The following is a 46,720-nucleotide window of genomic DNA, read 5'->3' on the forward strand; positions in this document are numbered from 1 at the left end:
GCCCCCGGACCCCCCGAGGTATTTGGACAAAGAAGAAAGGGCGGGTTTACTTGGGGTAGCCCGCCCGGCTCATTTCACGCGTGGCGGTTGCCTGGGCGGCGGCAAGCGCGTCTTCGGCGCTGGACTGGCCCGAGACGGCGGCCGAGAAAAGCTGTCCGACGGTGGTGGCGAGGCCCTGGAATTCCGGAATCGCGACATATTGCGCGCCGACATAGGGCACGTCGTCCACGGTCGGGCTGCCCGGATTGGCCGAATTGATCGCTTCGAGCGTCATTTCGGCAAAGGGCGCGACCTTGGTATATTCCGGGTTCTCGTAAAGCGAGGTGCGGGTGCCCGGAGGGGCGGCGATCCAGCCCTCTTTTTCGGCGACGAGTTCGGTATAGCCCTTGCCGGTCGCCCATTCGATGAAGGTCTGCGCGGCCTCGGCATTTTCGGAACTGGCGGGGATCGCCAGCGTCCATGCCCAGAGCCAGTTTGCCTTCTGTCCGCCTTCGGCTGTCGGAGCCTGAGCGAAACCGACCTTGTCGGCGACCGTCGAATCGTTCGGGTTGGTCACGAAGCCGGCGGCGACGGTGGCGTCATACCACATGCCGCATTTGCCGGTCTGGAACAGAGCCAGATTTTCGTTGAAACCATTGGTCGAGACGCCGGGAGGGCCGAAATTGGTCATGATGTCGACGTAATAGGTGATCGCGTCCTGCCACGGTTTCTGGTCGAATTGCGGGACCCATTCCATGTCGAACCATTTGCCGCCGAAGGAATTCGCCATCGAGGTCAGAAGCGCCATGTTCTCGCCCCAGCCTGCCTTGCCGCGCAGGCAGATGCCATAGACGCCGTTATCGGGATCATGCATCTTTTCGGCAGCCTCGCGGATGAAATCCCATGTCGGCTCGTCGGGCATTTCCAGCCCGGCCTTTTCCATCAGATCGGTGCGATACATCACCATGGCGCTTTCGCCGTAGAACGGCGCGGCGTAAAGTGTGCCGTCCACGCTAAGCGCCTCGCGGATCGTGGGCAGCAGGTCGTCCACATCGTATTCGGCACTCATTTCAAGGGGCTTCAGCCATTCCTGTCTGCCCCAGATCGGCACTTCATAGGTACCGATCGTCATGACGTCGTACTGACCGCCATTGGTGGCGATATCGGTGGTGACCTTTTCGCGCAAAACGTTTTCTTCCAGGACCACCCATTCGATTTTGATGCCGGGATTGGCGGCTTCGAATTCGCTGGTCAGCCCCTGCATGCGGATCATGTCGCCGTTATTCACGGTGGCGACGGTCAATGTGACGTCCTGAGCGGCCGCGATGCCGGCTGAGGCGCAAAGCGCCGTTGCACCCATGAGGATGCGGAAATTCGTGATCATGTTGTCCTCCCTTACGGATTGGGCAAATGCCCTTCCGATGAGCAAATATTCGCAAATGGATGAGATTCTGTCAATAATCAAATACGACTCGCGAGTTCAGGACCATGACCCGGATTCATGTATTTGGAATGACGGGAAATTCCCGTTCCCATCACGGAACGGCAGGGCAAGATCGGGATTCGATGACGGAAGGAGGGCAGTAAGGGATCAGGCCAGCAGCCGTTCCGCCGTGGCCTCTGACGTGATCAGCCCGTTGACCAGCTGCCCTCGCAGTGCGCCACGGATTGCAGCGAGCTTGCCTTCACCCGAGGCCACGGCGATCAGCGGGCGCTCCGAACCCTTGGGTAAGGGGGCGGATGCGACGCGGCGGTTGAAATTGCAATCAATAATCGTGCCGTCGCCGTCATAGACCCAGCCAGTAATCTCTCCCGCCGCGCCCGCATGGGCGAGTTCGTCCATTTCGTGGGCCGAGACGAAACCGTCGACGAAAAGCGGGGCTGTCCGGTCCATCTGCCCGATACCCACCACCGACAAATCGGCATTCCTGCACAGCTCGATGGTATTCCGCGCTGCCTCCTGTTGCTGCATGGCGGCCAGTTCGCCGGGATCGCTGACAAGGACGGGCAGGGGGTTGGGGTAATGCGGGCCCTCGATCCGCTCGGCAAGATGGATCGTGGCGTTATAGGGCGATGCCGAGCCGTCGGACATCATGTTGCCGAGGCGCGAGGCGACGACATGCTGCGGGCAGGACATGCGGGGTGTCTGTTCGACCATGGCTTTCAGCGCCCGCCCGGTGCCAAGGCTGATCACCCGGCGCTCGGGTGATTTCAGCGTCTTTTCCAGAATCGTGGCTGCGGCGATGGCGATACCGGTCAGCAGGTCCGGCGCGCCGGGATCCGAGGGGACAACTTCGCAACTGCAAAGCGCATAGCGGCCGGTCAGGGCTCTGGCCAGGTTCATGCAATGCGCGATCGGGTGATCCAGCCGTACCTTGACCAGTTTTTCGCTGACCGCCATGGCCACAAGACGCTGGGCGCTTTGGCGGCTGACGCCGAGTTTGCGGGCGATTTCGTCCTGCGTATTGCCCGCCACGTAATAGAGCCAGCCGGCACGGGCGGCATCGTCCAATCGGCTTGATCCCGGCGCGAATCGTCCTGTGCTCACCTGAGTTCCCCGGCGGTTTCCATCTGCCTCAAGAGGTGAGGGAAATCCGCCCAGTTGTCAAAGCCCGCTATTCCGGGAGGCAATTCGATCGGGGCTTCACGCAGATGCCCGCCACCGCGATAGGCCAGCACTTTCATGCCCGCGGCCTGCGCGGCCTCCAGCCCCGGGGCGCTGTCTTCGACGACGATGGCAGCCGGGGGCTTTACGCCCATCCGGTTTGCCGCGAAAAGGAACAGGTCCGGGGCCGGTTTGCCGCGGGCGACCTGACTGGCGGTAAAGATTTTTCCGTTGAAAAATTCCGAAAGGCCAACAAGTTGCAAGGTTCGCTCGGCACGCGGCGGGCTTGATGAGGTGGCCACGCAGCTGGGCAGGTGCAGGGCTTGAAGCATCTGTTGAAATCCGGGGGTCGGCCGGAGTTCCTCTTCAAAACGCAGCAGCAGGCGGCGCCGGTATTCCGCCTCGAAATCTTCCGGCAGAGGGTGGCCGAAATTCTCGCGGATGACGCGGGCAACGGTGGGGAAACTGCGGCCCAGAAATTCGCGCCGGACGTCTTCGGCGCCAAGGGTCAGGCCGGTTTCCGCCAGGTTTTCGATCAGGACGCTGGCGGATAACAACTCGCTGTCAGCGATGACGCCATCGCAGTCGAAGATGACCAATTCTATCCGCATCGGGTATCCTTCGAAGGAACAGATCAATCGGAAAAGGCCGGATGGAAGCAGGGCTGTCAATGGAAAAAACGGTCGGTCATTCATATTGCCCTGCCATATCCACCTGCGAGCCCGCCGATTCGTGCAAGGCAGAAATGCCGCGCCAGAAGGCGCGGCATCCCAGCAGGAAGGAATCCCGGAACCCGAACTGGGATCCCAGAACAGAACCATGCTGGCACAGCCGGGTTAAGATTGTATTGTCAGTCTGAAAAAAGGCGATGGCGCCAATGACGAACGAGGGAAACATGACACAGATTCTGGACAGCGAAGCAGGAACGATCTTTGTCGGAGGCGGGGGTGCCGATTACGGTACGGCACAGAATCTGTTGCTGAAATATGCCAACCGTCACGGGTTGATCGCGGGCGCGACAGGAACCGGCAAGACGGTGACTCTTCAGACATTGGCCGAAAGCCTGTCTCTGGCCGGGGTGCCGGTGTTTCTGGCGGATGTGAAGGGCGATCTTGCCGGGCTGTCGCGACCGGGCGGCGAAGACGCCAAGCTGAAGGGCGCATTCAGCGAGCGCGCGGATAAGATCGGGCTGACGCTGGATTATCAGGATTTTCCGGTGACTTTCTGGGACGTCTGGGGCGAAAAGGGGCATCCGGTCCGGACCACGCCGGCCGAGATGGGGCCGCTTTTGCTGTCACGCCTCATGGAGCTGACCGAGGCACAGGAAGGGGTGCTGAACATCGCCTTCCGGGTCGCGGACGAACAGGGGCTTGCGCTGCTGGATCTTGCGGATTTGCAGGCAATTCTGGTCTGGGTGGGCGAGAGCGCCAAGGAATTGTCTCTGCAATACGGCAATGTCAGCACAGCCAGCGTCGGGGCGATTCAGCGCGCGCTTCTGGTGCTGCAAAATCAGGGTGGCGACAGGTTGTTCGGCGAGCCCGCTTTGGAGCTGGCGGATATCATGCGGCAGGATCAGGCGGGACGGGGGATGATCAATATTCTTGCCGCCGAAAAGCTGATGAATTCCCCACGGCTTTATGCGACCTTCCTGCTGTGGCTGCTGTCGGAGCTGTTCGAGCAATTGCCCGAAGTCGGGGATCCCGACCGGCCGAAAGTCGCGTTCTTCTTCGATGAGGCGCATCTTCTGTTCGATGACGCCCCGAAGGCCCTGATCGAAAAGATCGAACGGGTGGCGCGGCTGATCCGCTCGAAAGGTGTCAGCGTCTGGTTCATCAGCCAGAATCCGGCGGATATTCCCGAGGATATTCTGGGGCAGCTTGGCAACCGGGTGCAGCACGCGCTTCGTGCCTTTACCGCCAAGGATCAGAAGGCCCTGCGGCTTGCCGCCGAGAATTATCGCCCGAATCCCGATTTCGATACCGCTGACGCGATCCAGAATGTCGGGACCGGCGAGGCAGTGACCTCGCTGCTGGAAGCCAAGGGCGTGCCGGGGATCGTGCAGAAAACCTTGATTCGCCCTCCGTTCAGCCGATTGGGGCCGATCAGCGATGACGAGCGGGCGGAAACGATGAAGGCTTCGCCCATGGCCGAAAAATACGACACGCCGCTGGACCGCGAATCCGCGCGGGAAATATTGGCGAAGCGGGCGGAGGACGCCGCAACCGAAGCCGGGAAAGAGAAACAGCCCGCTTCCGGTTCGGACGATGATCTGTTCGAGATGAACACTGGACAACACAAGCAGGACCGTCGCTACGAACCGGAGCGCAAGGCAACGAAATCCCGGTCGTCGCGATCTTCGCGCAGCGACAGCATCGCCGAGGCTTTTGGCAAAAGCTTTGCCCGGCAAGTGGGCACAAGGGCGGGAAAGGCATTGGTCAGGGGCGTTCTGGGGTCGCTGTTCCGGGGACGCTGACGGCTGCCGCATGCATTTCGGCCAGCAATGCGATCATGATCAGGACGTGTCGCTGCATGTCATAGGAGGGCGCGCGCAGCAGACGCAGCCCGTTCAGCCGCTCTTCCTCGGCCCGCAGAAGCTTCAGGGCCTGATCATGGGCGGGGCATTTGTGGCTGCGCAACAGCCGGGGCAGATCCCGGCCGCGCTGCCATCCGCCTTGCCCCGCCTTTGCCGCCCGCATCAGGATGCCCGGCCTGCCCAAGGCCTGATTTTGTATGACGGGATGAAAATCCGCGAATCCGGTGGATAAGTTCATGGCGGAGGGTTCCTCTGCAAGATGAAAGTGCAGAAAATACACAACCAAAAGTGGTGTTGCGCGAATGTGTTTTGCAGCGAACGCAGGGGAAAGAATTATTTAGGATTTATTAGAGAATGTTGCGCCTCGGTTTACCAATTGCCGCGCGACCTGCCGGCAAGATACTGCGCGGACGTTGTCTGGACCTCGTCCGCCCAAAGAACAGAGGCGATGACATGATTCAGAAACAGGATTTTCCGGCAGTTTCGAAAAGTACGGGCCGGGCAGGGCGTCCTGCCGCCCGTCAGGCGCAAGACGTTCAGGATGTGGCACTTTATACGCGGCATATCAGGGAAGGCGTGCCGATCCGGGCGCTGGCGCGGGAACTGGGTTGTCACGCCTCGACCGTGCTGCGGCGGATTCGGCGCTTTGAAGACCGGCGCGACGATCCTTTGGTCGATTCCGCGCTTTCTGCCCAGCATGGCAAACCCCTTGATGAAAAGAAGCTGCGGCAGGTGCTGCGCCGTTTGGTCGAGCCGGGCGCGGTGCTGGCGACCACCGACGGGATCGAGACCGCGATCGTGACCCGCGACGATATCCGCACGGCGGTTCTTGACCGCGGGATGGCTGAGGTCATGGCCCTGCGCGGCTGGGTTGTGCAGACGCGCTCGGTCGGGCGCATTCAGCGATATGTGCCGACGCCTGCCGGACGGGCTGTATTGCGGCGGATGCTCAAAGGCGAAAGCGTCGGTGGAGAAACAGCGGATCATGCCGATCAGCATCGGCTATGGGGCGAGCGTGTTCTGGACGATCCCGAGGATGGCCGCTCCTGCAGAACGCGGGTCAATCTTGCCGAAAGCCCCTTGCAGGTTCTGGCGCGGCGTTCCGACGCGAATGGGCAGCCCTTTCTAAGCCCCGGCATGGTTGCTGCCGGAGAGCGCCTGCGCGAAGATTTCGAACTGGCGCAGATGGGGCCGCGGGTCACCCAGAATTGGGAAGGGTTCCTGACCGCCGGAATCGATACCGGAGCAAGGGAGTTCAGTGGCGGCTCGGGCACTGCCCGCGAAAGGGTGGGGGCGGCCTTGCGCGATCTGGGACCGGAACTGGGAGACGTGGCGCTGCGTGTCTGCTGTTTCCTCGAAGGGCTCGAGATGACCGAACGCCGCCTGGGTTGGCCCGCACGTTCAGGCAAGCTGGGACTGAAGCTGGCCCTGATACGGCTTGAGCGGCATTATCAGGAGCATTACGGCCCACGGTCTCCGTTGATCGGGTAGGGCAGGATCCGGAGCTTGCCTCTGCGGTTTCCGGGGTGGGGATTGATTGGAATCGAAGCGCCGAATAAGCTTGCTTTCGGCATATCCGGAATTCGATCAGATCATCTTATGAACATCACCTTCCGCCAACTTCGCTATTTTCTGGCCTTGGCCGAACAGCGGCATTTCACCCGCGCGGCAGAGATGATCCATGTGACCCAGCCCGCCTTGTCGATGCAGATACGCGCGCTGGAGGAACAGGTCGGCGGAAAGCTGGTCGAGCGTACGCCGACCGGCATCGTGTTGACGCCGCGTGGCCGGACCCTGGCGGATCATGCCAGGCAGGTGGCGGCGGCGATGGCCGGGCTTGAACAGGGGCTGAACAGTCCCGGTCAGGGCGGCAAGCTGCGGCTGGGGATGATTCCGACGGTCGCCCCTTATCTGCTGCCCGAGGCTTTGCCGGTGCTGCGGGCCAGTGATGTCGGCCGCGACATGTATCTGCGCGAGGCCATGACCGACCGCTTGCTGACCGAACTGGAATCGGGCCAGCTTGACGCCGCCGTTGTGGCAACCCCGCCCGAGGGGGACAATCTGGTTGCCGTGCCACTGTTCATCGACCGGTTTCTTCTGGCGGGAAGTTCCACGCGCATCGCGGGATTCGCTGCCCGGGCGGAGAGCCTGAAGCCGCAATCGCTGGACCCGAGCCAGCTTCTGTTGCTGGACGAGGGGCATTGTCTGGGGGATCAGGCGCTGGAAGTCTGCGGGCTGTCCCGGCATGGCGGCCGCCTGAATCTTGGAGCGGCATCGCTGTCCACGCTTTGCCGTCTGGCGGCGCAGGGGATGGGGCTGACCTTCCTTCCCGAAATCGCACGGCTGCAGGAACTGGCGGCCGCTCCGGGACTGGTCACGATCCGGTTTCCCGATCCGCAGCCGGAACGGCAGGTGCTGCTGTTGCGCAGGGGCTCGACCCCGGCGGACGGATGGTTCGACGAATTGGCAGAGACATTGCGGCGGGCAGGGGATGATTTGCTTGCCGCCGAATGGCATGCGGAAGGATGAGCGAAGAGTTAATGCTTCTCGCGATGCTGGGGCTTGGGTTTCTTGTACTACCCTTTTTACTTGGGATCGTGATAGGCCGCCGGATTTCTGCTGCGGTTGCAGTCGCATTTTCATTGCTGCTGCTGGCCGTTTTGCTTTGCGTGGCATGGTGGATTTATCACAACGGACCGGAGAGTGGATATGGCCCCGAATTTGCAGCGGGTCTGTTTCTGATCTATGTCGTCGTGCCTGTGTTTGTTTCCACGATTGCCGCCCTTGCCATCGGGCAATGGCTCAGGGTGCGTCGAAGAAGGGAATAGTCCCGCCCTTTACGCTGCGCGTCACTTGTTGTCCGTGCCGACCATGGCCGCGAGTTCCAGACCGTTCCTTGCCCCCATCTTGGCCAGAACCCGCCCGCGATGCACCTCGACCGTGCGGACCGCGATGTTCAGCCGGTCCGCCATCTGCTTGTTCAACTCACCCGTCAGCATCAGCCGCATCACCTCTTCCTCGCGCGGCGACAGGGTGGCGAGGCGTGCGGCGATGTCACGGCGGGCAGCATCTTCGGCTTTTGTCGCATTGAACCTTTCGATTGCGCAAAGTGCCAGATCGACGATCTGATTATCGTTGAAAGGTTTTTCCAGAAAGTCGAAAGCGCCGGCCTTCAACGCTTCGACCGCGATCGGCACATCGGCATGCCCGGTCAGAAAAATCACCGGTGCCCTGACCTCCTGCGCCAGCAACCGGTCGAAAACCTCGGGACCGCTCAGATCGCCCATGCGCACATCCAGTATGATGCAGGAACAATCCTCAAGCGGCTGGGCGGCAAGGAAAGCCTCGCCGGAGGGCCAGCAGCGAGAGGCCAGCCCCCGGGAAGCGAACAGGAAACCGAGCGAATCGCGGATCGCTTCCTCGTCATCGACAATATGAATCATGCCGCCCATGCTTTGCCCTCGGATTTTCCTTCTGCCCGCGGCAGAGTGATCAGGAATATGGTTCCGCCATCCGCGGCGGAGCGATGAGCCAGCTGGCCGCGGTGCAACTCGATGATGGAACGGCAGATCTTCAGGCCCATTCCCATTCCCTGCGCCTTGGTCGAGGCGAAAGCCTCGAACAGGCGGCCCGCCATGTCATCTGAGATACCGCAGCCCTGATCCTCGACCTCGATCATGCTGTGGTTGCCTTCGGGGTACAGCCGGATCAGGACCGCGTCGCCATGACGCTTTTCGGCCATCGCCTCCATGCCGTTGCGGATCAGATTGATCAGCACCTGCTCCAGCAGGATGCGGTCGGCCTGCTGTGCCGGGACAGGGTGCAGATCGGTCTGGATGACCACACGATGCGCACGGGCATCCGCCGACAGGAAAGATACCGTTTCGTTGATCACCTCGTCCAGCCGGGTCTCGACAAAACGGGGCTCGCGCTTTTTGACCAGATCCTGGATATGGCGGATGATCTGCCCGGCGCGGTCGGCCTGATGGCCCAGCTTGCCGGTCGCCTCGCACAGCAGGGCGGGATCGGGATTGCCGGCGTTCAGAAGGTTGGACATGCCCGCCGCATAGGAGGCGATCGCGGCAAGCGGCTGGTTCAGTTCATGCGCCAGCGTCGAGGCCATTTCGCCAAGCGTGACCAGCCGGCCGGTTCGCGCCATCGTCTCGTCCTGTTCACGCGTCAGCCGGGCGGCGCGTTTCTGTTCGGTGAGGTCGATGACCGAGCCCATCCAGCCCCGGTGGATTCCGGCGGAATCGATCAGCGGTGCCTCGTAGACCTGAACGTCGATCTCGCGGCCGTCGCGATGCAGGAAATGGGTCTCGAAACTTTGCGCCTTGGTGCCCGAGCGGGCAAGATGTTCGTGCCGGGCGCGGGTTTCCTCGGTTTTCTGGGGGTGCCAATAGGGCATTGGCGGCAGATGACCGATCAGGTCCGACGAGTTCCAGCCAACCAGATCGCAGAATGCCGAGTTCACATAAAGGATCCGTCCGTCGTGATCGCGGGCGCGGATGCCGACCGTCAGGCTTTCTTCCATTGCGCTGCGAAAAGCGGTCTCGCTGCGAAGCTGCGCTTCGGCGGCGCGGCGGCGCTTGGAGCTGCCATAGAGGACCGCCAGAGCCAGGATGGCGAAAATCGCCAGTGCGCCGATCGCGCCGAAAAGCAGTGCCGCGCGCAGGCCCTTCTGGTCTTCATATGCGGTGATCATCAGTTCCGTGCCATGCAGCGGCGGATCGAAGCTGATCCGGTGGCTGGGAGAGTCGGGATTGGTGTCGAGCAACTGTCTTTCGGCGTAACTTTTGCCGTCCATGTCGCGAATGCGCACTCCGTATTGCTCGGCGATCCACCACGGAACATGTCTTTGCAGCAGAAGCTGAAGCGAAACCGTCGCGGTCACGAAGCCTGCCTCATCCGGCAGGGCAAGCCCCATCGTCGCCTGCCCCTCTTCGCTGGTGCTGCCATAAACCGGCCTTGCGCCACGGGTCCTGCTATTCGCGAGTCTCTTTACCAGCGCGTCATCGCCCGGAGCCCTTTCCCCCGGCAAGGCCCGCTGACGTTGACCCGCATTGTCATACCAGATGATCGAAAGAATTTCGGGGTTCGAGGCGATATGCAGCCGGGCGCGGGAATCCAGTATATCCGGATTGGTTCCCGATGCGGCTTCAAGCGCCATCCGTGCAAGCATATCCTCGTCCACCGACATCTGAAGCCGCAGGGTCTGTTCGACCCACAGGGCGTCTGTGGCGAGTTTCATCCTTGCCTGCTCGGCCTCGTTCCGGCTGACGATCCAGACCACACCCGCCACCAGAATGACCAGAGCGATGATCGCCATCAGTGGAATCAGCGCCAGCAGATCAAGCCGCCGGCGGGCAAAGGGGGTGCCAATGCTCCAGGTTTCGTCCGGGGATGCGCTGTTCCCCGTCCCTGTCTTTCGCCGTTTCACCCCCGCAATCCCTCCCTATTGCGAAAAGGCAGAATAGCGGCACTATGCGCAATGACGCAAGATTTCGATCAGTTTTGCTGACCGCCGGGACGGGAAGGCAAGGAATATTCGGTTGCGGCGTGATCACAGAACGGCCCTTGGCGTACAAGCGGCACTATCTTTCCGGATGCCGCTTTCGCCGCCCGCTGTTCAGTGGTTGCTGTTCAGTGCCCGCCGTTCAATGATCGTCGTGAGCGTGGTTCGGGTCCAGTACGAAACGCTTGTCGCAATAGCCGCAATCGACGAAACCCGTTTCCGGCGGGATTGCCAGCCAGACGCGCGGATGCCCCAGCCCAAGGGAATCGTCGCCGTCGCAGGCGATCCGGCGGCTTGTCACGGTGACGGTTTCCGGGGCGGGCAGGCGCATTTCCGGTGCGGTCTGGTTTACGGAACGGGCGGTCTCTGTCATGGCTGGCCTTCTTGTGGCGGCGGGCGGGTTCTGTTCTAACCCACATATCCCAGCGTTGCCCGGCTACGCAAGCTTTGCAAGGATGTCAGTCATGTCAAATGCCATCGAAATTACCGCTTTGCGCAAAACCTATGCCGCGCAGGGCAATGCCCCCGCCAAAGATGCATTGAAAGGCGTTGACCTGAATATCCGGGCGGGCAGCATCTTCGGGCTGCTGGGGCCGAATGGCGCAGGGAAATCGACGATGATCAACATCCTTGCCGGTCTGGTGAACAAGACGGCGGGCAAGGTGGTGATCTGGGGATTCGATCAGGATGTGAACCCGCGCCAGTCGCGTGCCGCCATCGGGATCATGCCGCAGGAACTGAACATGGATCCCTATTTCAGCCCCCGCGCCAGCCTTGAGGTGCAGGCGGGACTTTACGGAGTGCCCAGGGCGGATCGCTGGACGGATGAATTGCTGGAACTGGTCGGGCTGACCGGGCAGGCCGATGCCTATGCCCGCAATCTTTCAGGCGGAATGCGGCGGCGGTTGCTGCTGGCCAAGGCGCTGGTGCATCGCCCGCAGATCCTTGTGCTGGACGAGCCGACGGCAGGCGTGGACATCACCCTGCGCGCGATGCTGTGGAACAATGTCCGCAGGCTGAACGAACAGGGGATGACAATCATCCTGACCACGCATTATCTGGAGGAAGCCGAAGAGATGTGCGACGAGATCGCCATCATCAATCATGGCGAACTGATCGTGAAGCAGAGCACACGCGAATTGCTTGGCCGCACCGATGGCAAGACGCTTGTCATCGACACCGGCGCGCGGGTGGAACTGCCCGCCTTGCCCGAGGGTGCGCGGCCCGAGTGGCGATCCGACGGGCGGCTGGCGATCAGCTATCCGCCCTCGCGAATCCGTGCAGATCAGTTGATCGACGCGCTGCGCGGCGCGAATGTGCCGATCAGGGATGTCGCCAGCGAGCAGCCCGATCTGGAGGATGTCTTCGTCGAACTGACCCGCGGCTGACCCGGTGGGCGGCCCGCCTGTATCGCGCGCGCCTTTTCCTGCCTTAGCCGCGCCGGCTGAGCATCGGCCCCATCACCCGGCCGCCCATGATATGCAGGTGGAAATGCGGAACCTCCTGCACGCCATCGGAGCCGGCATTGGTGATGGCACGGAAGCCGTTGCCGCCATTCGCCTGCCCAAGCCCTTCTGTCGCGATCACCTCGGCGCAAAGCCGCATGAATGCCGCGATCTCATCTGCCGAGGCATTGGCCGAAAAATCCTCGAAGCTGATATATTTCCCCTTCGGGATGACCAGCACATGGCTTGGCGCCTGTGGCGTGATATCGCGAAACGCCAGCGCGTGGTCGTTCTCGGCAACGGTATCGTTCGGAATTTCGCCCCTGAGGATGCGGGCGAAGATGTTTTGGTCGTCGTAGTCGAAAGCCATGGAATTCCTGCCTAATCTGCGAAAAGATGTTCGGTGCCTGCCAGATCCTGCGCGATCTCGGGCGCGACGTCCAGAAAGCGCGCGATCGACAGGGCATTCCGTTCAAGAGACTGCGCGCTGGCAATCGTTTCGAAATGCTCGAAATTCATGTCCCGCAATCTTTCGGATTCCTGTTCAAGATCGGCACGCACGATCGGAAGCAGCCGCGCAAGCACATCGTCCGGGGTTGTGTTGCCAGCCAGACCAATCCGGTTCATATGACCGCGCATATAATTGTCGTCGAACTCGCTGTCGACGAAGAGGATCCGGCTTTCCGCCTTGTCGCTGACGAAATCCGAAATCAGCGAGAGCGCCGAGGGATCGATGCACAGGACAAGCTGCCGGCTGTCATATTCGTCGAACAGCAGGCGCAGCAGGGCGCGGCGATGGCGCTGCCGCTTGGTCAGGCTGGAGGCGACGCCGCCAAGCCAGGGCAGGCTCGCGTCCTGCTCGTCAAAAAGGTAATCCAGTGCGGGAATATCCGTAAGCGCGCGAATCCTGGATGTCAGGCGCTTGGCGATATGCCATTTCTTGGCGACAATCAGATGCACGATCTGATTCCTGCCCAGATTGCCCTCGCTTTCCCAGAAGCGCGGCGCGAACCGTCGTCCGACCCGGCCACGCTCGGTCAGGAAGCGGAACAGGCGCGGACCCTCATCCGAGATCACGAATTCCTGACCGCTGGCCTGCCAGAGCGCGCCGAGCTTCTCTCGCAATTCCAGGGCTTCGGCACTGATCTTGCGGGCGAAAAGGAAATCCTGGCGCAGCAGGAGATCGTAGTGATCATTATAGAATGTCGCGGGCATCCCGTAATCGGTGAACATCAGGAACGTCAGCGTACGCCGGTGAATCTCGGCTTTCGGAACCAGATGCGCGACCAGCGTCTGGAAAAAGGTCTCATCCGGGATCCATGTGGTGGCGAAGAAGCGCATCACGTCCTTGCGTTGCCTGCAGAAATCAAGGATCCGTGTGACCGTATTGCGGCGCAGGCACCACCATTGCGAACCGATCATGATTTGCAGATCTGCCGGAATCTGGCGTTGAAGCCGGAATCGCTGCTGAAATTCGAGATTGGCGTAGAACAGTTTCTTGTGTTTCCGCTCATTGAAGAAGTGGCGATAGATCAGCCGCTCTTCCTTGATCCCGGTCTTGATCCAGTCGCTTTCGAAGAAATCGAAGCTTTCGATGAAGTCTCCGTCGATTCGCTCGAGGAAGGAATGCGCGTATTCCCCCGATTTGATCGGCATGCAGTCGCCTGACAGCATGTAGAAATGAGTCGCGTCCGGGAAAGCTTCGACGGCCGATTCGACCGCCAGAAGGCTGGCATCGACCAGCGACCAGTTTCCCCAGCCGCATTTCAGCCGTTTGGCGGCGAATGTGACGCCGGATTCGTCCTTCAACGCGTCCTGTATGCGTCGAAAATACTTATCCGGGGCGTTTGCGTCGAAGTGGATCGAGACATAATCTCCGGTGGCGCAAAGCCTTCTGGCCTGCGCGATGACCCCTTCGGGATCCTTGTGAGTCAATAGGATAAAAGCAATTCTTGTCATGGGTTCCCCGCAGTAATGCGGTCAATTAATTGCGTGGCGCGTTTATTGCGTTGAAAATCTTCGCAGGGTTTGCTTTGTGTCTGTATCAATTTTGACTGCGCGAGCAAGCCGGATGGCCCTCATTTGGTAAATTTGCGCCCACTAATAGATATAGAAGAGAGTGCGATATGGGGTTTCCCGGCGTTTGGATGACCGAAAGTGAAAGTTTGATCTACCGTGTGGTTCCGAAATGTGCCTGCTCAACCATTGGCCAGATCATGTTCTATTCGGACCACGGACGTTACTTCGATGGCGATATCCACGATTCGACAACCGGTTTACATAAATGGAATCAGGATGGTAGTCAGGAGCCGATCCGGAATGCGGTGTTGGGCCACAAGACGCCGGCCTTCACCTGTGTCCGTAACCCCTATACGCGGATTCTGTCGTCCTTTTTCGACAAGATCGCGGGCATTCAGCGGAACGGCAAGCGCTATCGCGGCAAACTGGTGCCGCAGCTGATCCAGCGCTACGGCATCGATGTCGGCAGCCCCGAGAACGGTTTCGATTTCGATCAGATCGCCAGTTTTCGCCGTTTTCTGCTTTTTGCGCGCGACACCATCCGCTGGCGGCGTCCGATGGAGCCGGATATCCACTGGTCGGCAATGTCCGGCCATATCTCGACCTTCATCGGAAGCGGTGGCAGATATGACCGGATCTTTTTCACCGAGAAGTTCAATGACGGCATGCAAGAGGTTCTGAGCGATACGAAACCCGCACATAAGCTTGACCTGAAAAAAGTACCGCGCTTCAACGAATCCGAAGGGCACGGCCCCAAGCGGGCGCATAAGGTCAGTGCCTATTTCGACGATCTGTCGCGGCATCTGATCTGGGAAATGTACAAGGACGACTTCCTGTTGTTCCGCTATGATTTCGACGATCCGGACAACAAGATGCCGATCGGCGAAGTGGATTTGGACGAGGTTCACGCCAAGCTCCGCTACTGAACCGGCGATCAGAGCTTCCGAATGAGGGGCGCGATTCCGGCGCGGATGGTGCCGGAATCGCGCCCTTTCTGCCCGGCCTGAACATATCGTGATGGCGTTCCTGCACCGCGCATCTTATGGGCGCTTTGGGGGCGATGCCGTGGCCCGGTGAAAAACGTCACGGGCCGACCCAAGATCCTGTGCCCGGCAGACGTCATAAGTTATGACATGCGCATGAACGTGACAGATGAAGATCTTGCGCTGGCGGCGGCCGGCGGTGATGCGGATGCCTTCGAGGCTCTGTTGTCGCGCAATTATGACCGGCTGTTCGGATTGTGCTTCCGCCTGACCGGCAACAGAGCCGAGGCCGAGGATCTGACGCAGGATATCTGCGCCGCGCTGCCCTCAAAACTGGCGGGCTTTCGCGGCGAGGCCAGGGTTACGACCTGGCTTTACCGTGTCGCCCTGAATGCGGCGGTGGACCGCAGGCGCAAGGCGTCGCGTTATGCGCGGGCAATGGAAGGCTGGGGCGATTGGGAGATCGGCCGCCAGAGTGCCATCGCGGAAGAACAGCAGGATGCCGCGTGGCTACATGCTGCCATGAGCCATCTCAGCGATATCCTGCGCGATACATTGGTGCTGGTCCTCGAAGGTCTGAGCCACGCCGAGGCGGCCGATATTCTGGGCGTTCCCGAAGGAACCGTTGGCTGGCGGGTCGCCGAGGCACGGAAACGCCTGCGCGAATTGAAAGAGAAGGAGGAGGCGCAATGACCTCCGGTCATGACGATCCGGATCTGGACGATCTGAAGCGCGCGATGCGGGCAGCGACGCCGCGGCCCGATCCTGTGCGGCGGGCGGAGAATCTGGCACTGGCGAAGAAAAATTTCGCGGCGACCCAAGGATCCGGGATGGCTGCGCGTCAAAACTCTGAACGTTCCGAGAAACGGGGCGTGTTCAGAGGAGTTTTTGACATGCTTATGACCAGAACCGCCGCTGCCGGGCTGACCGCAACCACCGCGCTTGTCGCCGTTGGCGCCCTGTTTTTCACGCCTGCCGGGCGCGATCTGATGACGCCGCCCTCGGATATGTCGCGCCCCGAAGTGGCGGCGCAGCCGGAGCCAGCCGCCAGCGATGCGCCCGCCATCGCCAAGCCCGAGGCACCGGCAGCGCAGGACCTGCAAGCGGAATCCACACCGGCCCAACCGCAGGCCGATGAGGTCGTCGGTTATAACGCCCAGCTTCGTGACGCCGCGCCCGCGCCGATGGCGCGTGTCGGGATCGCTCCGGATATCGCCCCTGCGCCGCCTCCGGCCAATACCGAACAATTCTCGAATAAGGATGACAACCCCCTGCATGTCGTGGCCGAGGATCCGGTTTCGACCTTTTCGATCGACGTCGATACGGCCTCTTACGCGCTGGTCCGCTCGTCGCTGAATGCCGGGCAGATGCCGCCGCGCGATGCCGTGCGGGTCGAGGAGATGATCAATTATTTCCCCTATGACTATCCCGCGCCCGGCCCGGAGGATGTCAGCCCGTTCAAGCCGACTGTCAGTGTGTTCCAGACACCGTGGAACCCGGATACCAGCCTTGTGCATATCGGCATGCAGGGCGAATTGCCGGCCATCGAAGATCGCCCGCCGCTGAATCTGGTCTTTCTGATCGACACGTCGGGCTCGATGGATGAACCGGCGAAACTGCCCTTGCTGGCCCAGAGCTTCAGGATGATGCTGTCGAAACTGAACTCCGACGATCAGGTCGCCATCGTGACCTATGCGGGAAACGCCGGAATCGCGCTTGAACCGACGCCTGCCTCGGACCGGGGCGCGATCGAGAAAGCCCTTGCCGGGTTGCAGTCCGAAGGTTCGACCAATGGCGAGGGCGGGCTTGAAGAGGCGTACCGGCTGGCCGGCGAGATGTCGGAAGAGGGCGAGGTGTCGCGCGTGCTGCTGGCGACCGACGGAGATTTCAATGTCGGGATCGATGACCCGGACGCCCTGACTGATTTCATCTCGGACAAGCGTGACAGCGGGATTTATCTTTCGGTGCTGGGCTTTGGCCGGGGGAACCTGCAGGACGACACGATGCAGGCCCTTGCTCAGAACGGCAATGGCACAGCCGCCTATATCGACACGTTGAACGAGGCGCAGCGCGTGCTGGTCGATCAGCTTGCCGGGGCGTTGTTCCCCATTGCCGACGATGTGAAGATCCAGGTCGAGTTCAACCCGGCGGTGATCGCCGAGTACCGGCTGATCGGCTATGAGACCCGTGCCTTGCGGCGCGAGGATTTCAACAATGATGCCGTCGATGCCGGAGAACTGGGCGCCGGCCATTCCGTGACCGCAATCTACGAGGTGACGCCGGTGGATTCGCCCGCCCGCAAGGCCGATCCGTTGCGCTATGCCAGGCAGGAAATGGACAGCGAGGCGACGGGAAAATCGGACGAACTGGGCCTGCTGCGTTTGCGCTGGAAAGATCCGGGGGAAAGCGAAAGCCAGCTGATGGAGTTCCCGATCACCGAAACGGATCATCCCGGCTCCGAGGCGGAATTCGCCGCCGCGATTGCAGGTTTCGGGCAGCTTCTGCGCGGTTCCACCTTCCTGCAGGATTGGGGATACGAGGATGCGATTGCCCTTGCCACAGCCAATCGCGGTGCCGATGAATTCGGCTATCGCAATGAAGCGGTGCGGCTGATGCGCCTTGCCGAGACTTTGGCGGCGGACTGAAGCGGACCTGTCCGGATGCCGGGGCCGGGCGCATGCGTCCGGCCTTTTCTTATACGGGAATCGGATCGGACAGATGCCGGTGACGCTTTGGGCGGCTGGGGCAGGGTTCGGGGTATACCGGAATTCAGCTTTGAACTTGCATCCCGATAAGGCATGGTTCAGGGCTTGGACGTATCAGGACACGGATTTTCAAGGCGGATCGATGACGGAAACAGGCATATTGGATCATCCCCATGAACATGCGATGGCGATCAGGTATCAGCAGCGTTCTGCAGAGATCAAAGCCTTGCAGCGGCAATGCTATGCGCTTGCCACGCTGAGGCTACGGGCTACCGTTGAGGCGGCGGGCGGATCGGGCGCAGGGCTGGCGGTCGTGTCTGATATCGATGAGACGATTCTTGACAACGCCGCCGTCATGGCCCATGCGATGAGCCGGCCGACAGGGCAGGACAAGATCGATATCTGGAAATTATGGGAGCGCGAGGGTCAGCCGCATCTGATTCCGGGCGCGGCGGATTTCTTCGAGCTTGCGGATGAGCTTGGCGTAACGATCTTCTATGTTTCCGACAGGTTCGACGAGAACAAGATCGCCACGATCGCCACCTTGTCGCGGCTTGGGCTTCCGCAGGCGGATGCAGATCATGTGCGGCTGCTTGGACCGCCCAAGGCCGAGCGACGCATTGCCATCGAAAAATCGCACAGGATCATATTGCTGCTGGGCGACACATTGCATGATTTCGACGACGCCTTCGCGGGGAGCCCGCTGGAAGAACAGCATCGGTTGACCGAAGAACATGCAAGGCGCTTCGGTGAAGACTGGATCGTGTTTCCGAATGCCGGTCATGGCACATGGATGGAAGCGGAACTTCTGCCATGGGATGCGCCGATACGCAGCCTTTAAAGCCCGCCGCGCCCCTCCGGATTCGCTTCCCCTTCCTCTGCTTCTTCTTTGTCCAAATACCTCGGGGGTCGCCGGCGGGTCGCGCCACTGGTTCGAGAGACCTGCCGGCGACGGGCTGGCCCCGGCCATCGCGGGACACAAGTAACCGGCGTTTCCGATTCAGCACGACAGGCTCTGACCGTCTGGGTTCATCTGGCCGAGCGGAAATTATTCCATTGCGTCAAGAATGTAACGCGCGGTCATCAGATCCAGATGCGCGCCGCCGCCATTCTTGGCGATCGTGATCTCATCCCGGGACCGGCGCGTATAATCGCCTGACGACAGGTCATAGAAATCCGCGACGATATCCGTCTTTGAGATGACTCCGCTATCAAGCGGAATCTGTATTTCTCCGATATGGCCGATGGTGGTATTGCGGCTGTCGACGAAAATCCGGGCGCGTTTCAGGGCCGTGTCGTCCACTTCGCGCATATCGGGACGATAGGCTCCGATCAGGTCCAGATGCGTTCCGGGTTGCAGCCAGTCGCCCTGCAGCACGGGATGCGTCGCCATGGTGGTTGTCGCAATCAGATCCGCGTCGCGGCAGGCGGCGGGCAGATCGTCGACCGCGATTGCATCCATCCGCGCGGCAAGGTCCCGGGCCGCGCTCGCGGTGCGGTTCCAGATGCTGATGCGGATGTCCGGGAAGGCCGCGCGATAGGCTTCGATCATCGAGGCGGCGACATTTCCGGCGCCGACGATCAGCGCGCTTGCGCTGTCCTCGCGGGCAAGTCGCCGCGTCGACAGAAGGCTGTCACCGGCGGTTTTCCATTTGGTGACAAGGTGGAAATCGATCAATGCGACGAGTTCGCCGCTTGCATCACCGAACAGGTTCACCGCTCCGTTGACCACCGGCAGGCCGGTTTGCGGATTGCCGGGGAAGATCGTCGCGGGTTTGACCGCCAGACCAAGCCCGTCGATCCATGCCGAACGGGTCAGCAGCGTGTCATTGCCGCGATAAAGGAAACTGTCGGAAATCTCTGCGCGGGGCAGGCTGTGACCTTCGGCAAGCGCATCGGTCAGGGCGAGCCAGTCAAGGCGGGACTCGGCTTCGGAGGTAATGATCTGCATATTCGACCCTTGGTTTCCGTCAACCTAGAACAGATCGGGGCGGAATGAAAAGCGCAGTATCGATACGAATCGCAAGGGAATTGCGTGTCGCGCAAGGGTGGATTAATCTTTATGTCAGTGCGGGAGGGACCGCCGATCACAGAGGACAGCAAAAGCCATGATTAAGGAATTCAAGGAATTCATTGCCCAGGGCAATGTCATGGACCTGGCAGTGGGGATCATTATTGGCGCGGCGTTCACGGCAATCGTCACGTCGCTGGTGGATGATCTCATCAACCCGATCATCGGTCTTTTGACCGGTGGTGTCGATTTCACCAACAAGTATTTCGTCCTGTCGGGCGAGGTCGCAGACGGGCTCAGTCTTGCCGCGGCGCGTGAAGCGGGCGCGGCGGTATTCGCCTATGGTTCTTTCGTCATGGCCGTGATCAATTTCCTGATCGTTGCCTGGGTCGTGTTCCTGCTGGTCAAAGGGGTGAACCGGGTCAGGGACACCGTGGTAAAGAAAAAAGAAGTCGTCGAAGAAGCGGCAGGCCCGACGCAGGAAGAATTGCTGGCGCAGATCCGCGATCTTCTGGCCGCGAGAGGCTGACATATCCCCGGGCGTGCTTGATCGGGCACGCTTTTGCGAAAGAGGGTACGATCCTTCGCTTAGCGCATTAACCTTAATCGGTGATGTTAAGGTTAATGCGCCATGCTGAACCCGACGGGATCGTTAACCGTGCCTCTGTAAAGGCTTTTCGGCGCCATCGGCATGAACCGACGGCGATCTTGTCTTGCATTCGTTATCCTTGTCGGGCGGCCAACAGCCCGCCGGGCAGGTAAACAGGACGAAGCACCGCTCCGCGTCTCGTACGGGTGCGGGGTCACGCCGGCGGACACGGTGTGCCGCGGTTCCGGTATCCACCCGGAATGCGGCCGCGCCGTCAGCCGTTCAGCAACTGATCCGGGGTGAGTGCCTCGATCCCCTGCGCCACGCCCACCGGCGGCGAGGTCAGCTTGCCCTGATGCGTCGACAGCCCGGCTCGCAGATGGGGATCGTCGGTGATGGCCTGACGCCAGCCCTTATCGGCCAAAGACAGCAGGAACGGCAGCGTCACATTGCCCAGGGCCTGAGTCGAGGTGCGCGCAACCGCGCCCGGCATATTCGCCACGCAATAATGCACCACGCCATCGACTTCATAGATCGGATCCTGATGGGTGGTCACGCGGGAGGTCTCGAAACAGCCGCCCTGATCGATGGCGACATCCACCAGAACCGAGCCCTGCGGCATGATCGACAATTGCTCGCGCGTCACCAGCTTGGGCGCGGCCGCCCCGGGGATCAGCACCGCGCCGATGACCATATCGGCTGTGGCGATCAGCTCGGCAGTGGCGGCGGCACTGGCATATTGGGTGGTCAGCTTGCCCATGAACACATCGTCCAGATAAGAGAGGCGCGGCACCGAGCGGTCCATAACGGTCACATTCGCGCCCATCCCCACCGCCACCCGGGCGGCGGCCGTGCCGACGACTCCGCCGCCGATCACAACGACATTGGCGGGCCGCACGCCCGGCACGCCGCCCAGCAGCACGCCGCGCCCGCCATTGGCCTTTTGCAGCGCCCATGATCCGACCTGCGGCGCAAGACGCCCTGCCACTTCGGACATCGGCGCCAGCAGCGGCAGGCCGCCGCGCATATCCGTCACCGTTTCATAGGCGATCGAGGTGACGCCCGATTCCAGAAGGTCACGGGTCTGCTCCGCATCCGGCGCAAGATGCAGATAGGTGAACAGGATCTGTCCCTCGCGCAGCATCCGGCGCTCGGTGGCCTGCGGCTCTTTCACCTTGATGATCAGTTCGGATTTGCTGAAGACGGTACCCGCATCGGGCGCAATCTCGGCCCCGATGGCCCGGTAATCCTCATCCGTGAAACCCGCTCCGTCGCCCGCCCCGGTCTCGACCAGAACGCTGTGCCCGCGCAGGATCGCCTCGGTTGCATTGGCGGGGGTCAGGCCGACCCGGAATTCCTGCGCCTTGATTTCTTTTGGACAACCGATTTTCATCTAAACACTCCTCCCATAGGTTTTATGTTCTGCAGGATGTCACAGGATCCATGCAAAATGCAGCGAAGCTATGGGTCAGTGCCGTTAAAATTCGAAAGAAATCATTGGAAATTTCCAGCTTTCTCGAAGATTATCCCGATATGAGTGAAATCGACGCAATAGACCGCCGGATACTTGCGCTGCTGCAGAAACACGGGCGAATCAGCAATGCCGAACTGGCGCAAAGGGTTCACCTGTCGCCCAGCGCCTGCCACAGACGGGTGCAGCGGCTTGAGGAAGGCGGCGTCATTCAGGATTACGTGGCGCTGCTGAATGCACGGAAATTACAACGCCAGACCACGGTTTTCGTCGAGATCACCCTGTCGGGTCAGGCCGACGAGCTGTTGGACCGTTTCGAACGGGCGGTGCGCGCCATTCCCGATGTGCTGGAATGCCACCTGATGGCGGGCACGGCGGATTACCTGCTGAAGATCGTGGTCGAGGATACCGACGATTTCGCCCGCATTCACCGCCAGCATCTGGCGCGCCTGCCCGGCGTGGCGCAGATGCATTCGTCATTCGCGCTGCGCACGGTATTCCGCACGACCGCGATCCCGGTGTAAAGGAGAATTATGTTAGGCAAATTGCTTTCCGCGCTATTCGGCACAGGCTTGAAGCCCACGGAAACCGGCGACGAACTCACTCGGTTTTTCAAGGCCGTGTCTACCGGGCCGGTCAGTGCTGTCAAAGAATTCCTGATACGTGATCCCGGTCTCGCTACGAGGCAGGGCCGGTGGGGGTTCTCTGCAATTCACATGCTGGATTATGTCGATTTCACGAAAAAGATTGATCTTTTGATAGCCCGTGGGGCGGATATCAATGCACGCAATGACAAGGGCCATACTTTGGCCCATTGCCTGAGTGACCCCGAATTCCTGCCCGACTTGATCAGGCATGGTGCAAATTTGAATGCACGCGACAAGGAGGGTTGCACTCCGCTCATGACATTTCTGGTCGAGCCGCATTCCCGTGAAATGATAGAGGCTTTGCTGAAAGCCGATGCAGACCCGTCCAGCGTTGACGATCATGGCCGCAGCGTCATGGACTATGCGCAGGATTACGACAGGTTCGAGGAGGATGGTATTGCGGGTCTTATCCGGCAAAGCCTCGCCCGTCAGGGGAAATGACTGGAAGAGGTTGTGACGACCTTTGACAAGCATCTTGCGGCGGGTGCATCATCCGGCAACTTCCGCTAGAAAGAGGCTGTCATGACCAAGCATTCCACCGATCTCCGGACCTTGTTGCGCGATCCATCGCTGCTGGAAACCCGTGCCTTCCTGGCCGGTGAATGGGTCGATGCCAAAGATGGCAAGACCTTCGATGTGGTCAATCCGGCGCGCGGTGACGTCATCGCGCAGGTTGCCGATCTAAGCCGGGACGAGGCGGCAGCGGCGATTGCGGCCGCGGCAGCCGCGATGAAGGACTGGGCCGCGCGCACCGCCAAGGACCGCGCGCAGATCATGCGCAAATGGTTCGATCTGATGATGGAGAACCAGCAGGATCTGGCCCGCATCCTGACCGCCGAGATGGGCAAGCCCTTTGCCGAAGCGCAGGGCGAAATCGCCTATGGCGCCAGCTTCATCGAATGGTTCGGCGAAGAGGCCAAGCGCGTCTATGGCGAAACCATCCCCGGCCATATGCCTGACAAGCGCCTGTCGGTGATCCGTCAGCCGATCGGCGTGGTGGCCAGCATCACGCCCTGGAACTTCCCCAATGCGATGATCGCCCGCAAGGCCGCGCCGGCGCTGGCGGTGGGCTGCGGCTTTGTCGCGCGGCCCGCAGCGGAAACCCCGCTTTCGGCGCTTGCCATGGCGGTGCTTGCCGAACGCGCCGGTTTCCCGAAAGGCATCCTGTCCGTCATCACATCATCCCGCTCGAGCGAGATCGGCAAGGAGTTCTGCGAGAATCCGAATGTGCGCAAGCTGACCTTCACCGGCTCGACCGAAGTCGGGCGCATTCTGCTGCGGCAGGCCGCCGATCAGGTGCTGAAATGCAGCATGGAACTGGGCGGCAACGCACCGTTCATCGTCTTTGACGATGCCGATCTGGATGCGGCTGTCGAAGGGGCGATGGCCTCGAAGTTCCGGAATAACGGGCAGACCTGCGTCTGCGCGAACCGGATCTATGTGCAGGCCGGTGTCTACGACGAATTCGCGAAGCGGCTGGCCGCGGCCGTGGACAAGCTGCAGGTCGGCGACGGGTTGGAGGACGGAATCACCACAGGCCCGCTGATCAACGAGGCTGCGGTCGAGAAGGTCGAAGAGCATATCAAGGATGTGCTGGATCACGGCGGCGCGGTCGTCACCGGCGGAAGCCGGATGGAGGGGTTGTTCTTCGACCCGACCGTGGTGACCGGCGTGCGTGACGATATGAAGGTTGCGACCGAGGAAACCTTTGGTCCGCTTGCCCCGCTGTTCAAATTCGATACCGAGGAAGAGGTGATCGAACGCGCGAATAACACCATCTTCGGACTGGCCTGCTATTTCTATGCTCGCGATGTGGGTCGCATCACGCGGGTGCAGGAGGCGTTGGAATACGGGATCGTCGGCGTGAATTCCGGCATCATCTCGACCGAGGTCGCGCCGTTCGGCGGCGTCAAGCAGTCCGGACTGGGCCGCGAAGGCAGCCGTCACGGCATCGAGGATTTTCTTGAGATGAAATATATCTGCCTGTCGATCTGACCGCGGCGGCAGCCCCTTATTTCTTCTTCATGCAGATATCTTCGGGGCGAGTGCGGGAGGGCAGACCGCCCTCCCGCTTTCGCGGGACGCCCGGCTTCCGCTTTTATTGCTCCATCTCTTCGACCTGAACCCGAATGGCCAGCCGTTCGGCGCCGGTACCCATGGCCACGCCGCGGATCGGCGCCGCATCCGAAGCGTCAAGGCCGGATCCCAGCCGCACATAGCGCTCGTCCGGGCAACATCTGTTGGCGGCGTCGAAACCAACCCAACCCAGATTTCCGACATGGATTTCCGCCCAGGCATGGGCGGCCTCATGCGCCTGACCATCCGCCGTGGAATGCAGATAGCCCGATACGTAGCGAGCAGGAAGTTCCCGCAAGCGCGCGACGGTGATCAATGCATGGGCATGATCCTGACAGACCCCTTGACCCAGGGCGAATGCTTCGGCGGCGGTCGTATGGGTTTCGGTGACGCCGGGGCGGAAGGCAATCGCGGCGGCGATCAAGGCCGACAGCCCATGCGCAAGCTCCAGATGATCGCCGGTCGTTTCCAGCGACATCGCAGCTTCCCGCAATGCCTTGTCAGGCGCGGTCGCATGGGTTGAACGCAAATAGGCCAGCGGATGGATCATTTCGCGATGCCCGCGCAGGACGCCCGCCGTGTCGCGGGTCTCGACATGGCCGCTGATCCTGACCGAGACCTCCTCTGCCGGGCCGCGCAGGGTCCAGCCCTCGACCCAGTCGCCGGCGCCGTCGCGGAAGCCCGGGCCGCGAATGCCGCCGGGGATTTCAATTCGCCAGTCATGGGTTTTCTGTCCCTCGAAGATCGAAGGAGTCAGGCGCAGGCTTTGCACCAGATTGCGGATCGGCTGGTCATAGCCATAGGTGGTTTCATGCGAAATGCGCAGCTTCATGACTCAGGATCCTCCCAGGAAATAATCCTGATGCACCTGGTTCGACACCGCCGCGATCTCGCCGATGAACCAGCTCAGAAATTCGTGCAGCCCCTCGTCGAAGATTGCGTCGATATCGCGTTCTTGCAGCGCGTCCAGCGTCAGCTTCGCCCGATCGCGGGCGGTTGCGGGCACATCATCGCCATAGCGGCGGGCAAGGCCGTCGAGATGCCAGACCGTTTCGTAAAGCGAGGTGATCAGCGAACGCGGGCTTTCGCCGTTCAGGATCAGGAAATCGGCCACGCCGCCTGCGGTGATGTCGCCGCCATAGGCCCAGTGAAAGGCGCGATGCGCCGAAAGCGCCCGCAGGATGACCATCCATTGATAGGTATCGAGGCCGGAACCGACGAATTCGACCCGTGGCAGCAGCACGAAATATTTGACATCCAGCAGGCGGGCGGTGGCATCCGCCCGCTCCAGTCCGAAGCCGATATGGATGAAATGCCAGCCATCGTTGCGCAATTGCGTCGCGTTGATCGCGCCCCGCACGGTTGATGTATGCCCGGTGGTGAAGTCGGTCAGGGTGGCGGTGTCCAGCTTGGCGCGCGGGGTTTTCTCGATCCTGCGCAATTCCTGATAGGTGACGTTAAGCGCGTCCCACACCTGAGAGGTCAGGGCGGTGCGCACGATCCGGCCTGCTTCGCGGGCCTTTTCAACGCAGGACACGACGGATGACGGATTCTCGCGGTCGAAGAAAAAGAATTCCTCGATATTCTCCTGCGTGATCTCTCCATATTTCCGCAGAAACAGATCCGAGGTTCCCGAAGCCTGAAGCAACGAGTTCCATTCGTTCCGGTAACCTGCATCGGAATTCGGCAGGAGCGTGATCCTTTGTCCGACATCCAGCAGGCGGGCGGCGGTTTCGGCGCGTTCGAGATGGCGGCCCATCCAGAACAGGTTCGAGGCGGTGCGGCTGAGCATCTCTGATCCTCCCCTCTTATTCCGACAGGACCCAGGTGTCCTTGACACCCCCGCCCTGGGACGAGTTGACGACCAGACTTCCCTCGCGCAATGCCACGCGGGTCAGCCCGCCCGGCACCAGCTCGATCCTGTCGCCGCACAGACAGAAGGGGCGCAGATCGACATGGCGCGGCGCGATGCCTTCCTCGACGAAAGTCGGGCAGGTCGAAAGCGCCAGCGTGGGCTGGGCGATGTAATTCGAGGGATTGGCCTCGATCTTCTTGCGGAAGGTTTCGATCTCTTCCTTGACGGCTTTCGGGCCGACCAGCATCCCATACCCGCCCGAGCCGTGAACCTCTTTCACCACCAGATCGGGCAGGTTTGCCATGACATATCTGTAGTCGTCGTCTTTCCACAGCGTCCATGTCCGGACGTTGTTCAACAGGGGCTCCTCGCCCAGATAGAAGCGGATCATTTCGGGGACGAATGTATAGATCGCCTTGTCGTCCGCCACACCCGCGCCCGGGGCAGAACAGATAGACACCCCGCCCGAGCGATAGGCATCCATAAGGCCCGGCACGCCAAGCATGGAATCGGGCCGGAAGCACAGCGGATCAAGGAACGGATCGTCGATCCGGCGATAGATCACATCGACACGTTTCGGCCCCTGTGTTGTGCGCATATAGACGAATTCGCCATCGACAAACAGATCGGCGCCCTCGACCAGTTCGAGGCCCATCAGGTTGGCAAGAAAGCTGTGTTCGTAATAGGCGCTGTTGAAATGGCCCGGTGTCAGGATCACGCAGGTCGGGCGGCCCTGGCATTTCGCCGGAGCAACGGATTCCAATGTGCGGCGCAGAAGCTCGGGATACTGATCCACGGGCTCGATATGGTTCTTGCGGAAAAGCTGCGGAAACATGCGCATCATGATCTCGCGGTTTTCCAGCATGTAGCTGACACCGGAAGGCGTGCGGCAATTATCCTCAAGCACGAAGAATTCGTCCTTGGCGGTGCGGACAAGGTCGATGCCGATGATATGGCTGTAAACCCCGCGCGGAGGGACCACGCCGACAACCGCCTTTTCATAGGCGTCGTTCTGATAGACCAGCCGCGCCGGGATACGCCCCGCCCGGATGATCTCACCCCGGCCGTAAACATCGCGCAGAAAGGCGTTGAGGGCGCGGGCGCGCTGCTTGATGCCGCGTTCAAGCCTGCGCCACTCGGCCTGTTCGAAGACGCGGGGCATCATGTCGAAGGGGATCAGCCGGTCAGGATCGCCGCCTTCGCCGTAAACGGCGAAGGTGATGCCGATACGCCGGAACAGCGCCTCGGCCTCGGCCTGTTTCATCTGCCGGAAATCCTCTGGCATCGTCCTGACCCATTCGCTCAGCCGAGCATAGGGTTCACGGACGGCCTCGCCCTCGAACATTTCGTTGTAATGCACCATCATCCCCCGAACTCAGAACAACAATAACCCTTGCGGGACTTCATGGTTACCATGATTGGAGACGGTTTGCCCGATGTCCATAGCGGAATATACCGGTCGCGGTCACAAGTCCGAACATAAAGGAACTGCCTGCCGGAAGCAGGGGAAAAGCGGGTTTTCGTTGATGAATTGTGCAGATCGGGAATTGGAGCAGGTCGGGTTGGATCGGAAACGCCGGTTACTTGCGTCGCGCGACGGCCGGGGCCAGCCCGTCGCCAACAGGTCTCTCGAACCAGCGGCGCTGCCCGCCGGCGACGCCCGGAAGGTATTTGGACAAAGAAGAAGGGGAGGGCGCGAATCCGGTCCCGTGTGACGTGTTTTAGGCGGATCGGGAATCCGGTTGCGCGGTTTGGGTGCCGGTCACTCCTCGGCGGGGGCGGGATTGGCCGTGACCGTGCGTGCGCCCGCACGCTGCCAGCGTTCGAGTTCGGGCAGGGGATCAAGCGATTGCCGGCGATAGGCGCGATAATAGGTGCTGCTTCCCGCCACACGCTCTAGCACGCGGGGTTGGTTTCGCGCGCGCCATTTCTGATCGCTTTGGGCCAGCGTCGTGCGGATCGCCGGATCGCTTCCCCCGCGCGAGGCATAGGCCACCAGTCCCTGATCCGAGGCCGCGACACCCTGATCCGCCAATGCGCCGGGATTGCCGCCAAGAGCCGCGACCGCATCCGCCTCGGGCGTGGGATCGGTGATATTCGACCCTCCGGGCGTGGGCGTGGGCAACAGCGCCAGATCGGGAGGCATCGAAATCGGACGGGTCGGCAGAATGGCGAATTCATCCGGTGAATTCTGACCAGCGGTCAGGTTCATCAGCTTTGCGTTATTGCCGCAGCCGGCCAAGCCCGCAAATACCGCGATTCCGATTGTCAGCGAGATGACCCGCATGATCTGCCCCTTTTGCCATTTTCCCCTTTCTAACCTCAATTTTCAGGCTCGTCACGGGTCTTGTCGGTTTTGTCAGCAGCAGGCCCCGTGCGGCGTGGCCTTCGTGCCGGTTTCTCCGGTTCCGGCTTCTTCTGCGGCATCAGAACAAGCCCGATGGCACCCGCGAAGATCGAGATATCCGCGACGTTGAAACTGTAGGGGTTCTGCCAGTTGGGCAGCGACATGTTCAGGAAATCGGCGACCGCGCCATAGGTAAGCCGGTCAATGACATTTCCAAGCGCCCCGCCGATCAGCAATCCGGCGGATATCCGCGCAAGTGGACCGGGCGCGGTCCGCCTGATCCAGATCCAGACCCATAGCGAAATCGCAATCGCGATGCCGATCAGAACCCAGCGCATCGCCGACTCGTCCGAGGCGAACAGCCCGAAATTCACGCCGGGATTCCACGCCATGCGCAAATTGAGCCAGGGCGGCAGCAGGTCGATTTCCTGCACCCGGTCCAGCCGCAGGATGTGCACGACCCAGTATTTCAACGCCTGATCAAGCGCGATGACTGCCGCTACGATCCAGCCCGTCAGCCGCATATCCGCCCGGACCGGCGCGGGGGCGGTCTTGGGCTTGCGCGGGGCGTGCAGCTTTGCGTTGCCGTCGCCTGTGGATTTCCGCTGCTCAGCCATCAGTGACGGAAATGCCGCTGTCCGGTGAAGACCATCGCCAGTCCCAGACGGTTGGCGGCGGCGATCACCTCATCGTCGCGCATCGAGCCGCCGGGCTGGATCACCGCTTTTGCGCCCGCCTCGGCCAATGCCTCTATCCCGTCGGCAAAGGGAAAGAAGGCGTCAGAGGCGACTGCCGCTCCTTCGGTCAGCGGTGCGGGCAGGCCAAGCGCCTTGGCCATGTCTTCGGATTTGCGCCGCCCGATCCGGGTCGAGTCGACGCGGCTCATCTGACCCGCGCCGATGCCGACAGTCGCCATATCCCTGGCGTAAACGATGGCATTGGATTTGACATGCTTGGCGACCGTCCATGCGAAAAGCATGTCGTTCAGCTCCTGATCCGAGGGCTGACGCTCGGTCACGATCCGCAAGGCATCGCGCGAGACATGCCCGTTGTCGCGTCCCTGCACCAGAAAACCGCCCGCGACCTGCCGGAAGGTCATGCCCCCGGCTTTCGGATCGGGCAGCCCGCCGGTGGTCAGCAGCCGCAGGTTCTTCTTGGCGGCGAAGATGCGTTTTGCGTCCTCATCCGCATCCGGCGCAATGACGACCTCGGTGAAGATTTTCACGATCTCTTCGGCTGTCGGCCCGTCGAGCGGCTGATTCAATGCGACGATACCGCCGAAAGCCGAGGTATGGTCGCAGTCGAAAGCGCGCTTATAGGCCTCGATCGCCGTTTCGCCACGCGCCACGCCGCAGGGATTGGCGTGTTTGATGATGGCGCAGGCGGGGCCGTCGGCAGGGTCGAATTCGGCTGCCAGCTCAAAAGCGGCATCGGTGTCATTGATATTGTTGTAGCTGAGTTCCTTGCCCTGCCATTGCTTCGCCGTGGAAACGCCCGGGCGGGCTTCGCCGGTCACGTAGAAGGCCGCCGCCTGATGCGGGTTCTCGCCATAGCGCAATCCCTGCGCCAAAGTTCCCGCAAAGGCCCGGCGGCGGGGGGTGTCCTCGCCGATCGCTTGCGCCATCCAGGTCGATACGGCGGCGTCATAGGCGGCGGTGCGGGCATAGGCGATCTGGGCCTGTCGCTGACGGAATTCCAGCGTGGTGTGGTCGTCATTGGCGTCCAGTTCCGCCAGAAGCGCGTCGTAATCCTGCACATCCACGATGACATTGACGAAACCGTGGTTCTTTGCGGCCGCCCGGATCATCGCAGGACCGCCGATATCGATATTCTCGATGCAATCCTCGTAAGAGGCGCCTTTGGCCACGGTTTCCTCGAACGGGTAGAGATTCACCACCAGCAGATCGATGGGGCCGATGCCATGCGCCTTCATCGCCGCCAGATGCTCTTCATTGTCGCGCAGCGCCAGCAAGCCGCCATGCACGGCAGGATGCAGCGTCTTGACGCGGCCATCCATCATTTCGGGGAAGCCGGTTACATCGGCCACATCCACCACGGTCAGTCCCGCCTCGCGCATGGCCCCTGCGCTGCCTCCTGTCGAGAGGATCTCGATCCCGCGCGCAGCGAGTTTCCGGGCGAATTCGATCAGCCCGGTCTTGTCGGAGACCGAGATCAACGCGCGCTTCAGGGCGATGGGATGGGACATATGGGGCCTCGCATATGGTTTGGCGCTCAAGTAACGTCCCGAGGGCGGAAGGTCCAGTGCGTTGGCGCGTGTCGCTCTGCTTTGGCTCTCCGGTCAAAGCGGCTTTCTGATCCGCGCCATGTAGAACCCGTCCACTCCGCCCCGCTCCGGCCAGTGGTCCGGGCGTAGCCGCAAGCCGCCTTCGGGTGTGATCCATGCAGGATCGATGCCCGGCAGATCCGGCGCCTCGATCTTCAGGCCGGGATGGCGTTCCAGCAAGGCCGGGATCTGCGCCTCGCCTTCGTCGGGCAAAAGCGAACAAACGGCATAGACCAGCCTGCCGCCGGGGCGCAGAAGCTCAAGCGCGTGATCCAGCAGCCGGGATTGCAGCGCCGCAAGTTCCGCGATCCCGCTGCCGTCGCGCAGAATGGGCAGGTCGGGATGGCGGCGAATCGTCCCGGTGGCCGAGCAGGGCGCGTCCAGCAGGATCGCGTCGGGTGGGGTGTCCGGCTGCCATTCAAGCGCATCCGCGGTGATCAACTCGGCTTGCAGTCCGCAGCGGGTCAGATTCTCGGCCACCCGTTTCAGACGCGCGGCACTGATATCGACCGCGGTGACCTGCGCACCACCAGCCGCCAGCTGCAGCGTCTTGCCGCCGGGAGCTGCGCAGATATCGGCGACGCGCTCGCCCGTTACCGGATCAAGCAGGCGCACCGGCAAGGCGGCGGCGGCGTCCTGCACCCACCAATCGCCCTCGGCATAGCCGGGCAGGGCCGAAACCTGTACGGAACCGGTAATTCGCACGGATCCGGTTGGCAGAAGCGTGCCGCCTTCGATCACGGCCATATCGGGTTTCAGCGTCAGATCCAGCGGGGCGCCTCTCTGATGGGCCGTCTCGATGGCTGACGCGGCTGCTTTGCCGAAGCTGCGGACGACAGAGCGGCGCAACCAGTCGGGCATCCGTTGCGGCGGCAATTCCGCCCAGCCCTCATGCCGGGAAATTTTGCGCAATACCGCATTCACCATGCCCGCGGCGGCCTGACCGCGCCTGCCAAGTCCGCGCGTCATGCCGACGGCGGTATCCACGACGCCATGCGCGGCGGCATGCAGTTCCAGCATTTCGACGGTTGCGAGCCGCAGGATATCCGCAATTTGCGGCGCCGGTTTGCGGCTGACATATGTGGCGATCACGCGGTTGGCGCGGTCGCGGTGGCGCAGAACCTCTGCCGCAAGACGCGCGGCCCGGGCCTGATCCGCCGGCGACATGGATTTCAGCGAAGCGGCTTGATCGGACAGGCTTTGCCCCTCTTGAACGCCCGATAACAGCCGCAAGGCACCTTTTCGCGCCGAATCCCGGACAGTTTTTGCCAAAACGCTTTCCTTCGCCTAAATCTTGTCACAAGACATAGTCCTTACGCCTGATCAGGGGATGTTTCCATGAGTGATCGACCCGAATTGCCGCCTGCTGCGCAACGCGCCCTGGCCGAGGCCGAAGAACGCCGTAAGGCCGCCGCCAGACAGGCTGCCCTGCCCAAGGAATACGGAGGCCGGGACGGCCCTGAGCCGGTGCGTTTCGGCGATTACGAAAAGAACGGCCTCGCGGTGGATTTCTAGGATGGACTGGCTGAAGGCGACGGCGGTCCAGCAGGGCAGGGCGATCATGGCGGGTCTGCTTGACCCGCTGGATCAGGCCGAGGCTTATCTGGCCGCCGCCAAGACGCATCCCGACGGCTGGCGCATCTATGCGAGACTGACCGAGGCCCGCGCGCGTTCCGAAGCCATCGCTGCGCATGATCGCGCCCGTTCGGAACTTCGGCGAGGCTTGCTTGACGGTGTTTCGATAAGCTGGAAGGACAATATCGACAGCGGCGGAACCGCGACCGAGGCGGGTTCGCGGCTTCTGGAAAGCAGGGTGCCCGCGCATGATGCGACGATCTTGGCGCAGGCGGCGCGCGAAGGTCTGGTTTGCCTGGGCAAGACGCATATGACCGAACTGGCCTTTTCCGGGCTGGGGCTGAACCCGACAACGGCGACTCCGCCCAATGCGGGCGATCCGGCGCGTGCTCCGGGCGGCTCCTCGTCAGGTGCCGCGGTGTCGGTGGCGCTTGGGCTGGCGGCGGCGGCGATCGGCTCGGATACCGGTGGTTCGATCCGCCTGCCTGCTGCCTGGAACGATATTGTGGGCTTCATGCCGACGCATGGGGCGCTTTCCTCGAAAGGGGTGGTGCCGCTCTGCCGCCGGTTCGATGTGGCCGGACCGCTGGCCCGCTCGGTCGAGGATTGCGCCGAAATCATGGCGGTCCTGACCGGCAATGCCGTCACCGATCTGAAAGGCGCCAGCGCCAAGGGGCTGCGGCTGATGGTGCTTGACGGCGCACCGTTCGAGGATGCCGAAGAGGGCGCAGTGGCCGCGTTCACCGACGCGATCGAGCGGCTTGCCCGCGCCGGTGCCCGGATCACCCATGCCAGGCTCGATTCCGCTGCGCAGATCCTGAAACTGGCGCCGCTGATCTTTGCACCTGAAGCCTATGGTATCTGGCGCGCGCAGATCGAGGATGCGCCGGAACTGATGCATAAGCCGGTTCTCGATCGTTTCCGCGGCGGGGGGCAGGTCAGTGCCGCGGATTATATCGCCGCCTGGGAAAAGCTGACCCGGTTGCGCCGGAAATGGGGGGCGAAAGTCGCCGGCTTTGATGCAATCCTGCTGCCAAGCTGCGCGATCCTGCCGCCCGACGCCAGGCGGTTGGAGGAGGACGAGGAATATTTCGTCCGAGCAAACCAGCTGGCCCTACGAAATACCCGGCTTGGCAATATGCTGGGCCTGCCCGCCGCCTCGCTTCCCACGGGACAGCGCGGCTGCGGGATCATGGCGTTGGGCCATGCGGGGCGCGACCGGCATCTGCTGCGGATTTTGGCGGGGATGGAACATGCATTGGCGGTACGTCAGGCGTGATCCGTGATTTCCGGGCGGGCTGCGCCGGCATCCGGTGGTCCCTGCCTGCGTGATGTCACCCGCCTGATATCGGCGCGGCAATCCCCGAATCAGTGTCGCGCGATTGCATCCACATGAACCGATAAATTGCCCTGATCTGCCCCGTTCCACTGGACGCAAGCCCGCGATCACGCTAATGTTGCAGGTAATCAAGGGGCGTAAGACCCCGGAAGCGAGGCAGTTATGGCAATCCCCGAGCGGTTCTCGAACCTGCCGGAATACGCGTTTCCGCGTTTGCGGGCGCTGTTGTCGGATATAAAGCCGGAGTTGAAATCCGGCGAGGCTCCGGTGGTGATGACCATCGGCGAGCCCCGTCATGCCATGCCCGGTTTCGTGGCGCAGGTCATGGCGGATCATATCGGGGAATTCGCGAAATACCCGGTGAATGAAGGAACGCCGGGGCTGTTGGACGCGATCGGGGGCTGGCTGGGCCGCCGCTATGGTCTTGATGTTGCGCCCGAGCGGATCATGGCGCTTAACGGCACGCGGGAAGGGCTGTTCAGTGCAGGTCTGGCATTGTGTCCCGAGCAGAAAAACGGCCAGCGGCCCGCGATACTGATCCCCAACCCGTTCTATCAGGTCTATGCCGTCGCGGCGGCAGCGGTGCAGGCCGAGCCGGTCTTTGTCTCTGCAGCGCCTGCAACCGGGAACCTGCCCGATTATGCCGGGCTGCCTGCGGAATTGCTGGATCGGACGGCGCTTGCCTATCTTTGCTCGCCCGCCAATCCGCAGGGCGCGATCGCGGATCGGGATTATCTTGAAACGCTGGTCGGGCTGGCTGAAAAGCATGATTTCCTGATCCTGGCGGATGAATGTTATTCCGAGATTTACCGCGACGCCCCTCCGCCGGGCGCATTGGCCGTGGCGACGGAACTGGGGCTGGCGGATCGGGTGGTCATGTTCAATTCGCTGTCCAAACGCTCGAACCTGCCGGGATTGCGCTCGGGCTTCGTGGCGGGCAGCGCCGCGAATATTGCCCAGTTCCGCAAGCTGCGCAGCTATGCGGGCGCGCCTTTGTCGCTGCCCGCTCAGGCCGTCAGTGAAGCCGCGTGGCGCGACGAGGATCACGTGACGGCCAGCCGCGCACTTTATCAGCAGAAATACCGGATCGCCGACCGGGTGCTGGGGAATATTCCCGGCTACCGGCCTGTGGCAGGCGGGTTCTTCCTTTGGCTGCCGGTCGCGGATGGCGAGGCGGCGGCCCGGAAGCTATGGGCGGATGCGGGGATACAGGTTCTGCCCGGGGCCTATCTGTCGCGCGATGTGAGTGGCGAAAATCCGGGTCAGTCCTTTATCCGGGTGGCGCTGGTTTTGCCGCCCGAGGAAACCGAGGCCGCACTGATCCGGCTTCGTGATGTTTTGTATGACGACGATTGAAAGCGGGGATTAACGGAATGGCAAGCTGGCAGGCGAAACATCGCAATCCGCTGTTCGACCAGAGCACGCAGGCCGCGCTGGAGCGACGCGGAAAGGAACTGGTCGGGGCCGGGCTGATTGTCGTCGGCGTGCTGATCGCGATGATGCTGGGAAGCTGGACCGCCGAGGATCCCAGCTTCCTTGCCGCGACCGATCAGCCCGCGCAGAACATGCTGGGTGGTTTCGGGGCCTATGTTTCATCGCCGCTGATGATGATCGCGGGCAAGGGGTCATGGCTGCTGGTCGTCGGCGCGTTCGTCTGGGGCTTGCGGCTGATGCTGCACCGGGGCGAAGAGCGGATCATGCGGGCGATCTTTCTGCCGATCGCCGTCGCGGTCGCCTCGGTCTATTGCAGCTCGCTGGTGCCGGACGCGGAGTGGCAGCAAAGTTACGGGATGGGCGGTCATTTCGGCGATATGGTGATGGGCGCATTGCTGAATGTGATCCCGGTCAAGGCGCAGATCGGCATCAAGATCGCCGCGCTGCTGGTGGCCGCCGGAACCGTCATCATTTCCGCATTCGTCCTTGGTTTCGATCTGAAAGAGCTTCGCGCCTTGTGGCGGCGCTTCCTGATCGGGCTGGTGACGGCCTATGATGCGGCAATGCGCATCGTCGGGCGCGGCGCTTCCGTATCGGCAGGGCTGGCGCAGCGCGCGCGGGATCGTCGCCACAGCAAGGCCGCCGCGCCAACGGCGCAGGTGGCGGCCGCACGTGGCGGGCTGTTCCGCCGCCGGAAAGAAAGCGGAATGGACGCGGAATTCCAGCAATCGGGCGATCTGCCGGAACCCGAACTGGTCGAGCGTGACGCGGATTATCACGGAGATGCCCCCACGGATGAGGAAGTCCGGGGCCGCATCTCGGATGCGATCCGCAACCGCACGCTCAAGGACTCGGTGCTGGCTGCGGTGACCTCGCGGCTGGTGCGGGGTGGCGCAGATGACGATACCCGGGTCGAGCCTCCGCTGACGGAAGAAGATGACGCGGATATGCTGGATGTGGCGGAACCGGTGCCTTTCGGTCAGGACAGAAAGCGTGTCGTGGTGCCGCCGGCGCGCAAGAGCTCTGCGTCTCGTCAGGCCCAATCCGAGGCACAGCCGCAATTGCGCTTCGACGAAGCCGACTCGGCTTATGAGAGACCGCCTCTGGCCTTGCTGACCGCGCCCTCGACGATCGAGCGTTTGCAGCTTTCGGAAGAGGCGATGATGGAAAACGCCCGGATGCTGGAAGCGGTGCTGGACGATTACGGCGTGAAAGGGCAGGTCACCGAGGTGCGTCCCGGCCCGGTCGTCACGCTGTATGAGCTTGAGCCTGCTCCGGGGCTCAAGGCCAGCCGGGTGATCGGGCTGGCGGATGATATCGCCCGCTCGATGTCGGCGCTGTCCGCCCGCGTCTCGACCGTGCCGGGCCGCAGCGTGATCGGGATCGAACTGCCCAATGCCAAGCGCGAAGTTGTTCTGTTGCGCGAGATCCTGTCGGCGCGGGCCTTCGGTGACGGCAAGCAGCCGCTGCCGCTTGCGCTGGGCAAGGATATCGGGGGCGAGCCGATCATCGCCAATCTTGCCAAGATGCCGCATTTGCTGATCGCCGGGACGACGGGTTCGGGGAAATCGGTGGCGATCAACACGATGATCCTGTCGCTTCTGTACAAGCTGACGCCCGAAGAGTGCCGGTTGATCATGATCGACCCGAAGATGCTGGAACTGTCGGTCTATGACGATATCCCGCATCTGCTTTCGCCGGTGGTCACGGATCCGAAAAAGGCCGTTGTCGCCCTGAAATGGGTCGTCGGCGAGATGGAGGATCGCTATCGCAAGATGTCCAAGATGGGCGTCCGCAATATCGAGGGTTATAACGGCCGCGTCCGCGAGGCCCTGTCCAAGGGCGAGATGTTCAAGCGCACCGTCCAGACCGGCTTCGATGAAGACACCGGCGAACCCATCTTCGAGACCGAGGAATTCCAGCCCGAGAAGTTCCCCTACATCGTCGTGATCGTCGATGAGATGGCCGATCTGATGATGGTCGCCGGCAAGGAGATCGAGGCCTGCATCCAGCGTCTGGCGCAGATGGCGCGGGCTTCGGGGATTCATTTGATCATGGCCACGCAGCGCCCCTCGGTCGATGTCATTACCGGCACGATCAAGGCAAACTTCCCGACCCGGATCAGTTTCCAGGTCACTTCGAAAATCGACTCGCGCACCATTCTGGGCGAGCAGGGGGCAGAGCAGCTTCTGGGGCAGGGCGACATGCTCTATATGGGCAATGGCGCCCGCATCACCCGCATCCACGGCCCCTTCGTCAGCGACGAGGAAGTCGAAGAGGTCGTGACCCATCTGAAAAGCTTCGGGCCGCCATCCTACAAATCCGGCGTGATCGAAGGGCCGGATGACGAGAAGGCCGGGGATATCGACGCGGTGCTGGGGCTTGGCAGCGGTGAAAACGGTGACGATCAGCTTTATGATCAGGCCGTGATGATCGTCGCCCGGGATCGGAAATGCTCGACCTCTTATATCCAGCGCAAGCTGGCGATCGGCTATAACAAGGCCGCCCGTCTGGTCGAGCAGATGGAAGATCAGGGCGTGGTCTCGACCGCCAATCATGTCGGCAAACGCGAAGTGCTGGTGCCCGAGATTTAAGGGGCCGCATCATGGCTGCCGGTGGTATTCCTTACCGATGCCGTGCAGCGAGATCGGGAAGGGGCGGCGAATACTTGCCGCCCCTGTCTTGTCCCGGCAGTTGAAACCGGCGGGAAAACCGTGTTTCAACGGCGAAAGGATTTGCAGCGAGGCAAGGTTTCCGGTGACCATCTGGCATATTCACATGCTGAATGCGCGTCATGGTTTGACGCACGTACTTCCCGACATCCGGTTGGCGGCGCGCGAGGCTGTCGCGGCGGCATCGTCCCATGCCGAATTGCCGGATTTCGATCTTGTCATCAAGGCCCAGCCCGGAGGCGGCATACCGGCATGGGGTGTCGGCGGCCGCGCTCCGTCCCCCGGCCTGATCGAGATCACGGTCGATCCCGCGCGTTTCGCGGCGCCTCTGCTGATCCGTACGCTGGTGCATGAATTTCATCATCTGCTGCGCTGGGATGGGCCGGGCTACGGCAATTCGCTTGGCGAAGCTTTGGTCAGTGAAGGGCTGGCTGGCCATTTCACCCTTCAGGTATTGGGGGGCAAACCCGATCCCTGGGATGCAGTCAAACCCGCCGCGCGGGTGGCGCGTGCCGCGATGAACAAATGGGCGCGGCTGGACTATAACCACGCGCATTGGTTCTTTGGCAGCGGCGAGCTGCGGCGATGGACGGGTTACGGGCTAGGGCATATGCTGATCACGGAGCATCTCTCGCGCTTTCCGGATATGGATGCGGTGAAGCTCGCCTATGTGAAAGCCGAAGAATTCCGCCCCGCGATGCGCCGCCTGGCCGGTGCAGAGGCTGCGGCAGGCGATGATCCTGCCGAGGATGGCGCCGGCGAAGCCGATGCGGATGCCGATCCCGCCCCCGATGCCGCGGACGAAGACAGTGCAGCCCCGGAACAACAGCATGCCGGGGGCGAGGTCACGGCGAAGGAAAGCGGGGCCGAGGCTGCCGGCACAAGCGAAAGCGGTCCGGCGGAGGACAAGAAGGGCTGACCAGCCCTCAAAGCCCGGTGGCGGCCAGTACCTGCGGCATCACGCGCGAAAGACGCTTTGCCCATTCGGCTTGACCGGCTTCGGTTTCGATCAGGTCGTTCCGGATCTCGATCAGCATGTTCGGGCGACCATGCGCCAGCGCGTGGCGGGCAATCGAATCGCCCTCAAGATGGCCGGTATAGGGCTGGTTTTCTCCGGTTATCCATCCTTCGTCCCTGCTTGCCTGAACCATTGCCGTGCCAAGCCGCGCGTCGTCATGGGAATAGAGGATGCCGATCTGCCACGGGCGCGGCGGCCGGCCGCGCAATTGCGGCGTGAAGCTGTGGATGGCGCAGATGCAGCGGTCCGGGTGCCGCCCTGCCAGATGCTCCAGCATATTGTGATAAGGGCGGTGCAGCCGGTCCAGGCGGCGTTCGCGCTCGGCCCGGTCGGCATGTTTGTTGGCGGGAATCACTGTGCCGTCATAAAGCCGCATCAGCAGGGTCGGATCATCCTCGCCGCGATTCGGATCGATCACGAGACGCGAGAAATCCGAGAAGATCGCGGGCGCGTCCAGCAATGCCGCCAGCCTGTCGGCCAGACCCGCCGCGCCGATATCGAAGGCGATATGCCGTGCCATGTCGCTGGGTGCGATGCCCAGATCTCCGCCGTTTAACCAATCGGGAACCCGATTCGTCGCATGATCACAGGTGATCAGCCAGCGCGAGGGTCTGTCTTCGCCGGTTATCCAATAGGCTCGTTCTGTCATGGTCATGTTACTGTTCATGCGGAACGCTGTTTAAGACAATCGGTGGATGGACACCAGTTGCCGCGGGGCAGTATTTACGGCATAGATAGCGCTAAACCTGCAAGGAATTCGGTATGAGACGACATCGCAACGTGAAAATCGTGGCCACGCTTGGCCCAGCCTCCAGCAGCAAGGAGATGATCCGGGCGCTGTTCGACGCCGGGGCGGATGTGTTTCGTCTGAACATGAGCCATGGCAGCCATGACGATCACCGCGCCCGCCACGCCACGATTCGCGAGATCGAGGCGGAAACCGGACGTCCGATCGCGATCCTTGCCGACCTTCAGGGGCCGAAACTGCGCGTCGGGCCGTTTGCCAATGGCGGGCACGAGTTGAAAGCGGACGACAGGTTCCGCTTTGACCTTGATGCCACCCCGGGCGATTCGGGGCGCGTCCAATTGCCGCATCCCGAGATTTTTGCTGCGCTCGAACCGGGCGCGCAACTTCTGGTCAATGACGGCAAGGTTGCTTTGCGGGTCGATAGTTGCGGCAAGGATTTCGCAGAATGCACCGTTACGGCGGGCGGTGTGATCTCGGATCGCAAAGGGGTGAACGTGCCGGATGTGGTGCTGCCGCTGGCCGCGCTGTCGGACAAGGATCGCGAGGATCTCGAATTCGCCTGCGAATTGGGCGTGGACTGGCTTGCCCTGTCCTTCGTGCAACGCGCCGCCGATGTCGAAGAGGCCAAGGCGTTGGTGAAAGACCGCGCCGCCGTGATGACCAAGGTCGAGAAACCCGCCGCAGTGACTGCGTTCGAGGAAATCCTCAAGGCGTCTGACGGAATCATGGTCGCGCGCGGTGATCTGGGGGTGGAATTGCCGGTGCATTCGGTCCCTCCGATCCAGAAACGGCTTGTGCGCCGCTGTCGCGCAGCCGCCAAGCCGGTGATCGTCGCCACACAGATGCTGGAATCCATGATCGAAAGCCCGCTTCCGACGCGTGCCGAGGTCAGCGATGTCGCCAATGCCATCTATGAGGGCGCGGATGCCGTGATGCTGTCGGCGGAAAGCGCGGCGGGCGATTATCCGGTCGAGGCGGTGACGACGATGGACAACGTTGCCCGCTCGGTCGAGGCGGATCCGAACTACCGCAATATCATCGAGGCGTCGCGCCATGCGAAACTTCACTCGGTTGCCGATGCCATCGTGACCGCCGCCCGCGAAGTCGCCGAGACGACCGAGGTTGCCGCGATCTGCGCCTTCAGCCAGTCGGGTACTACCGTCAACCTGGTGGCGCGTGAACGGCCCCGCGTGCCGATCGTGGCGCTTTCCCCGATCGAAAGCGTCGTGCGCAGGATGTGCCTGACATGGGGAACGCATTGCATCATCACGCCGACCCTGCACCGCTTCAAGGATGCGGTGGCCAACGGCACCCGCGCCGCCCGCGATCACGGTTTCGCGGATGAGACGCGGCAGGTGGTGATTCTGGCGGGCGTGCCCTTCAACGTCGCCGGTTCGACCAATATCCTGCGTATCGCGCCTTGCGACGAACGGTTGCTTTTCGCCTCGGATCCGGAATAAGGCTGCGGACAGCGAAGAATTGCGGGGGGTACCCATGTCGAACTGGCCTGATCTGCTGCTGCTTGGTGGCGTGGCGCTATGCGTGATCTCGGTTATCGCCGCGGTCATTCAGCTCTTGCAGACCCAACCACCGCGCGGAGCGGCGATCACCCTTGTCATAGGGATCGTGCTGCTGTTCGCCGGCGCTTATTACAGCCCCGAACCGTTCAAGCCGCAAAGCATCCTTTCCGCGTGGCAACGGATCAGCGGGGGTGACGGGGCGGCCGGCACTGACACCGCTCCGGCGGAAGGGACCGGCGCAGAAGAAGCGGAAGACGGGGCAGAGGCGCCCGCGAACTGAAAAGCCCCATGAACTGAAAAGCCCGGTCCGGGCTCTTGCCAAATAGGCATACTGCGCTTATACGACGCGCTTCAACCGCGCGGCCGGCCTGAATGGCATTGCCGAGTCGCGCGTTCACTCTGAACTGAAGGAGACGAAAATGCCGAAGATGAAAACGAAAGCTTCCGCCAAGAAGCGGTTCTCGATGACAGCCTCGGGCAAGGTGAAATCCGCCCAGGCCGGCAAGCGTCACGGGATGATCAAGCGCACGACGAAATTCATTCGCGATGCGCGCGGCACCACGGTCCTGTCGGACGCGGATGCCAAGATCGTCAAGAAATACATGCCCTACGCACGCTGATCGAAGGAACCTGAAAAATGGCACGAGTTAAATCCGGCAAAGTGACCCACGCCCGCCACAAGCGCGTTCTGGACAATGCCAAGGGTTATTATGGCGCCCGTTCGCGGAATTTCCGCACCGCCACGCAGGCTGTGGACAAGGCGAACCAATACGCCACCCGCGACCGCAAGAACCGCAAGCGGAATTTCCGCGCGCTGTGGATTCAGCGGATCAATGCCGCCGTGCGTCTGGTGGATGCCGATCTGAGCTATTCGCGCTTCATCAACCTGCTGTCGAAAGCGGGGATCGAGGTTGATCGCAAGGTTCTGGCCGATCTGGCCGTGAACGAGCCTGAAGCCTTCGGCGCAATCGTCGAAAAGGCGAAAGCCGCGGCCTGATCCTGCCGCGATGCGAATTGAAATGACCCGCCTTCGGCGGGTCTTTTTCGTTTTGGGTCAATCAGTATCGTCATGTCGGGGCTGAACCGTGCAGCAACCCGACAAGAGCCGCGGCTCTTCGCCGTGCAGGATCAGCATGGCATCCATCCCGTAAACCTGATCCGACATCCCGTCCGAACAGATCTCGGGGGTCGCGGTCAATGTCATATCCGCGGCCAGCACCGCTCGCCGGGGTTCCAGATAATAGCCGCTGACCAGAATCGACTGAATGGGCCGCGTATCATCTCCGGCGTCGGGTGTGCTCAGGGTCAGATTGCCGGATTCTGCCTTCACATTCCAGAATGGCTCGGTGCCGAAACAGCGGAGAGAGGCGGGCAGTTCATCCTGTTTCCAGACATCGTAATGAGGTGTCAGGTAATTTTGCGATACCCAGCCCGAGCGTTCCCCGGCATTGACTCTGAACCAGCTGCTTTTGCCCTGAAAGCCTTCCTCCACGACCTCGATATCCGTCGCATCGGGCGCAAGCGTTCCGATGATTTCGGCATTGGCGCTGGGTTCGGCGCGGATATTCAGCACATCATCCGCTTCGACGCCGGTCACGTCGAACAGGGTCGGCAGAATATATTCCGGCGTCGCAAGCGCCGGTGTCGCAAGCAGCATAAGGGCAAAGGCAGTCCGCAGCATTCAGAACCTCATTGATGTTGTCGCCGGGACGACCGTTGCATTGTAAAACCCGTTTGCATAGGGGAATCCACAGGTTAGAAGCGGCATATGATGACGCATAGCCTGATTGCCGATGACGCCCTGACCGCTCTTGTTGCGCGGCTGCTGGCGGCTGTGGCCCGCCCCGGTCAGACCATTCTGCTGGACGGTCCTGTCGGTGCGGGAAAGACGCATTTCGCCCGCGCCTTCATTCGGGCGCGTCAGGGCGAAATGGCCGAGGATGTGCCCAGCCCGACTTTCACGCTGGTCCAGACCTATGACGACCCGAAGGGGACCGAGATCTGGCATGCCGATCTGTATCGGCTGACCGATCCGTCCGAGTTGGACGAGTTGGGACTGGACGAGGCGCAGGAGAACGCGATCTGTCTGATCGAATGGCCTGATCGGCTGGAGGCGCTGCCCGAAGATGCCTTGACCGTCTCGATCCGGATGCATGACGATCCCGAACGCCGTGAGATCACCCTGATCGGGGCAGGGGCCAGCCGGTTGGTGCAGCTAGCCGGTTTTATTGCGGGCACGGATTGGGCAGGTGGAGGGATTGCGCCTCTGGCCGGGGATGCCTCTGCCCGGCGGTATTTCCGGCTGGCGAATGAAACGGGCCGCGCTGTGCTGATGGACGATCCGGCGGGCGATGTGGACCGGTTTGTGGCCATGACCGACTGGCTGCGCGATCAGGGTTTTGGCGCGCCCGCGATCTTCGCGCGGGACATGTCGGCGGGGTTCCTGCTGATGGAGGATCTGGGCGATGATCTGGTCGCCCGCGTGCTGGAACGCTCTCCCGATCTGGCACGGCCGATCTATGATCGGATTACCGGTTTTCTGGTTGATCTGCATCGTTTGCCGGTTCCCGGTTTCGTCCTGCCTCTGGACGGTCGCCGGATGGCCGAGCAGGTCAGGTTGTTTGCCGAATGGTATCCGCAGGCGGCAGGTGTGCCCGTGGGCGCGGCTGCGGAAATTGGTGCGATCATCGGGCGGCTTCATGCGGAATTGGCTGCGGAGATGCGTCCGGTCCTTAGCTTGCGGGATTTTCATGCCGAGAATCTGATCTGGCGGGGTGACGCTCCGCTTGGGTTGCTCGACTATCAGGATGCCGTGTCGTGCCATCCGGCCTATGATCTGGTCTCGGTGCTGCAAGATACCCGCCGCGCGGTTTCGGCGGAGTTCGAAGCAGAGTATATCGCCCGTTATCTGGAAGCCACGGGATTGGATGAAGACCGGTTTCGCGCGGCCTATGCACTGATGGGGGCGCAAAGGAACCTGCGCGTGATCGGGATTTTCACGCGGCTTTGCATCCGCGACGGCAAGCCGCGCTATCTGGCGTTCATGCCTCATGTCTGGGATTATATTCTGCGCAACGTGAACCACCCCGCGCTTGCGCCTCTGGCCGCGATCATGCGGGAATTGCCTGCCCCCGATGAGACCGTCACCGAAAGGATGCGCCAGCAATGCGCCCGCCCCTGATAATTTTCGCCGCCGGATTGGGCACGCGGATGCGGCCTTTGACCGATAACCGTCCCAAGCCGCTGATCGAGGTGGCGGGGCGGACCCTGCTGGACCGGGCATTGGATGCCGGGCGCGGGGCGGGGGCCAGCCGGATCGTGGTCAACAGTCATTATCTGGGCGATCAGATCGGGGCGCATCTGGCCGGTCAGGATGTCGCCATCAGCGATGAATCCGATCTGCTGCTGGACACCGGGGGAGGGCTGCGCAAGGCTCTGCCGTTATTGGGCGAGGGGCCGGTGATGACGCTGAACCCCGACGTGATCTGGACCGGGCCGAACCCGCTGATCGCGCTTTGCGACGCCTGGGATGAGCGGATGGATGCCCTGCTGATGCTGGTTCCGGTGCAGCGGGCGACGGCACGGCTTGGCGGCGGGGATTTCGATATGGACGAGGCGGGGCGGATCGCGCGGCGGGGCGATTATGTTTTTGCCGGAGCGCATATGATCCGGCCCGAACGGCTGGCCGGGATATCCGATCAGGTGTTCTCGCTTAACCGCATCTGGGACGTGCTGATTTCCGAGGGGCGTGCTTTCGGTATCGTGCATCCGGGCGGCTGGTGCGATGTGGGCCGCCCCGATGCGATCCCGCTGGCGGAAGACCTGCTGAATGGCTGAGTGGGAGTCCGGCCTTTTTGCCCTGCCGTCCGGAGTGGATTTTGCCGGGCATTTCGTGGCCGGTTTCCTGCGGCGCATGGAGGGCCAGCCGCCCGAGACGATTGCCCGTGTCACGATCTATGCCAATTCGGCCCAGACACTTGCCGCGCTTCGGCATGCGTTTGACGCGCATGGCCCGTTACTGCTGCCGCGCCTTCTGACCGTCAACGATCTGGGCGCGGGCAGCGCGTTGCGGGACGGGCCTCTTGCCCCTCCGCTTGCCCGCAGATTGCAACTTGCGCAACTGATCGACCGATTGATGGCAAGCCGCCCCGATCTTGCGGCGGGGCATTCGATTTCGGCATTGACGCAATCGCTGGCGTCTCTGATGGCCGAGATGCAGACCGAAGGCTGTGGCCCGGACGCGCTGGAGGCGATCGACGCCGGCGACCATGCGAGGCACTGGCAGAACGCGCTTGATTTCCTGCGGATCGCTGCCCGTTTTCATCTGGACGGCCCGGTTGTCGATCGGCCAGCACGCCAGCGTATCGCAGCCGAGATAGCATGGAATGACTGGTCTGAAGGGCGCGATCTGCCAGCGGATCCGGTTATCGTGGCCGGTTCGACCGGATCGCATGGCGCAACCCGGCTGTTCATGCGCGCGGTTGCCCGGCTGCCCAATGGTGCGGTAGTGCTGCCCGGGTTCGATTTCGACCTGCCCCCGGATATATGGGAGGAGCTTTCCGGGAATAGTGGCGATCATGCGCAATTCCGCTTTGCGGCACTGGTCGAGGAATTCGGCAGGCCGCGCCTGTGGTCGCCCTGCGATGGGCCATCTCCGTCGCGGAACAAGCTGGTTTCGCTTGCATTGCGACCGGCCCCGGTAACCGATCAATGGATCGCCGAGGCGCCGGGGTTGCCCGATCTGCCGGACGCTTGCGAAGGGATGACCCTGATCGAGGCCGATCAGCCGGGGCAGGAGGCCGATGCCATCGCCCTGATCATGCGCGAGGCGGCGGAGAACAGGCAACCGGTCACGCTGTTCGCCGCCGATAGCGGGTTGATCCGGCGCGTCGTGGCGGCGCTTGACCGATGGCGTCTGCACGCCAATGACAGCTCGGGCGAGCCCGTTCATCTGACCGCGCCGGGCCTGTTCCTTCGGCATGTCGCTGCGGTTTTCGGCCTGCCTCTGACGGTGGACCGCCTGTTGATTCTGTTGAAACATCCGCTGACGGCAAGCGGTTCGGAAGTGGTCGGCTTAGGCGTGGCACGGCATCTTGCCCGCGAACTCGAGTTGCATTTGCGGGCGCATGGCCCGGCATTCCCCAGCGGGGACAATCTGCGCGATTGGGGAGACAGAGGCGACTCCATGCGCAAAAGCTGGGTCCTGTGGCTGGCCTCCATTCTGGACCGGATCGCAGGGTTCGCGGAAGATCGCGCCGCCCGTCCGCTGCCGGACAGGCTGGCCGATCTGCGCAGGCTGACCGAGACGCTGATCGCCGGACCGGATGGCGACGTGGCGCAATCGGAAAGT

At 61.9% G+C, this 46,720-nt stretch carries 44 protein-coding genes and 1 pseudogene; 25 read left to right on the forward strand and 20 right to left on the reverse strand.

What is annotated here, in order from left to right; genetic code table 11:
* Positions 1 to 46 precede the first annotated feature (46 nt).
* From D3P04_RS22085 to D3P04_RS22095, 3 genes are all read right to left on the reverse strand, one after another.
* Complete coding sequence (locus D3P04_RS22085; RefSeq protein WP_119752047.1) at positions 47 to 1,363, reverse strand: ABC transporter substrate-binding protein; 1,317 nt, start codon at positions 1,361 to 1,363, stop codon at positions 47 to 49.
* Positions 1,364 to 1,570: 207 nt separating this feature from the next.
* Positions 1,571 to 2,527: a sugar-binding transcriptional regulator gene (locus D3P04_RS22090; RefSeq protein WP_119752048.1), complete on the reverse strand. Its 957-nt coding sequence runs from the start codon at positions 2,525 to 2,527 to the stop codon at positions 1,571 to 1,573.
* Positions 2,524 to 3,195 carry an HAD family hydrolase gene (locus D3P04_RS22095; protein ID WP_119752049.1) on the reverse strand — a complete coding sequence of 224 codons (672 nt, stop codon included), beginning with the start codon at positions 3,193 to 3,195 and terminating at the stop codon, positions 2,524 to 2,526. Before D3P04_RS22095 ends, D3P04_RS22090 begins: the two co-directional genes overlap by 4 nt.
* Before the next feature lie 284 nt (positions 3,196 to 3,479).
* On the opposite strand from D3P04_RS22095, the gene D3P04_RS22105 reads away from it, so the two are divergent.
* Positions 3,480 to 5,057 (forward strand): helicase HerA-like domain-containing protein, encoded by a 1,578-nt coding sequence (locus D3P04_RS22105; protein WP_119752051.1) that lies wholly within the window; start codon positions 3,480 to 3,482, stop codon positions 5,055 to 5,057.
* Here D3P04_RS22105 and D3P04_RS22110 read toward each other — a convergent pair.
* Complete coding sequence (locus D3P04_RS22110) at positions 5,020 to 5,355, reverse strand: DUF6477 family protein (protein ID WP_119752052.1); 336 nt, start codon at positions 5,353 to 5,355, stop codon at positions 5,020 to 5,022. The two genes, D3P04_RS22105 and D3P04_RS22110, sit on opposite strands and share 38 nt — an antisense overlap.
* A gap of 215 nt (positions 5,356 to 5,570) precedes the next feature.
* Between D3P04_RS22110 and D3P04_RS22115 the strand changes: the two genes are divergently transcribed.
* The 3 genes from D3P04_RS22115 to D3P04_RS22125 all read left to right on the forward strand — a co-directional run bounded on the left by D3P04_RS22115 (position 5,571) and on the right by D3P04_RS22125 (position 7,945).
* Entirely contained in the window at positions 5,571 to 6,608 is a 1,038-nt protein-coding gene (locus D3P04_RS22115) for a DUF6456 domain-containing protein (protein ID WP_119752053.1), read from the forward strand.
* A 108-nt stretch (positions 6,609 to 6,716) separates the two neighbouring features.
* Positions 6,717 to 7,646, forward strand: a complete 930-nt coding sequence (locus D3P04_RS22120) for a hydrogen peroxide-inducible genes activator (protein ID WP_119752084.1) — start codon at positions 6,717 to 6,719, stop codon at positions 7,644 to 7,646.
* On the forward strand, positions 7,643 to 7,945 hold the full coding sequence (locus D3P04_RS22125; protein WP_147391977.1) for a hypothetical protein: 303 nt from the start codon (positions 7,643 to 7,645) through the stop codon (positions 7,943 to 7,945). The genes D3P04_RS22120 and D3P04_RS22125 overlap by 4 nt, the downstream gene beginning before the upstream one ends.
* Before the next feature lie 21 nt (positions 7,946 to 7,966).
* Here D3P04_RS22125 and D3P04_RS22130 read toward each other — a convergent pair whose 3' ends face one another.
* The 3 genes from D3P04_RS22130 to D3P04_RS22140 form a co-directional block, all read right to left on the reverse strand.
* Positions 7,967 to 8,560: a response regulator transcription factor gene (locus tag D3P04_RS22130; RefSeq protein WP_232845133.1), complete on the reverse strand. Its 594-nt coding sequence runs from the start codon at positions 8,558 to 8,560 to the stop codon at positions 7,967 to 7,969.
* Positions 8,557 to 10,557 (reverse strand): two-component system sensor histidine kinase NtrB, encoded by a 2,001-nt coding sequence (locus D3P04_RS22135; protein ID WP_232845134.1) that lies wholly within the window; start codon positions 10,555 to 10,557, stop codon positions 8,557 to 8,559. The genes D3P04_RS22130 and D3P04_RS22135 overlap by 4 nt, the downstream gene beginning before the upstream one ends.
* Before the next feature lie 217 nt (positions 10,558 to 10,774).
* On the reverse strand, positions 10,775 to 10,963 hold the full coding sequence (locus tag D3P04_RS22140) for a zinc-finger domain-containing protein (protein WP_119752086.1): 189 nt from the start codon (positions 10,961 to 10,963) through the stop codon (positions 10,775 to 10,777).
* Positions 10,964 to 11,087: 124 nt separating this feature from the next.
* Between D3P04_RS22140 and D3P04_RS22145 the strand changes: the two genes are divergently transcribed.
* The gene (locus D3P04_RS22145; RefSeq protein WP_232845135.1) at positions 11,088 to 12,020 is read left to right on the forward strand and encodes an ABC transporter ATP-binding protein; all 933 of its coding nucleotides are present in this window, start codon (positions 11,088 to 11,090) and stop codon (positions 12,018 to 12,020) included.
* Positions 12,021 to 12,063: 43 nt separating this feature from the next.
* On the opposite strand, the gene D3P04_RS22150 is transcribed toward D3P04_RS22145, so the two are convergent.
* Positions 12,064 to 12,447, reverse strand: a complete 384-nt coding sequence (locus tag D3P04_RS22150; protein ID WP_119752057.1) for an HIT domain-containing protein — start codon at positions 12,445 to 12,447, stop codon at positions 12,064 to 12,066.
* Positions 12,448 to 12,458: 11 nt separating this feature from the next.
* Positions 12,459 to 14,036, reverse strand: coding sequence for a DUF5928 domain-containing protein (locus tag D3P04_RS22155; RefSeq protein ID WP_119752058.1), 1,578 nt, complete (start codon positions 14,034 to 14,036; stop codon positions 12,459 to 12,461).
* Positions 14,037 to 14,203: 167 nt separating this feature from the next.
* Between D3P04_RS22155 and D3P04_RS22160 the strand changes: the two genes are divergently transcribed.
* From D3P04_RS22160 to D3P04_RS22175, 4 genes are all read left to right on the forward strand, one after another.
* Entirely contained in the window at positions 14,204 to 15,022 is an 819-nt protein-coding gene (locus tag D3P04_RS22160; protein WP_119752059.1) for a sulfotransferase family protein, read from the forward strand.
* Between the two features lie 213 nt (positions 15,023 to 15,235).
* Positions 15,236 to 15,772, forward strand: a complete 537-nt coding sequence (locus D3P04_RS22165) for an RNA polymerase sigma factor (protein WP_182912970.1) — start codon at positions 15,236 to 15,238, stop codon at positions 15,770 to 15,772.
* Positions 15,769 to 17,724 (forward strand): vWA domain-containing protein, encoded by a 1,956-nt coding sequence (locus D3P04_RS22170; RefSeq protein ID WP_119752061.1) that lies wholly within the window; start codon positions 15,769 to 15,771, stop codon positions 17,722 to 17,724. Before D3P04_RS22165 ends, D3P04_RS22170 begins: the two co-directional genes overlap by 4 nt.
* 202 nt (positions 17,725 to 17,926) lie before the next feature.
* Positions 17,927 to 18,625, forward strand: a complete 699-nt coding sequence (locus D3P04_RS22175) for a 5'-nucleotidase, lipoprotein e(P4) family (protein ID WP_182912971.1) — start codon at positions 17,927 to 17,929, stop codon at positions 18,623 to 18,625.
* Between the two features lie 207 nt (positions 18,626 to 18,832).
* Here D3P04_RS22175 and D3P04_RS22180 read toward each other — a convergent pair whose 3' ends face one another.
* On the reverse strand, positions 18,833 to 19,735 hold the full coding sequence (locus D3P04_RS22180; protein ID WP_119752063.1) for an ornithine cyclodeaminase family protein: 903 nt from the start codon (positions 19,733 to 19,735) through the stop codon (positions 18,833 to 18,835).
* Between the two features lie 157 nt (positions 19,736 to 19,892).
* Between D3P04_RS22180 and mscL the strand changes: the two genes are divergently transcribed.
* Positions 19,893 to 20,324 (forward strand): large conductance mechanosensitive channel protein MscL, encoded by a 432-nt coding sequence (gene mscL / locus D3P04_RS22185; RefSeq protein WP_119752064.1) that lies wholly within the window; start codon positions 19,893 to 19,895, stop codon positions 20,322 to 20,324.
* Between the two features lie 334 nt (positions 20,325 to 20,658).
* Here the strand turns inward: mscL and ald are convergent, their stop codons facing one another.
* On the reverse strand, positions 20,659 to 21,777 hold the full coding sequence (gene ald, locus D3P04_RS22190) for an alanine dehydrogenase (RefSeq protein ID WP_119752065.1): 1,119 nt from the start codon (positions 21,775 to 21,777) through the stop codon (positions 20,659 to 20,661).
* A 140-nt stretch (positions 21,778 to 21,917) separates the two neighbouring features.
* Here ald and D3P04_RS22195 point away from each other — a divergent pair, with 140 nt between their 5' ends.
* The 3 genes from D3P04_RS22195 (at position 21,918) to D3P04_RS22205 (ending at position 24,497) form a co-directional block, all read left to right on the forward strand.
* Positions 21,918 to 22,379 carry an Lrp/AsnC family transcriptional regulator gene (locus D3P04_RS22195; RefSeq protein WP_119752087.1) on the forward strand — a complete coding sequence of 154 codons (462 nt, stop codon included), beginning with the start codon at positions 21,918 to 21,920 and terminating at the stop codon, positions 22,377 to 22,379.
* Positions 22,380 to 22,388: 9 nt separating this feature from the next.
* Positions 22,389 to 22,943 carry an ankyrin repeat domain-containing protein gene (locus D3P04_RS22200; RefSeq protein WP_119752066.1) on the forward strand — a complete coding sequence of 185 codons (555 nt, stop codon included), beginning with the start codon at positions 22,389 to 22,391 and terminating at the stop codon, positions 22,941 to 22,943.
* A gap of 81 nt (positions 22,944 to 23,024) precedes the next feature.
* Positions 23,025 to 24,497: an NAD-dependent succinate-semialdehyde dehydrogenase gene (locus D3P04_RS22205; protein ID WP_119752067.1), complete on the forward strand. Its 1,473-nt coding sequence runs from the start codon at positions 23,025 to 23,027 to the stop codon at positions 24,495 to 24,497.
* Between the two features lie 103 nt (positions 24,498 to 24,600).
* Here D3P04_RS22205 and D3P04_RS22210 read toward each other — a convergent pair whose 3' ends face one another.
* The 7 genes from D3P04_RS22210 to D3P04_RS22240 form a co-directional block, all read right to left on the reverse strand.
* Positions 24,601 to 25,410 (reverse strand): transglutaminase family protein, encoded by an 810-nt coding sequence (locus tag D3P04_RS22210; protein ID WP_119752068.1) that lies wholly within the window; start codon positions 25,408 to 25,410, stop codon positions 24,601 to 24,603.
* Positions 25,411 to 25,413: 3 nt separating this feature from the next.
* Positions 25,414 to 26,370, reverse strand: a complete 957-nt coding sequence (locus D3P04_RS22215; RefSeq protein ID WP_119752069.1) for an alpha-E domain-containing protein — start codon at positions 26,368 to 26,370, stop codon at positions 25,414 to 25,416.
* A 16-nt stretch (positions 26,371 to 26,386) separates the two neighbouring features.
* On the reverse strand, positions 26,387 to 27,799 hold the full coding sequence (locus D3P04_RS22220; RefSeq protein WP_119752070.1) for a circularly permuted type 2 ATP-grasp protein: 1,413 nt from the start codon (positions 27,797 to 27,799) through the stop codon (positions 26,387 to 26,389).
* A 396-nt stretch (positions 27,800 to 28,195) separates the two neighbouring features.
* Positions 28,196 to 28,720 (reverse strand): DUF3035 domain-containing protein, encoded by a 525-nt coding sequence (locus tag D3P04_RS22225; RefSeq protein WP_119752071.1) that lies wholly within the window; start codon positions 28,718 to 28,720, stop codon positions 28,196 to 28,198.
* 35 nt (positions 28,721 to 28,755) lie between these two features.
* Positions 28,756 to 29,397, reverse strand: a complete 642-nt coding sequence (gene lspA, locus D3P04_RS22230) for a signal peptidase II (RefSeq protein WP_408634417.1) — start codon at positions 29,395 to 29,397, stop codon at positions 28,756 to 28,758.
* The gene (gene purH, locus D3P04_RS22235) at positions 29,397 to 30,986 is read right to left on the reverse strand and encodes a bifunctional phosphoribosylaminoimidazolecarboxamide formyltransferase/IMP cyclohydrolase (protein WP_119752072.1); all 1,590 of its coding nucleotides are present in this window, start codon (positions 30,984 to 30,986) and stop codon (positions 29,397 to 29,399) included. The genes lspA and purH overlap by 1 nt, the downstream gene beginning before the upstream one ends.
* Before the next feature lie 93 nt (positions 30,987 to 31,079).
* Positions 31,080 to 32,336 (reverse strand): RsmB/NOP family class I SAM-dependent RNA methyltransferase, encoded by a 1,257-nt coding sequence (locus D3P04_RS22240; RefSeq protein WP_119752073.1) that lies wholly within the window; start codon positions 32,334 to 32,336, stop codon positions 31,080 to 31,082.
* Between the two features lie 66 nt (positions 32,337 to 32,402).
* Between D3P04_RS22240 and D3P04_RS22245 the strand changes: the two genes are divergently transcribed.
* The 5 genes from D3P04_RS22245 to D3P04_RS22265 all read left to right on the forward strand — a co-directional run bounded on the left by D3P04_RS22245 (position 32,403) and on the right by D3P04_RS22265 (position 39,003).
* Positions 32,403 to 32,579 carry a DUF1674 domain-containing protein gene (locus D3P04_RS22245; protein ID WP_119752074.1) on the forward strand — a complete coding sequence of 59 codons (177 nt, stop codon included), beginning with the start codon at positions 32,403 to 32,405 and terminating at the stop codon, positions 32,577 to 32,579.
* Position 32,580: 1 nt separating this feature from the next.
* Positions 32,581 to 33,918: an amidase gene (locus D3P04_RS22250; protein ID WP_119752075.1), complete on the forward strand. Its 1,338-nt coding sequence runs from the start codon at positions 32,581 to 32,583 to the stop codon at positions 33,916 to 33,918.
* 222 nt (positions 33,919 to 34,140) lie between these two features.
* Positions 34,141 to 35,334, forward strand: a complete 1,194-nt coding sequence (locus D3P04_RS22255; RefSeq protein WP_119752076.1) for an aminotransferase class I/II-fold pyridoxal phosphate-dependent enzyme — start codon at positions 34,141 to 34,143, stop codon at positions 35,332 to 35,334.
* A 17-nt stretch (positions 35,335 to 35,351) separates the two neighbouring features.
* On the forward strand, positions 35,352 to 38,006 hold the full coding sequence (locus D3P04_RS22260) for a DNA translocase FtsK (RefSeq protein ID WP_119752077.1): 2,655 nt from the start codon (positions 35,352 to 35,354) through the stop codon (positions 38,004 to 38,006).
* 163 nt (positions 38,007 to 38,169) lie between these two features.
* Complete coding sequence (locus D3P04_RS22265; protein WP_182912972.1) at positions 38,170 to 39,003, forward strand: DUF2268 domain-containing putative Zn-dependent protease; 834 nt, start codon at positions 38,170 to 38,172, stop codon at positions 39,001 to 39,003.
* A gap of 7 nt (positions 39,004 to 39,010) precedes the next feature.
* Here D3P04_RS22265 and D3P04_RS22270 read toward each other — a convergent pair whose 3' ends face one another.
* Complete coding sequence (locus tag D3P04_RS22270; RefSeq protein WP_119752089.1) at positions 39,011 to 39,751, reverse strand: N-formylglutamate amidohydrolase; 741 nt, start codon at positions 39,749 to 39,751, stop codon at positions 39,011 to 39,013.
* A gap of 113 nt (positions 39,752 to 39,864) precedes the next feature.
* Between D3P04_RS22270 and pyk the strand changes: the two genes are divergently transcribed.
* The 4 genes from pyk to rplT all read left to right on the forward strand — a co-directional run bounded on the left by pyk (position 39,865) and on the right by rplT (position 42,367).
* On the forward strand, positions 39,865 to 41,310 hold the full coding sequence (pyk, locus tag D3P04_RS22275; protein WP_119752079.1) for a pyruvate kinase: 1,446 nt from the start codon (positions 39,865 to 39,867) through the stop codon (positions 41,308 to 41,310).
* 34 nt (positions 41,311 to 41,344) lie between these two features.
* Complete coding sequence (locus D3P04_RS22280; RefSeq protein WP_119752080.1) at positions 41,345 to 41,650, forward strand: hypothetical protein; 306 nt, start codon at positions 41,345 to 41,347, stop codon at positions 41,648 to 41,650.
* A gap of 139 nt (positions 41,651 to 41,789) precedes the next feature.
* A complete protein-coding gene (gene rpmI / locus D3P04_RS22285; RefSeq protein ID WP_119752081.1) occupies positions 41,790 to 41,990 on the forward strand; it encodes a 50S ribosomal protein L35 in 201 nt (66 codons plus the stop codon).
* Positions 41,991 to 42,007: 17 nt separating this feature from the next.
* Complete coding sequence (gene rplT / locus D3P04_RS22290; protein ID WP_119752082.1) at positions 42,008 to 42,367, forward strand: 50S ribosomal protein L20; 360 nt, start codon at positions 42,008 to 42,010, stop codon at positions 42,365 to 42,367.
* Between the two features lie 57 nt (positions 42,368 to 42,424).
* On the opposite strand, the gene D3P04_RS22295 is transcribed toward rplT, so the two are convergent.
* Positions 42,425 to 43,051, reverse strand: a complete 627-nt coding sequence (locus tag D3P04_RS22295; RefSeq protein ID WP_119752083.1) for a COG3650 family protein — start codon at positions 43,049 to 43,051, stop codon at positions 42,425 to 42,427.
* Between the two features lie 87 nt (positions 43,052 to 43,138).
* Between D3P04_RS22295 and tsaE the strand changes: the two genes are divergently transcribed.
* The 3 genes and pseudogenes from tsaE to D3P04_RS22310 form a co-directional block, all read left to right on the forward strand.
* Positions 43,139 to 44,551, forward strand: a complete 1,413-nt coding sequence (tsaE, locus tag D3P04_RS22300; protein ID WP_232845136.1) for a tRNA (adenosine(37)-N6)-threonylcarbamoyltransferase complex ATPase subunit type 1 TsaE — start codon at positions 43,139 to 43,141, stop codon at positions 44,549 to 44,551.
* Entirely contained in the window at positions 44,536 to 45,207 is a 672-nt protein-coding gene (locus tag D3P04_RS22305; protein WP_182912973.1) for a nucleotidyltransferase family protein, read from the forward strand. Before tsaE ends, D3P04_RS22305 begins: the two co-directional genes overlap by 16 nt.
* Positions 45,200 to 46,720 (forward strand): annotated as a pseudogene (locus D3P04_RS22310) (double-strand break repair protein AddB); the annotation flags it as partial. The gene D3P04_RS22305 and the pseudogene D3P04_RS22310, both read left to right, overlap by 8 nt.

Source organism: Paracoccus onubensis (genome assembly GCF_003591515.1).
In the GTDB taxonomy this organism is placed as follows: domain Bacteria; phylum Pseudomonadota; class Alphaproteobacteria; order Rhodobacterales; family Rhodobacteraceae; genus Paracoccus; species Paracoccus onubensis.

Bases quoted from the DNA above. Each gene is read 5' to 3' on its own strand.
- D3P04_RS22085 (WP_119752047.1), bottom strand. From the start codon at position 1,363: ATGATCACGAATTTCCGCATCCTCATGGGTGCAACGGCGCTTTGCGCC.
- D3P04_RS22095 (WP_119752049.1), bottom strand. From the start codon at position 3,195: ATGCGGATAGAATTGGTCATCTTCGACTGCGATGGCGTCATCGCTGAC.
- D3P04_RS22105 (WP_119752051.1), top strand. From the start codon at position 3,480: ATGACACAGATTCTGGACAGCGAAGCAGGAACGATCTTTGTCGGAGGC.
- D3P04_RS22110 (WP_119752052.1), bottom strand. From the start codon at position 5,355: ATGAACTTATCCACCGGATTCGCGGATTTTCATCCCGTCATACAAAAT.
- D3P04_RS22115 (WP_119752053.1), top strand. From the start codon at position 5,571: ATGATTCAGAAACAGGATTTTCCGGCAGTTTCGAAAAGTACGGGCCGG.
- D3P04_RS22120 (WP_119752084.1), top strand. From the start codon at position 6,717: ATGAACATCACCTTCCGCCAACTTCGCTATTTTCTGGCCTTGGCCGAA.
- D3P04_RS22125 (WP_147391977.1), top strand. From the start codon at position 7,643: ATGAGCGAAGAGTTAATGCTTCTCGCGATGCTGGGGCTTGGGTTTCTT.
- D3P04_RS22130 (WP_232845133.1), bottom strand. From the start codon at position 8,560: ATGATTCATATTGTCGATGACGAGGAAGCGATCCGCGATTCGCTCGGT.
- D3P04_RS22140 (WP_119752086.1), bottom strand. From the start codon at position 10,963: ATGCGCCTGCCCGCCCCGGAAACCGTCACCGTGACAAGCCGCCGGATC.
- D3P04_RS22145 (WP_232845135.1), top strand. From the start codon at position 11,088: ATGTCAGTCATGTCAAATGCCATCGAAATTACCGCTTTGCGCAAAACC.
- D3P04_RS22150 (WP_119752057.1), bottom strand. From the start codon at position 12,447: ATGGCTTTCGACTACGACGACCAAAACATCTTCGCCCGCATCCTCAGG.
- D3P04_RS22155 (WP_119752058.1), bottom strand. From the start codon at position 14,036: ATGACAAGAATTGCTTTTATCCTATTGACTCACAAGGATCCCGAAGGG.
- D3P04_RS22160 (WP_119752059.1), top strand. From the start codon at position 14,204: ATGGGGTTTCCCGGCGTTTGGATGACCGAAAGTGAAAGTTTGATCTAC.
- D3P04_RS22165 (WP_182912970.1), top strand. From the start codon at position 15,236: ATGAACGTGACAGATGAAGATCTTGCGCTGGCGGCGGCCGGCGGTGAT.
- D3P04_RS22170 (WP_119752061.1), top strand. From the start codon at position 15,769: ATGACCTCCGGTCATGACGATCCGGATCTGGACGATCTGAAGCGCGCG.
- D3P04_RS22175 (WP_182912971.1), top strand. From the start codon at position 17,927: ATGACGGAAACAGGCATATTGGATCATCCCCATGAACATGCGATGGCG.
- D3P04_RS22180 (WP_119752063.1), bottom strand. From the start codon at position 19,735: ATGCAGATCATTACCTCCGAAGCCGAGTCCCGCCTTGACTGGCTCGCC.
- mscL (WP_119752064.1), top strand. From the start codon at position 19,893: ATGATTAAGGAATTCAAGGAATTCATTGCCCAGGGCAATGTCATGGAC.
- ald (WP_119752065.1), bottom strand. From the start codon at position 21,777: ATGAAAATCGGTTGTCCAAAAGAAATCAAGGCGCAGGAATTCCGGGTC.
- D3P04_RS22195 (WP_119752087.1), top strand. From the start codon at position 21,918: ATGAGTGAAATCGACGCAATAGACCGCCGGATACTTGCGCTGCTGCAG.
- D3P04_RS22200 (WP_119752066.1), top strand. From the start codon at position 22,389: ATGTTAGGCAAATTGCTTTCCGCGCTATTCGGCACAGGCTTGAAGCCC.
- D3P04_RS22205 (WP_119752067.1), top strand. From the start codon at position 23,025: ATGACCAAGCATTCCACCGATCTCCGGACCTTGTTGCGCGATCCATCG.
- D3P04_RS22210 (WP_119752068.1), bottom strand. From the start codon at position 25,410: ATGAAGCTGCGCATTTCGCATGAAACCACCTATGGCTATGACCAGCCG.
- D3P04_RS22215 (WP_119752069.1), bottom strand. From the start codon at position 26,370: ATGCTCAGCCGCACCGCCTCGAACCTGTTCTGGATGGGCCGCCATCTC.
- D3P04_RS22220 (WP_119752070.1), bottom strand. From the start codon at position 27,799: ATGATGGTGCATTACAACGAAATGTTCGAGGGCGAGGCCGTCCGTGAA.
- D3P04_RS22225 (WP_119752071.1), bottom strand. From the start codon at position 28,720: ATGCGGGTCATCTCGCTGACAATCGGAATCGCGGTATTTGCGGGCTTG.
- lspA (WP_408634417.1), bottom strand. From the start codon at position 29,397: ATGGCTGAGCAGCGGAAATCCACAGGCGACGGCAACGCAAAGCTGCAC.
- purH (WP_119752072.1), bottom strand. From the start codon at position 30,986: ATGTCCCATCCCATCGCCCTGAAGCGCGCGTTGATCTCGGTCTCCGAC.
- D3P04_RS22245 (WP_119752074.1), top strand. From the start codon at position 32,403: ATGAGTGATCGACCCGAATTGCCGCCTGCTGCGCAACGCGCCCTGGCC.
- D3P04_RS22250 (WP_119752075.1), top strand. From the start codon at position 32,581: ATGGACTGGCTGAAGGCGACGGCGGTCCAGCAGGGCAGGGCGATCATG.
- D3P04_RS22255 (WP_119752076.1), top strand. From the start codon at position 34,141: ATGGCAATCCCCGAGCGGTTCTCGAACCTGCCGGAATACGCGTTTCCG.
- D3P04_RS22260 (WP_119752077.1), top strand. From the start codon at position 35,352: ATGGCAAGCTGGCAGGCGAAACATCGCAATCCGCTGTTCGACCAGAGC.
- D3P04_RS22270 (WP_119752089.1), bottom strand. From the start codon at position 39,751: ATGACAGAACGAGCCTATTGGATAACCGGCGAAGACAGACCCTCGCGC.
- pyk (WP_119752079.1), top strand. From the start codon at position 39,865: ATGAGACGACATCGCAACGTGAAAATCGTGGCCACGCTTGGCCCAGCC.
- D3P04_RS22280 (WP_119752080.1), top strand. From the start codon at position 41,345: ATGTCGAACTGGCCTGATCTGCTGCTGCTTGGTGGCGTGGCGCTATGC.
- rpmI (WP_119752081.1), top strand. From the start codon at position 41,790: ATGCCGAAGATGAAAACGAAAGCTTCCGCCAAGAAGCGGTTCTCGATG.
- rplT (WP_119752082.1), top strand. From the start codon at position 42,008: ATGGCACGAGTTAAATCCGGCAAAGTGACCCACGCCCGCCACAAGCGC.
- D3P04_RS22295 (WP_119752083.1), bottom strand. From the start codon at position 43,051: ATGCTGCGGACTGCCTTTGCCCTTATGCTGCTTGCGACACCGGCGCTT.
- tsaE (WP_232845136.1), top strand. From the start codon at position 43,139: ATGATGACGCATAGCCTGATTGCCGATGACGCCCTGACCGCTCTTGTT.
- D3P04_RS22305 (WP_182912973.1), top strand. From the start codon at position 44,536: ATGCGCCCGCCCCTGATAATTTTCGCCGCCGGATTGGGCACGCGGATG.